This window comes from Pseudomonas sp. GD04091 (genome assembly GCF_029836165.1).
Lineage (GTDB): Bacteria > Pseudomonadota > Gammaproteobacteria > Pseudomonadales > Pseudomonadaceae > Aquipseudomonas.
On the sequence record NZ_JAOEBG010000005.1, the window covers coordinates 57,209 to 113,314 of the forward strand.

Sequence of the window (56,106 nt, forward strand, 5' to 3'; positions counted from 1 at the left end):
CCAGCAGACCGCTGCCGATGCGGCTCACGCAAGCTCGGTACAGACCGATGCCTGTGCACGCAAGGGCACCCAGGTGGTACAGCAGGCGGTCGAGGTGATCGAGCAGATCTCGGCGGAGTTGAACGAGGCCGCGCGCAGCATCGATGCCGTGAGCAAGCAGTCCGACGCGATCGGTCAGATAGTCCTGACTATCCGTGGTATTGCCGACCAGACCAACCTGTTGGCGCTCAATGCGGCAATCGAAGCGGCCCGCGCCGGCGAATACGGACGAGGTTTCGCCGTGGTCGCCGATGAGGTGCGCAACCTGGCGGCTCGCACCAGCAAAGCCACCCTGGAGATCGTCGAGGTGGTTCGAAAGAACCATGACCTGTCGTTGACCGCGGTGGCGAGCATGCAATCAAGCCTGACCCGTACGGGCCTGGGGGTCGAGTTGGCGAATGAGGCGGGCACCGTGATCATGGAGATACAGCAGGGATCACGGCACGTGGTGGACGCAATCAGCCAGATCAGCTCGACCCTGCAACTGCACTGAGGTTCTCGCGCAACTCCCGCTCCAGGTTCTGCAGGCTCGCCTTCAGTCGATCGAGTGCTCGCCCGATCGGTTGACCGTTGGCGATCGCCTGCTCGAGTGCTTCGCAGTCCTGTACCACGTTCCTGACCTTGAGCATCTTCGCGCCCCCCTTGACCCGGTGCACCACCGCGGCCAACGTGTCGGCCAGCGGTTGTGGGCCCAGATCGCGCAGCGCCTGCAGGTCAAGGGCATTGCTTTCGGCCAGTTGCTCCAGCAGGCGGCGGATCAGTTGGTCGTCGTCCTGGGTGAGGTGGCGCAGTTGCCCGAGGTCGAAACCGCTGGAGCCTTGCCGATCGAATGGCTGCTCCTGTGACGCCACATCGCCTTGCGGCAGGCTGCCCCTGAGCGTGCGCAGGCTGATCGGCTTGAACAGGCATTCGTCCATGCCATTGGCCAGGCAGCGTTGGCGTTCCTCGGCCTGGGCATTGGCTGTGACGCCAATGATGCGGCAGGCTGGCAGCTTTCTCTCGAACTCCTGCGCCCGGATGCGTCGGGTCAGCTCATGGCCATCCATGACCGGCATGCTGCAGTCGGTGATCACCACATCGAAGCGTCCCTCCTGCCACGCCGCCAGGGCGCTTCTGCCCTGGTCGGCAAGCACGACATGGTGGCCAAGGGATCTCAGCTGTTTGTCCAGCAGCAACAGATTGGCGGGATAGTCATCGACGACCAGAACCCGCAGAGGGCCTGCCCCGACCTCGCGGTTGGGCCAGGCGGTGGGTTGGGGGGCATGGGGTTCGGCGACGGCGAGCGGTAGACGAACGTCGACCTGGGTGCCCAGTCCTTCCAGGCTCTGCAGGGACAGTTGTCCTCCCATCAGCTCGCACAGCTCGCGGCTGATCACCAACCCCAGGCCTGCACCCTGGCGAGCCTGGCGACCATCGACCTGAGCAAAGGCACTGAACAGTCGGGCCTGGTCGGCCACGCTGATGCCCATGCCCGTGTCCCTGACCATGATCTCGGCCCGTACCGAGCGCTCGCCAAGCGATGCTACGGTCAGCGACACATCGATATGGCCTTTGTCGGTGAACTTGATGGCATTGCTCAGCAGGTTCGACAGCACCTGCTTGATCCGCAATGGGTCGGTGAGCACCCAGCATGGCTGGTCGGGCAGCACCGTGCGCAGGGCGATGCCCTTGAGGCGTGCGTTGGCCTCGAACACGCGCAGGGTGAGGTGCACCAGCTCGGTCAGGTCGGTTGCCTGTGGCTGCAGGGTCATATGGCCTGATTCAATGCGTGAAATATCGAGCACGTCGCCGATCAGGTCGAGCAGACCGATAGCTGAGTCGTGGGCGGTTTCCAGGGCCTGGCTGTCGCTGCGACCATGGCGGCTGTCCTGCATGGCCAGTTCGAGCAAGCCAATGACCGCGTTCATCGGCGTGCGGATCTCATGGCTCATGACCGCCAGGAAACGGCTCTTCGCCTGGCTGGCGCGCTCGGCGTCCTCCTTGGCCTGGCGCAGTTGTTCGAGCAGCCCGCGGCTGAGCGCCAGTTGCTCCTGCAACGCGCGTTGGGCTTCGGTGCGCTGGTGGATCAGCTTGCGCAGGTAGGTGTTCCAGAATGCCACGCCAGCCAGCAGTATCGCGGCCAGTACCAGCACCTGCAGGGCCAGGGTACGGTAGTTGCGCCAAGCGCTGTCGCTCACCACCGTGCTGGTGCGCCAGCGGTTGACCAGCTGTTCCAGTTCATCGGGCGGGATGCTCAGCAGCGCCTTGTCCAGGATGGCCTGCAGCTGCGGCAATGCAGGGTTCACGGCAAACGCGGAAAGGGCGGGTTCGTCACTTTGCAGGCCAGCGATTCGCAAGCGCCCCTTGAACACCTGATTGATGAAGTAGGCGGCGTTGATATGCGAGCTGATCGCCACGTCGGCGGTGCCGTTGGCGACGGCTTCCATCAGTTGCAGCGGGTTCTCCACCTCCACCGGACGCACGCCGATGACCCCCTCGAGCAGTGGTGAACCACGCAGCACGGCGACGCGCAGGCCATGCAGCGGGTGGCTGGTGGACAGCGCAGGCGCGTCCAGGCGGGTAACCAGCACCCGTGGGCTGAGCATGTAGGGACGGGTGTAGCGCAGGCGCTGGGCGCGGTATGTGCCGTAACCGATGGCGCCGATCATGTCCACTCGGCCTTGGCTGGCCTGCTCGACCATGTCCTGGAACGATTCTGACTCGACGATCTGGAATTGCAGGCCGGTGCGCAGGCTGATGCGCTCCAGCAGGTCCAGGGCAATGCCACGCGGATGCTGCTGCGCATCGGTGAAGGTTAGGGGGGCGAGGGTGGTATTGACCATCACCTTGACTTGCCGGTGTTGCTCGATCCAGGCGCGCTCCTCGGCAGTCAGCGCGTCCAGGCGGCGGTCGAGCAGGATACTGGTGCTGCCGCTGGTCCAGCGCCGCAGGATGTTCAGCCGCTCACTGTCGGCGATGCGGCCCAGGGCCTGGTTTACCAGTGACAGGAGACGAGCATTGTCCCGGGGCAAGGCGAACGCGAAGGTACTGGCCGGCGCCTTGACGAAATGATCGACCTTGAGTACGCCCTGGTAGCCCTTGGCGATCACGTAGTCGGAGCTGATGGCATCGCCCAGGTAGGCATCGGCCTCGCCAAGGGCTACGGCCGCCACCCCTGCCAGGGTCGAGCGATAGAGGCTCAGTTGAGTGCCTGGGAACAGCTGGCGCACCGTCTGCATGGGCAGGTAGTGATCGACCATGGCCAGGCGCAGCCCGGCCAGGTCGTCCTGCAGGGAACGCGAATGACGAGTCACGATTACCGGCAGGTCATCGGCATACGGCAGGCTCAGGGCAAGCTTGGCATCGTTGGCTTCGAAGGCGTTGGATGTGCCGAGCAGGTCGATTTCCCCGGCATGCAGCGCGGCCAGGGCTCGGGCGCGGCTGGTGTAGCGGCGGACTTCGATGGGTATGCCCAGTTGTTCGGCGATCAGCCCTGCGTAGTCGGCGCTAAGGCCCTCATAGTCGGTCAGGCTGTTGTTGATGTCGAACGGCGGGTAGTCCGGGCGCGAACTGCCCAGTACCAGGCGTTTGCGCTCGCGCAACCACTGGCGATCGGATTCGCTCAGTGGTATCGCAGGGGCGGCGCTCAGGGCGCGTGCCAGCAAATGGCGGCTTTCGCTGGCGGAAGCGGCGAGGGCGCAGGCGGGCAGCAATCCGGCAAGCAGCAGGCACAGCAGGGTGCCCCTGATCATGGCTCAGCCCACGTTGTTGCGTTTGGCCAGGTCGACCATTTCCACCAGCGATTCGGCCTTGAGCTTGTCCATGATCCGACCGCGGTAGGTGCTGATGGTCTTGGCGCTGAGGTTCATCTGTTCGCCGATCAGTTTGTTGCTCTGGCCGCTGCCAAGTCGCCTCAATACTTCCATTTCGCGATTTGACAGGCTGCCCAGTCGTTCGCTCTCGCTTTCGAGGGTGTTGCTGTTGACCGTCATCTGCGGGAAGGTCGAATAGCCCTTGACCAGGGCTTTCAAGGCGAAGACCAGGGCATCGAGGTCCTCGCCCTTGTTGACGAACGCCGAGATGCCGGCGTCCATGCAGCGACGTACGTAAAGGTCGGCAGGCTGGCCAGTCAGGGCCATGATCCTGGGGGCAGGATCCAGGAGCTTGAGGCGCTTGATCACTTCCATGCCGTCGAGGTCCGGCAGGCCAATGTCGAGGATGACCACGTCTGCCTTGGTTTCGGCCGCCAGGCGCGCAGCTTCCTTGCCCTTGCCGGTTTCACCCATGACGGTGAAGCGCTCACGTTCAAGTAGCATGCGTACGGCGAGTCGAACAATGTGATGGTCATCGACCAACAGTACGGTTGTCATGGATAACTCCTGTCGAGATAAGGTCCGCTTCCTGCCTTGCAAGTTGGTGCTTCCACACGGACCCACTGGGCAGCGCGAACATTACGGCGATTCAGGGGGTTTGGTAATAGCCGAGTATAGGCGTGTTGAAAAGCCTACCTGCATTTGTTGAAAAGGACTACAAACCACCGGTCAGGAGCAAGGAGCATGAACCTTGGTCACGCGCTGGCGCGAGGCCGGGTTGTTGACCAGTGCCTTGCCCGCACGGGTCGGGCGCGCGACCAGCTGTCCCCCGCAGTTGGGGCATTGGCCTTGGAAGTGCCGATCATTGCAGGCGCGGCAGAATGTGCATTCGAACGAGCAGATCAGTGCGTCCGGGCTTTCGGCTGGCAGGTCGGCGTCGCAGCATTCGCAGTTGGGGCGTAGGTCGAGCATGGCGTGGCTTCCGTCGGGAGGGGGACGCCGCAGTGTGCAACGGCGCCTGGCCAGCCGACAATCGCCACATCAGCCCGGGCGGTAGAGGTGGGCGTGTCCGGCACGGTAGAGGGCGGATTCGGCAAACGGCGCGTCGCCCAGTACATGGCCGACGAGGATCAGCGCGGTGCGACGGAACCCCTTGTCCGCCACGCGCTCGATGATGTCCGCAAGGGTGCCCTTGACCCAGTCCTGATCCGGCCAGGTCGCCCGGTGGACCACGGCGATCGGGCAATCGGGCCCGTAGTGGGGCAACAGCTGCGCGACGATGCGCTCCAGGTGCTTGACGCCCAGATGAATCGCCAGGGTGCTGCCGTGCCGGGCCAGGTCGGCCAGTTGCTCGCCGGGTGGCATGGGCGAGCTGTCGCCATAGCGGGTCAGGATGACGGTCTGAGCGATGTCGGGCAGGGTCAGTTCGCAGCCCAGCAGCGCGGCGCTGGCCGCGGTGGCCGTCACCCCGGGGATGATCTGGTGGTCGATGCCCAGTTCACGCAAATGGCGGATCTGTTCGCCAATGGCGCCGTAGAGGCTGGGGTCGCCACTGTGCACCCGGGCGACATCCTCGCCGTTGGCATGGGCTTGGCGCATGGCCGCGACGATCTGCTCCAGATGCAGCTCGGCGCTGTTGATCACGGTATGTGCGCGGTGCCCCTCCAGCACCGCGGGCGGGACCAGCGAACCGGCGTAGATGATCACCGGGCATTGCCGGATCAGGCGCTGGCCTTTGACCGTGATCAGTTCCGGGTCGCCGGGGCCGGCACCGATGAAGTAGACCGTCATTGGAGTTCCTTGCACAAAAGAGCGGATTATTCGCCGATGGCCAGCGCCAGGGTAGCGCCACCCAGGACCTGGCGGGGGACATGCAGGCGTGGCTGGCCGGATGCATGAGCGGCCAGGGCCAGCGCGGTGCTCTCGGCAACGCCCCAGCAGCCGGTCTGGGCGTAGGCGCTGGCCGAACGCAGGCTGAGCAGCGGTTCGAAGGTCAGCAGGTGCCCTGCATCGAAGCACATGAAGGGCACCCCGAGGCGCTCGGCCAGGGCCAGCAGGCCTGGTTCGCGGGCCTTGGGGGCGATACTGGCGATCGCCTGCAAGGCCGAAAGCGGCAGGTCATGGCTGGCGAGTGTCTGGCGCAGCAATACCGCCAAGGTTTCCACCGGGCAACCCCGGCGGCAGCCGAAGCCGGCATACAGCACCGGCGGATGCACAGGCATCAGGCCTGGCTGGAGCGGCGATACAGCCAGGCGCTGAGCAAGCCCAGGGCCAGCCAGAACGCGGCGTTGGTCAACCAGGACGCGATCTTGAATTGAGTCGCCAGTGCTTGCGGGGCCACGCTTTCGTGCACGGCAGGCTGCGGTGCGCCGATCAGGTGTGGAATCACCAGCAGGGCCGCGCCAAGCGCCTTGAGCAGCCAGTGCCGGGCGAACACCAGCAGGGCCAGGCCGGCCGCCGTGGCGGCGGCGGTGCCGATCCACCAGGTCTGGCGTTGGCCCAGGTCGGCAGCGGCGGTGCCGGGCAGTTCCGGCGGCAGCCCGAGTGTCGGCGCCAGGCAGAACACGGCGAAGCCGGCCAGGCCCCAGAGCGCGCCGGTAGTGACGCGGCCAGGTTCACGCAGGCTGTAGAGCGCGGCGAGGATCAGCGCGAAGCCCACCGCGACCACCAGGTTGCCACCCGTGGTGGACAGCACGCGCTGCCAGCCGTCCTCCGGGGCCCAGGCCTCGGCACTGTGTTCGTGTTCATGGGGCGTGGCGTTTTCGCCATGTTCGTGATGTTCGGCGGCAGGGGCCGCGCTTTCATAGGTTTCCGCCTGGAGAATCAGCGGCGCCACCCAGAAACTCTGCAACAAGGTCAGCAACAGGGCCGCGAGCAGCCCGCTGAAGCCCGCGGTGCGGGCGATACGCGTGATCATGCGGGTCTACTCAGTGGCAAGGGAAGGCGGCGCTGTGGCGGGTGTCGTGGGCGGCGTTGTGCACCGCCTCGATGTGCGAGAAACCGGCGAAGTACACCAGGCAAAGGCCCAGCAGGCTGGCGCCCACGGCGACGATCATGCGCTGGCTGAGAGTGACGGGGGTAGTGACGCTGTGTTTGGCGCTGGTGTAGGGCATGACGCGTTCCTCTGCTGCTTCTTATGGCAACGGGCAAGCGCGACGCTCCAGGGCGCGATTCGCCCTGGAAATACGACAGCGCCCGCCCACCGCGGGGTGTTCATCCGCGCGTCAGGCCGGTCTCCGGGCTGGCGAGGCTGGAGCGGGGCTCCATCGAGGCCGTCACCTTCCCATGCCGATGCATTGGCACAGTGGTCTGGACGTCTCTCTCGCTTACCGTTGCGGGGGCAGCACCGGCTTTGTCCGCACGCTGTTGAAGAGGCGTGACGCACCGGTTTCCCGTTTCACCCCCATAGGGGGCACCTGAACGCAATGCGCTAGCAAATCATGGGGCACGGCTTGCGTCAATCGCGGCGGCGGTTGACCGCAAAGCGGGCACTGCGTAGCCTTGCCGCTTCGAGGTTCTCCAGCCCAGGCTGGAGCTAAGACGGGAACGCGGTACAAGCCGCGGCTGCCCCCGCAACTGTAGGCACTGAAGGGTTCGGCACAGCCACTGCGCAGGCGCGCGGGAAGGCGTCGGGCCTCCGGCAGCGATGCCGGAACGGTGCAAGCCAGGAGACCTGCCTCGTGACGTTTTCGACTTTCAACCGGGCGGGGTGATCCGGTGGCGAACGCGCCCGGCCGGCCTGGTCGCGGCTGTCGTCCTGCATGCCCGCGCCATTGCTGCCAAGGGCATCGCGACATGAAAACACTGGCCAAGCTTCCCGTCACCATCGTCACCGGCTTCCTCGGCTCGGGCAAGACCACCTTGCTGCGCCACATGCTCGACAACGCCCAGGGCCGCCGTATCGCGGTGATCGTCAATGAATTCGGCGAACTGGGCATCGACGGCGAGATCCTCAAGCAGTGCAGCATCGGTTGCACCGAGGAAGAGGCCAACGGCCGCGTCTATGAACTGGCCAACGGCTGCCTGTGCTGCACCGTGCAGGAAGAATTCTTCCCGGTCATGCGCGAGCTGGTGGCCCGTCGCGGCGATCTCGAGCACATCCTCATCGAAACCAGCGGCCTGGCGCTGCCCAAGCCGCTGGTACAGGCTTTCCAGTGGCCGGAAATCCGCAATGCCTGCACCGTCGACGCGGTGATCACCGTGGTCGACAGCCCGGCTGTGGCTGCCGGCACCTTCGCCGCCTACCCGGACCAGGTCGACGCCCAGCGCAAGCTTGACCCCAACCTCGACCACGAGTCGCCTCTGCATGAATTGTTCGCCGACCAGCTGGCCAGCGCCGACCTGGTGGTGCTGAACAAGGCTGACCTGATCGATGCCGAGGGCCTGGCCAAGGTTCGCGCCGAAGTCGCCGAAGAACTGCCGCCGGCGGTCAAGGTGATCGAGGCGAGTAGCGGCCGCCTGCCACTGGAGGTGTTGCTGGGCGTGGGTGCCGAGTCCGAGGCGCATATCGACGGCCGTCGCACCCATCACGATTCGCACCACGACGGCGATGACCACGACGATCACGACCACGACGCCTTCGACTCGATCTCCATCGATTTGCCCGAAGCCGATGAACGCCTGCTGCTCGATGCCCTGACGCAGTTGGTCACCGAGTTCGGCATCCTGCGCGCCAAGGGCTTCGCGGCCATCCCCGGCAAGCCGATGCGCCTGCTGATTCAGGGGGTGGGGACGCGCTTCGACAAGCACTTCGACCGCGCCTGGCGCAACCAGGAGCCGCGCATCACCCGTCTGGTGCTGATCGGTCAGGATCTCGACGCCGCTCAATTGGAAGCACGCCTGCGCCAGGCCCTGGGCGCCTGACCCATGCACCTGCTGCGGACCCAGCCCGGCGGCTTCGTGCCGGACGACAGCATCGCCGATCTCGGCCAGACCCCGGCCGAGCTGGTGATCCTCTGCAGCGGCGATTCGCACCTGGCGCTGCTCGCCGAAACCGCTGAGCAGCTGCCGGACGATTTTCCCAGCCTGCGCCTGGCCAACCCCATGCAGGTGCAGAACCACGCCTCGGTCGACCTCTATATGGACGAGGTGCTGCGCCATGCGAAGGTGATCCTGGTGTCGCTACATGGCGGCGTGGGCTACTGGCGTTACGGCGTCGAACAGCTCGTCGAGCTGGCCAGCGCAGGTGTGCAGCTGATCCTGGTGCCCGGCGACGATCGCCCCGACCCTGAACTGACCGGCCTGGGCACGGTGCGCGGCGAGCAGGCCGAGCGGCTCTGGCACTACCTGCGCCAGGGCGGCAAGGGCAATGCGCTGAACCTGTTCAACTGCCTGGCCAGCCAGTGGCTGGGGCGCGACTACGCCTGGGACGAGCCGCAGCCTTTGCCGCGTACCGCCGTGTACCACCCGAGCAAGGCCAGCGCGGAGCTCGAGGACTGGTACCCCGAGTGGCAGCCTGAATGGCCGGTGGCACCGTTGCTGTTCTACCGCTCGCACCTGCAGGCGGCCAACACCGCGTTCATCGATGCGTTCTGCCAGCGTCTGCAGGCTTGCGGCTTGAACCCGTTGCCGATCGCCGTGGCCAGCCTCAAGGAGCGCGCCTGCCTCGACCAGGTCGAGGACTGGCTCGACCAGGTGCAGGCCGAAGTGGTGATCAACACCACAGGATTCGCCCTGTCCAGCCCGGAGCAGCCCAACCTGCGCCCCCTGCGCCGCGACGTGCCGGTGCTGCAGGCGATCTGCGCCCAGGACAACCAGCCCGCCTGGGAACAGAGCGAACAGGGCCTCGGCGCCCGCGACCTGGCCATGCACATCGCCTTGCCGGAGCTCGACGGACGCATCATCACCCGGCCGGTGAGCTTCAAGGACCTGGCCTGGCGCAGCGAGCGCAGCCAGTCCGACGTGGTCTGCTACCGTGCCCATCCCGAGCGCATGGACTTCGTCGCCGAGCTCGCGCGGCGCTGGGTGGTGCTGGCACGCCTGGACAACCAGGAAAAACGCGTGGCCCTGGTACTGGCCAACTACCCGACCCGCGATGGGCGTATCGGCAATGGTGTCGGCCTGGATACCCCCGGCGCGGCGCTCAACATTCTCCAGGCGCTGCAGGCGCAGGGCTATCCGGTGGCCGGCTTGCCTGACAGTGGCACCGAGCTGATTCATCAGTTGCTTGGCGGGGTCACCAACGATCTCGACCACCTCGACCAGCGCCCCTGTGCCCAGAGCCTGAGCCTGGCGGACTATCACGCGGCGTTCGCCGAGCTTCCCGAGGCCAACCAGCGCGCGGTGCTGGCGCGTTGGGGCGCGCCGGAGCAGGACCCGATGCACCGCGGCGGACGGATGATGGTGGCGGGCTTGCGTTACGGCCTGACCTTCGTCGGCATCCAGCCGGCGCGGGGTTACCAGGTCGACCACAGCGCGGTGTATCACGACCCTGATCTGGTGCCCCCGCACGGCTACCTGGCGTTCCACTTCTGGCTGCGCAACGGCTATGGCGCCGATGCGCTGATCCATGTCGGCAAGCACGGCAACCTGGAGTGGCTGCCCGGCAAGGGCGTCGGTTTGTCCCGCGAGTGCTGGCCGGACGCGCTGCTCGGACCGCTGCCGAACATCTATCCCTTCATCGTCAACGACCCGGGCGAGGGCGCCCAGGCCAAGCGCCGCACCCAGGCGGTGATCATCGACCACCTGATGCCGCCGCTGACCCGCGCCGAAACCTATGGCCCGCTGCGTCATCTGGAACAACTGGCGGACGAGTTCTACGAAGCGCAGTTGCTCGACCCGCGTCGGGCCCGGGAGCTGCAGCGCGACATTCTCGAACTGGTCAAGGCCAACCACATCGACCGTGAACTGCAGCTCGAGGGCCAGCTGGACGACGCCGCCGTCTGGTTGCCGCGGCTGGACACCTATCTGTGCGACCTCAAGGAGTCGCAGATCCGTGACGGCCTGCATGTGTTCGGCCAGTCGCCCGAAGGGCGGCTGCGCAGCGATACGCTGTTGGCTCTGCTACGTGTCGAGCGGGGCGACGGCAAGGGTGGCAACGCCAGCCTGATCCGCGTCCTGTCCAGGGCGTTCGGGCTGGGCTTCGATCCGCTCGATTGTGACCTCGGGCAGGCCTGGCACGGGCCGCGGCCGACACTGCTCGAAGACCAGGCAGAGGGGCTGTGGCGCACCATGGGCGACACCCGCGAGCGCCTTGAGCAGTTGGCCCTGGCGCTGATCGAGCAGGCGCTGGAAGGCAATCTCACCTTGCCTGGCGAGATCGCGTGGCAGCCCGTGCGGGAGGTGCTGCAGGCGCTGGTCGAGCAGGTTGCCCCGCGCCTGGACGCTTGCGGCGCCGCCGAGACCGACGGCCTGCTGGCGGCCCTGGCCGGGCGCTTCGTGCCGGCCGGGCCCAGTGGCGCGCCCAGCCGTGGGCGCCTGGACGTGCTGCCCACCGGGCGTAATTTCTATACCGTCGATGTGCGCAACCTGCCCACCACCACCGCCTGGCGCCTGGGTTTCGCGTCGGCCAACCTGATCCTCGAGCGCCATCTGCAGGACCACGGCGACCATCTGCGTCAGCTGGGCCTTTCGGTGTGGGGCACGGCGACCATGCGCACCGGCGGCGATGACATCGCTCAGGCCATGGCGCTGATGGGCGTGCGCCCGGTGTGGGCCAGTGGCAGCCAGCGGGTCGACGATTTCGAGATCCTGCCGCTGAGCTTGCTTGACCGCCCTCGGGTAGACGTGACATTGCGTGTGTCCGGCTTCTTCCGTGACGCGTTCGGCAACCTCATCCGCCTGTTCGACGCCGCCGTGCAGGCAGTGGCGGCGCTGGATGAACCGGACGACCTCAACCCGCTGGCCGCCCGGGTGCGGACCGAGCGCGAAACACTCGTGCGTGAAGGCATGGACGCCGAGCAGGCCTCGCGCCAGGCGGGCTGGCGGGTATTCGGTGCCAAGCCGGGCGCATACGGTGCCGGCGTGCAGAACGCCATTGATGGGCGTCTCTGGCACAGCCGTGACGACCTTGCGCAGGTCTACCTCAATCACGGCGGCTATGCCTATGGCGCCCAGGACGAAGGCACCCCGGCCCGTGACCGTTTCGCCCACCGGCTCAGCCAGGTGCAAGCGGTGCTGCAGAACCAGGACAATCACGAGCACGACCTGCTCGATTCCAACGACTACTATCAGTTCCAGGGGGGCATGCTCGCCGCCGCCGAGACGCTGGCCGGTGCGCCGAGGGCGAGCTACCACGGCGACCATAGCCAGGCCGACCGGCCGCGTATCCGTACCTTGAAGGAAGAGCTGAACCGGGTGATTCGTGCCCGTGCCCTCAACCCCAAGTGGATCGACGGCGCCAAGCGCCACGGCTATAAAGGTGCCTTCGAACTGGCGGCGACGGTCGACAACCTGTTTGCCTTCGACGCCACCACGCACCTGATCGACGACCACCATTACCAGGCCCTGGCCGATGCCTACGTGCTCGACCCGGCCACCCGCGATTTTCTGCGCGAGCATAATCCCGAAGCCTTGCGCGACCTCACCGAGCGTCTGCTGGAAGCCCAGCAGCGTGGCCTGTGGCAAGATCCGGGCGACTACCGCGACAGCCTCGAGCAGCAGTTGCTCGAAGGCGAGGAAGACAGTTGAACATGAGTGAACCCGTGCAATTCCCGCTGGCCGCCGTGGTCGGCGCCGACGATCTCAAGCTGGCCCTGTGCCTGGCCGCGATCGACCCGAAGATCGGTGGCGTGCTGATCGAGGGCCCGCGCGGCATGGCCAAGAGCACCCTGGCCCGAGGGTTGGCCGATCTGCTCGGCGATGGCCCGTTCGTCACCTTGCCGCTGGGCGCCACCGAGGAGCGCCTGGTCGGCACGCTGGACCTGGATGCGGCGCTGGGGCTGGGCCAGGCGCGCTTTTCGCCTGGCGTGCTGGCCCATGCCGACGGTGGTGTGCTCTATGTCGACGAGGTCAACCTGTTGCCCGATCCGCTGGTCGACCTGCTGTTGGACGTGGCCGCCAGCGGGACCAATCGCGTCGAGCGCGACGGCATCTCTCATCGCCATCCCGCGCGGTTCGTGCTGATCGGCACCATGAACCCGGAAGAGGGCGAGTTGCGCCCGCAGCTGCTCGACCGCTTCGGCCTGAATGTCGCTCTCGAGGGGCTGCCGGCCCCCGATGCGCGCCAGCAGATCATTCGCCGCAGGCTGGCGTTCGATACCGATCCCGCGGCGTTTTGTGCCCAGTGGGCCACGGAGCAGGCGGCATTGCGCGAGCGCTGCCGCGTAGCCCGGGAGCGCCTGGCGTCGATCGTCCTGGATGATCGGGCCCTGGCCTGGATCACCGAACGTTGTTTCGCCGCCGGGGTCGATGGCGTGCGTGCCGACCTGGTCTGGTTGCGCGCCGCCCGTGCCCATGCCGCCTGGCGCGGCAATGCCGTCATCGAGGAGGCGGATGTCGAGGCCGTCGCCGAGTTCGCCTTGCGCCATCGTCGCCGTTCGGATGCCCCGCAGCCCCATGCCGCTGCGCAGGCAGAGCAGTCCACCCCGCAGCAGCACCAGGGCGGGCAGGGTGACTGGGGCGCCTTGCCGCCACAAGCGATGACCAGCGGTCCTCGTCGCGAGGTGCCGAACTGGGCAAAAAAGCCCTGAGCATCCGCGCACGCAACGCCCAGGCGACGGATGCCAGACCCCGCGTCGGTCATTTGACAGGTAGTGCTCGCGGTCGCCCGCGCGCAGCGGACAGTGGCCGTATCGCCTGGCTGCCGACCTTGCTCAAAGGCCGGCCACGCCTGCGCGCCGATCTTTGCTGGCGCCAGCGCCAGGCCCAGGCCCCCGAGCTGTGGCTGGTGATCGTCGATGCCTCGGCTTCCACCCGCCGGCATCAGGCGTTGGCCCAGGCCAAAGGGCTGCTGGCCGGTGTGTTCGACCAGGCCTATAGGCAGCGCGCGCGCCTGGCACTGCTGACGGCCAGTGGCAGCAAGCCACAATGGCAACGTCGTGGCCTCAAGGCGTCGGCGGCGCTGCAACCCTGGTTGCGATCGTTGGGCGCGGGGGGCGGGACGCCATTGTTCGCCGCACTGGAGCAAGCGCGAACATGGCTGCTGGCACGTGGCAAGCGTCTGCCTCACGAGACTCAGCGCTGTCTGGTGCTGACCGATGGTCGCCTGCAACAGTGGCGCGCGCCACAACCCATGCCATGTGGCACGTTGCTCGTCGATATGGAAATGGCGGCGGTACGGGTCGGGCGGGCACGACAACTTGCCGAACAATTAAATGCCGAATATCGACATGTCGAGCAGTTCGAACGGATCGAATGAAGGAAGACTTGCGACAAGATGTCGCAATTGAAAACTTGTCGTCGTTAAAGAGGTGAATTGCACAAGTGCGTGAACCGCACGCACTTGTGGCATCCGACGTACATCACTTCGGCATTGACCAAGGTTGCAGGTCATACCCTTTGCGCGACAGTTCCGCGCGCACTTCCTCGATCAGGCTGGCCCATTGCGCGGGGTCGGAATAGACCCGCGAGGACACTTGCTTGCTGCCGATACGGGTGCTGGTCCGGTCGATCACTGCCAGGCTCAGCTCACCAGTACCGTTGGGTGCATCCCAGGCAACGCACTGGAAGGGTTCGAAGGCGTGGTCGGCGATCAGCAGTGCTTCGTTGACACGGAGCGGGGCATTCATGGTTCGGTCTCTCTCATGGTCCCAAACAGCGAAATAAAGTTCCGCGATGTAGAAGTTCGAAACTCTACGACGCGGGGTTAATCGTACTGATGCTCCAGATCAGTGCCTGAGTCACATGTGCGCAGAAATTTTTTTGGCAGGGCATTCAATACTGTGATTGCGTGCGGCGTGTGACGTCGGGTTTTTGCAAAAATTCCCGTATGAGGATTATGTGACAAAGATGGGCTGACCAACGGTCATGGAGGGCGTCAAGTTCATTGCTACTGTTAATTTTGGCGTCGCAACTAACTGTTTATGCGTGAAAAACTAAAATCTGGCGCCAAGGAAAGGTCATGCTCGAGACTGCTGCCCACCGCCGCCTGTTGATCGTCGACCCCTGTGATGACTGCCATCGCCTGTTGCCAGGCCTGCGCAGCGTCGGTTGGGATGTGCGCAGCTGTACATTGGAGGCTGCCTTGGAGCAGCCTTGCGATGTCGGTCTAGTCCGCCTGCAGGTGTCGCATCTGCGCCATCCCGAGGCGGTCAAGGACCTGATCAAGCGCAGCAATACCGAGTGGATCGCCGTACTGAGCGCCGAAGAACTGCGGTTGCAGAATGTCGGCGATTTCGTTTGTGAGTGGTTCTTCGACTTTCACACCCTGCCGTTCGATGTCTCGCGGGTCCAGGTAACCCTGGGCCGGGCCTTCGGCATGGCGCGCCTGCGCGGCAAAGGGGCGATACGGGTGGACGAGCCCGAGCACGAACTGTTGGGTGAAAGCCGGCTGATCCGCGAGCTGCGCAAGCTGCTCGGCAAGCTCGCGCCCACTGAATCACCTGTGCTGATCCGAGGTGAGAGCGGCACCGGCAAGGAGTTGGTGGCGCGCACCCTGCATCGCCAGTCGCAGCGTCGCGACAAGCCGTTCATCGCCATCAACTGCGGCGCTATCCCGGAGCACCTGATCCAGTCCGAACTGTTCGGCCACGAGAAAGGCGCATTCACCGGGGCCCATCAACGCAAGGTGGGGCGCATCGAAGCGGCCAACGGTGGCACATTGTTTCTCGATGAAATCGGCGATCTTCCCTTGGAGCTGCAAGCCAATCTACTGCGCTTCCTGCAGGAAAAACATATCGAGCGGGTAGGCGGCAACCAGCCCATCGCGGTGGACGTCAGGGTTTTGGCGGCGACGCACGTCGACCTGGAAAAGGCGATAGGGCAGGGGCGGTTTCGCGAGGATCTGTATTACCGCCTCAACGTGCTGCAAGTGATCACCGCCCCGCTGCGCGACCGGCATGGCGACCTGTCGATGCTGGCCAGCCACTTCTCGCAGTTCTACAGCCTGGAAACGGGGAGGCGTCCACGTTCGTTCAGCGAAAGCGCGCTGGCCGCCATGGGGCGACACGATTGGCCGGGCAATGTACGTGAACTGGCCAACCGAGTGAGGCGCGGCCTGGTGCTGGCCGAAGGCCGGCAGATCGAGGCGCAGGACCTGGGCTTGCAGGAGCTGCACGAGCAGGATCAGCCGCTGGGGACGCTGGAGGATTACAAGCACCGGGCAGAGCGCCAGGCGCTCTGCGATGTACTGAGCCGGCACAGTGACAACCTGAGTATCGCGGCGAAGGTGCTCGGCGTATCACGGCCGACGTTCTATCGGTTGCTGCACAAGCACCAGATTCGCTGAAACAGGTACCCGACAGGTTGCGGCTCAGCTCGATTGGGCGATATGCCCGTCAGCCAGTTCCTCTTCCGTTTCCTCCTCACCCGGCATGGCAGTGATCACACTGAAATCACTGACCTCCACCTCGCCGCCGCCATACCCCAGCAGATGGAAGGAAAACGCCTTGCGCACGGTCGGGTTGTCGAAGTCGAACTCCATCTCCAGCGGCTGATCGGCCGTCACCAGCATCTCCTCGGGCAGCCCCAGTTGTACATCCTGCTCCAGCTCTTTGGCTTTCAGGCGGATGAAGGCCTAGCGCTGTGGGTCGAGGGCGCGGACCTTGAGGCGGACCTTGGTACGTGTGCCTTCCGGCATTTCCAGATACTGCGCGCCGATCAGGTTGTCCGCCCAATCGTCGCGAATGCGCTCCTGCAGGGCGATGGGGGCCGGGCCACCGAACTGGTACCGCAGATTGAGCGGTGTCTGCAGTAGCGACTGGTCCAGGTTGGCGGCCAGCAGGTTGAGCTGCGGCCCGAGCGTGTCCTCGCCCCGACCGAGGAACTTGGCCTGGTCGGCGATGAAGCCTTGGCTGGCATAGCGTCGGCAACGTTGCTGGAAGTCGCATTCGTTCAAGGTGCCTTGGCCATCGTGATAGCGCAGGACACCGTTGGTGTAGGAAATCATTTCACGGCCACTGTCATAGTCGCGATACAGCGAGCGCCCTCCCAGTGCCACCGGAATCGGCAGGGCGAAGTAGTCGAGCAGCGACGTGGTCAGGTCGATATGACCATAGGTGCCTTTCTTGAGGCTGGGCAGTTGTGCCTGTTCCGGCGCGAGCGTGAGATTGAAGCCCCAGGCCGAAGCCAGGCGTACGCCGTCGATGCCGTGGGACTCGTCCGAGGTGACGACCACCAGGGTGTCCTTGAGCACACCCTGGCGTTCGAGGTTGTCGAGGAAGTCGCCCAGCGCATCGTCCAGGTACGCCACGGCTGCCTGTTTGGCGGTGTCATGGCGTTGCAGGTACGTCTCGGGTGCGGAATAGGGCTGATGAGTGCCAACGGTGAGCAGCGTGAGCATCCAGGGCTGCGGCTGCCTGCGCAGCTCGCCCACGTAGTCCAGCGCGCCTTCGAAGAAGGCGCGGTCATCCTTGCCCCAGGGGAATTCGAGATAGTTGGCGTTGCCGAACCACTCCTGGCCATGCACCGAGTCGAAGCCGATGTGCGGCATGATCCGGTCCTTGGCCATGAAACGCAGGCCGGCGCCTTGCAGGTAGTGGGTGGTGAAGCCAGCCTGGCGCAGTTGCGCCGGCAGGCAGGCCTGGTTGCGTTGGTTCTGGGTGAGCAGTTCCACGCCTTTGGGCGTGCCGTTGGCCAATTTGTCATAGTCGCCGCAGAGCATCGCGTAGAGGCCGCGAATGGTCTGGTGAGTATGCAGCACGTAGTCGGGTGTGCTCATGCCGCGTTCGGCCCATTGGTCGAGTCTGGGCATGAGGTTCTGCTGGAAGCGACTGCCCAGGGCCTCGCGGTTGGGGCGCACGTAGGCGCCAGGGATGCCTTCGACCGTGATGATCAACAGGTTGCGGGCGCTGCCCGCGCCATCCAGCAGCCGGCGCCCGGTAAGGTCGGTCTGGGTCAGACCGGTGCTGGGCAGCGCAGTGACGGAAGCGGTCTGGCCCATCGTGCTCAGCGCCAGGCGCTGGACACTGCCAGTGGCGGCGCTGAGCGCCTGATGGCTGAGATTGAATTGCCGCCATTGATCGGCGTCCGATGGCGCAAGGTGCTGGGCGCTCCAGTGCAGTACGAACAGTGACAGGGGAATGGCCCAGGCGCGTCGTGGCAGTGCGGCGCTGCGCGAGCCCCGGCGCAGGCTCGCGAGCCAGGCGCCAAGCCCCAGGGTCAGGAGCACGGGCAGCCAGGCGTGGGTCAGTCCGCTGCCGGTGGAGTTTTCCATGAACTGGGGATCGAACAGGTACGTCAGATCGTCGATGGTGGGTAGCCTGCCGACAGCGCTGACCAGCTCTGCCGAGGCGATCCACAGGCTGCCCCAGGCCAACAGCACCGGCAGCGCCAGCCACCAGGGGCGTCGGTGCAGCGCCAGTATCAGCAGGCTGCCGATCGCCAGGTCCGACAGATAACCGAACGGGTCTGACCAGCCCAGCAGGGCGCGTGCGGCCATGGGTATCACCAGCACCAGGATTGCCATGGTGGCAACGCGGGCGCGAGGGTGACCGAGCAGCTTGTTCACAAAACCTTCCTTAAATGCCATTAAACCGTCACAAAATTGTGCTGGATGATAACAGGCCGATGGCAGGAAAGCCGGACGCTACAAAACCGGTAACCAAATGCCGGGCCCATAGCCGGGCCCGGAGGGGCTCAGAAGTAGTACGGGAATTTCAGGCTGAACGAGAAGTCGGGCGCGTCCTCGGTCAGGCCGATCGAGAGGTTGGGGACGATGGTCAGGTTGTCGGTGGCGGCAAAGGTCAGGCCGACGTTGAAGTTCGCGGCGTTGTAGTCGCTGTTGGTGATCGACTGCCAGTCGCCGCCATCGGGCTTGATCTTGCTCTTGCGGGCAAACTGGTCGGTGACCGAGAACGACATGCTCATTCGTTCGTTGAGGGCGAAGGCGATACCGCCGCCGATCTGCCAGGAGTCGCCCAGTTTCACATCGCCAGGCACCTTGCTGTTGACCTGCGGGCTGATGTCGCTGAACGAGTCCTGCATGTTGTAGGTGTAGGACAGGCTGGCGAACAGGACGGCCGGGTCGAACGTCTTGACCAGCGAGATCCCGGGCGTGATCGCCCAGACCCCGTTGCCGGTCGGCAGGCTCTCGGGCACCGACAGGTTGTTGTTGGTCGGATCCTCGACCAGCTTGATGCCGTAAGGGTCCTTGCCGGTGGGGGCCTTGACGCGCAGGGTGACGACCGCGTCGGGCAGGTTTTCCGACTCGTCGAGGAATTTGTAGGCAATACCCACGTTGATGTCGCCGATGGTAGGGTCGCGGGTGACGGAGGCGTCGGAAGTGGCCGGGCCTGAGCCGCCGGCACCACCTGAGGAATACGTGGATTCGCGGTAGACCACCGGCACGTTGATGTCGAACTGCCAACGTTGGTCCAGGTTGTAGCGGGCGGTCAGGTCCAGGGTCCAGTTGTTCGCCTTGATGCGGTCGAGGTTGATGTTGCCGAGGAAGATCGAGTCCAGCGCCAGAAAACCGTTGAGCGTCAGCGCCCGGGTGTCGTAGTGCGTATAGGTCAGGCCGGTCTCGAAGCTGAACTTGCCGCCGCCGAAGAAGCCGCTGGCTTCGTCGTACAGGTTGGAAACGCTCTGCGCCGGCTCCGAATCGTCCCTGAGCGACTGGCCATACGAACTGCCGGCGCTGCCAGGCGAGCCCGAGGCCACGGTCTGCGCGCCCTTGGCCGGCGTCGAAGGGGATTTGGTCAGACGCTTTGGGGGCGGCGCCGCAGGCGCTTCCTCGACCTGGCGCACACGCTGCTCGAGCACCATCAGGGCGTTCTGCTGGGCTTCGTAGCGTTGCTTGAGCTCGCGCAGTTCCTGCTTCAATGCCTCGACCTGTGGGTCCGGAGCTGCATACAGCGCTGTGGCGGGGACCAGAGTACTCAAACAGACTACAGCTCTGAAGCTCGACGATCGTTGCATGGATTAGCCGTCCCTTCTGACTACATACGATGAGACACAGCGTAGATCAGTATCCGAGCGCGCGAAGTCCTTTGAGCTGGTCAAGGTTGCCGTTCAGCGAGCTGGTGGCCACATTGTCCCGCAGCACGACATTGAGCGAGGTAAGGTTGCTGACCTGGTTGCCGTTGCCAAGCAGCGTGGCGTTCTGCATCAGCCCGCCTTCGGCGATGCGCTGCAGGGTGCTGCCCTGGTTGTTGTTGGCCACCACGTTGAGCTGCACGCCGGAGCCGGTCGCCGACACGCTCATCGAGCCCGCGCCATTGGCGCCGACCAGCGTCGAGCCGGTGGCCAGCACCTGCCCTTGCTGGGGCGCGTCCGGCGCCTGGTTGGCCTTGCTGACGTTGATGTCGACATTGTTGTAGGCGCTGTTGTTGTCGCCGGCCGCCCGCACGATCTGGGTGACACCCTCGGTCGTGTTGAGGCCACCGCCCCCGGTGACGGCGCCGGTGCCCTGCGCACTCGTCGTGCCCGTTCCTTTCTTGTCGATCATCGATACGTAGAACTGGGGCTTGATGGTCGTCTGCTGGATCTGCATCGAGGAGGTCGCCCCGATGATGTCGCCGTTGGCGTTCTGCCAGGTGCTGGTCATGACGACGCCGAAACTGACGATTCGCCCGGGCATCACATAGCGACCCCGCAAGTTCGCCAGCTCCTGATCCTTCAGTTCAATGGGTTTGAACGTCTCTGCCTGGGTCGGCAGGGCGGCGGCCAGGCAGATCAGGGTGAGCCAGGCTGGGGTCTTCATCGGATACTCCCGGAGCGTCGTGCTCGATTGTCATTAGAAGAAGTCGCTGCGGATGAAACCAAAGTCCATCAGTTCGGCATCCTTCACCGGGGTGAACGTGTTGACACGGCCTTTGGCGCTCAGCGGCAGGGGCGGGTCGAGCAAGGCATTGGTCTTGTCGTAACCCTGGCCGATGACGGCGAAGATGATGCCGTTCCAGCCTTTGAGGAAATCGTCGACCTTGTAGCGCTTGTGGCCCAGTACCGGATCACCGATGTACACCCAGCCCTTGTCGACTTTCTGCAAGACCACGAAGTGCTTGTAGCCACGGATGTCCATCAGGACCACCACCGGGATACGCACGCTGGTCAAGGTGTCGGCGGCTACCCGGTAACCGCGGGCGCGCATGCCCAGGCTTTCCACGTAGCGTTTCATGTCGAGCATCGAGAAGCCCTGGACCCGGACCAGGTCCTGGTCGGCGTGGGCCAGCATGCCCTCGATGACCTGTTGTTCGTCGACGTCCAGCCAGTAGGCCTGGCGCAGGATGGTTGCCAGCGACGCGGCGCCGCAGCTGAAGTCGGTTTTCTGTTGCACCAGGTCGGCGAACTTGCGCTCGCGTATGCTCTGGATGGGCTTGTAGATCACCGCCCCCCCCGGCAACACGGAAAGCGGCATCTGCGCCGCTTCGCCATAGCTGGCCATGCACAGCACAAACGCCAGAGCGATCATACGCATGGTCGGTGCCTCCTGGTCTTTGTCGAAGAAAGGCCCCCCGAAGGGGGCCTCATGGTCACGGCACTCAGAACGAGGTGTTGGAGATGGCCAGCGAGTTGCTTTGCTGGTTGCCCACACCGGCTGCCACGTTGACGCCGAGGTTGCCGCTGCCGCCATTCACCGAGCCACTCAGGGTGGCGGTGTTGGTCACAGGGTTGGCCCAGCCGGTAGGAGTCAGCACCTGGAAGGACACGGTGTTGCTCAGGTCGTACGAGCTGGACTCGGCGAAGCTCTTCGAGCCCGACTTCGACGACTCGGAAGCGCTGCTACCCGATTTTTCGTACGAGGAGTCGTAGGCTTTCTCGAACGAAGAGTCGTAGGCCTTCTCGAACGAGGAGCTGGAAGACTTCTCGCGCGACTTGTCATACGACGCGTCGATCGAAGCGCTCAGCGATGCATCGAACGAGTCGGTGCGGCTGCGCTCATGGCGGCCATAGTCCTGGGTCTGGGTCACGCTGCCATTCGCCGAGGCTTCCAGCGAAGCGTTCAGAGAACCGCTTGCCGAAGAGGCCGACTCATGGCTACGCGATCCGCTGGCGTTGGCGCTGTTGGAGCCACTGGCATTCCAGCTCTTGGCGCCGGCGGCTTCCCAGCTCGACGAGGCGCTCTGGTCCTTGCTGTAGCTGGAGTCCTTGTTGTACGAGGCGCTGCCAGTCTGGGTGGTGGTGAACGACAGCGTATCGACCCGGTAGGTGCGGTCGGCGTTGTTGTTCACGACCAGCCCTGGGCCGTTCTGGTCGGCAGAGGCGGTTGCGGTTGCGTTGCCCAGTGGCGCATTGGAGTTGGCAATGGCCATGGTGTTTTTCTGCTGGTTGAGGTCGCCACCGGCAATGTTGATGCCCATGTTGCCGCTGCCGTTGTTGCCGGAGCCGCTCATGATGCCGGAGTTGGTGGTGCCGTAGTTGTCGACCCGGTTGTTGTTGCTGTACTGACGCACATCGGCGGTGGCCGAGGCGGAGCCGAACACGAAGGTGTTGTCCAGGCTGGAGTCGGCGCCAGCGTTGGCAATGGCGGCGGCGTTATCCTGCTGGTTGCCGGCGCCGGCGGCCACGTTGACACCGACGTTGCCGCTGGTGCCGGAGGCCGAGCTGCTCATTTCGGCTTCGTTCACGGTCCCTTCGTTGCGGATGCGGTTGCCAGTGCTGCTTTGCTTGTCCCAGGCATTGGCGGTGGCATACACAGGGATCTTGGTAGGAGGAGGGGTGTGATGACCGTTGTTATGGCCGTGGCCATTGTTGTGGCCATGGCCACGCGGATCATTCTGCCCAGCTTGTACAGCTACAGCCATGATCGCAGCAATTGCGAAAACCAGAGGCTTGAGTGCCATCGAGGGTTTCATGGTGATTCTCCGTACTTTTCTTAGGTTAAGTGTTGTTGCTGCCGGTTTGGGTCAATCCGCGACCCGGATGCTCAGGGTGTTGGCCGTTCGGTTTCCCACCCCGGCACTCTGATTCAACTGCACCACGCCGCGGCTACCGGTGAATGCCTGGTCGCTGGTGCTGACCTGGCGATGGCCGGGTGTCGGTGCGGTCGAATCCGAGCTGTTGAGCAGCGCCACGTTCTGTTGCAGAAGGACGCTGTCGTCGATGCTTTGCGGTTGAGCACTGACGCTGATGCGCAGTGCATTGGCTTGCTGGTTGCTGGCGCCGGCGCTCTGGTTGACCCCCAGGATGCCGTTGCCGCGGCTGAACGCATCGCCCTGGATGCTGGCCTGTGCATCGATCGCTGGATCGACATGGGTGCGCAGGCGTTGGTGGATCTGGGTGGTCGCCTGGGCATCATGGCCAATGGCGATGGCCCGGGCGTTGACCTGTTGCTGCTGGTCGCCGGCCGCCTGGTTGACCCCCAGGTTACCTTCGTAGCGGGCCCCCGAGCTGTCGATGGTGGCGTTGTTGACCACCGGGGACTGGGCGAAAGTCGATGCACTGCACAGGGTGGCCAGGAACAGCAAGGTATGCCTCATGTCACTGGCCTCCGGTGAGGATCTTCAGCGCGCCCAGGCCTTGCTGGACGTTCGAGTTGACCATGTTGGCGATGCCGTTGCCGCCACCGCCCGAGCCACGTCCGCCGGCGATGTTGGGCAGCTGGGTCTGGTTGCTGATGTTGGCGCCGATGTTGTTGGTCTGCTGGGTGATCAGCGAGTTGATGCCAGCGCCGCTGCTGATGTTGGCGAAGTCGCCGTCACTCAGCTCATGGGTCTGTTTGAGGATGTGCGCGGAGGGGTTGGTGTTGACGGTGACCGGGCTGGGATCGGGGATCAGTGGCGCACGGATTGCATTGCGTGTCTGGACTTCGCGTGTGATGACGACGATGCCGTTTTCGGCCTGGACCGGCAGGCCGAGGCTCGATCCCAATACGCATCCGAGCAGCAGGAAGCGGTACATGCCTTTGTCTGTTTTCCCCACGATGGCCATTCCTTCTTCAGCGTGGCGGCTTTGTAGCCGCGTGTTGCGAGAAGGAGAGCAGAAGCTGTGCCGGTTTTGCTTAGCGCTTCTGAATCAAGGCCTTGCGAGTCAAGGTAATGGGCGCCGGGATTTTGTTGTATCAGCGTTGAGACACATCGCCGGGCTGACAGGCGCCAGGCTCGGCGGCGGCGGGGCACAGAGGCGGTTTTCGTGGAGGTGTTTCACCGGCGTGACACTAGCCCCGAAGTCGGTGGGATACCCGCAAATACGGGGACTTGGACCGCCAAAGTGTATCAGTGGCTTAACACTCGGTGGGGCAAACGGGCGCTTTGCCATCCAGCAGGCGCTGGACCGCGCTCATTACTGCCGCGCTGCGCTGGGGCCAGTCGCCATCGATGATCTGCACCGTCTGCCGATGGCGTTGCAGCCAGGCAAGGCTATCGTCGAAGAACATCTGCCGTTCCTCCAGCCGGGGTTGGCAGCGCAAGCCATCGCCCACCCATCGCACGCCTTCCGGACGAAGCAGCAGGTGCAGGTCATAGTGCCGGGCGGCGAGTGCCTGTTCGAGCCAGGCAGGGCAATCACCGAACAGCGCTCGGCTCCACAGGATGTTGCTGAGCAGGTGGGTGTCTAGGATCAACAGATCCGGGGCCTGGGCCCGGGCCTGATCTTCCCAGGCCAGCTGGCCGCGGGCAATGGTGGGGATGTCGGCGTAGCAGGTGTCGCGTTGTTCGCGTTCCATGAAGTGACGTACGTACTCGCCCACCAGCACGCCACCGAAATGCGCCTGGATCTCGCCGCTCAACCAGCTTTTGCCGCTGGATTCCGGACCGCACAGCACCAGGACCTTCATGCGCAGGCCAGCGCCGGATCGCGGCGCCACTCCAGCCAGCCACGCACGGCGATCAGGGTGAACAGGGCATAGAGTGCGGCGGTAAGGTAAAGGCCCTTGTACAGGAACAGGCCGACGAAGATCACGTCCACCACGACCCACAGGGCCCAGCATTGCAGACGCTTCTGCGCCATCCACAGTTGCGCGACCAGGCTGAAGCCGGTGAGCGCGGCATCCAGCCAGGGCTGGGCGGCGTCGGTCCAGTGCGCCATGCCCGCGCCCAACAGCAGGCTGGCCAGCAGGCCGGCGGCCAGGCCCTTGAGCATGGGCGCTGGAGCCAGGCGGGTGACCTGGCGCGCATCCTCGACCCGGTCGGGCCGGGTCCACTGCCACCAGCCATACAGCTGCAGCACCGCGTAGACCAGTTGCAGGAGCATGTCCGAGTACAGTTTCACCTCGTAGAAGATCCAGCTGTACAGCACCACCATCACCAAACCGATCGGCCAGCACCAGGGGTTCTGCTTGACGGTGAGCCAGACGGCGATGACGCCGAGCACGGCGGCGAAGAGTTCGAGGCCGGACATCGGCGATCCTTGGGCGGGGAAAGGTCGGGATGCTACAAGTTTCGAGCCGCACGCTTCAAGCCATTCGCGCAAGGCAGCCTCCGAGGCCACGGCTTCTGTGGCAGCGGCTGCCTTGCGCAATGATCGGGATTTACGCTTTTCCCTGCCGGGATGGCGCAAGGCAGGTGGCCGCGCGATGGGCTGCGCGGCAGCCCTGATGAAGGCGTGCCGCTGCTAGACCCTGAACTGGCGCAGCAACTGTTCCAGCTCCTCGCTCAGGCGGGCCAGCGCGGAGCCGGCATCGCTGGACTGCCGGGCCGCCTCGGCGGTCTGCTGCGACAGGCCAGCGGTTTCGGTGACGTTGCGGTTGATTTCTTCCACCACGTGCGATTGCTGCAGCGTGGCACTGGCGATCGAGGCGTTGAGCGCGCCAAGGTTGCCCAGCGCCTGGCTGATCGCGTCGAGGCTGGTGCCCGCCTCGCGGGCCTGCTCGACGGTCTGGCGCGAGGCTTCGCTGCTGGTGTCGATGGCTCGTACCGCCGCTTCCGACTGGCCTTGCAGGTGCTCGATCATGGTCTGGATCTCGGCGGTCGACTGCGCGGTGCGCTGGGCCAGCAGGCGCACCTCGTCGGCGACCACGGCGAAGCCGCGCCCCTGTTCGCCGGCACGCGCTGCCTCGATGGCGGCATTGAGGGCCAGTAGGTTGGTCTGCTCGGCGATCGAGCGGATCACTTCGAGCACGCCGCCGATCCGGGTGCTGTGGCTGGCCAGTTCGCGGATCACCTGGACGGCCTGGTCGATGGTCGCCGAAAGTCGGTCGATCTGTTGCAGGCTGCCATGGATGGCCTGCTGGCCGTGGCCCACCTGGGCCTGGGCATTGCGCATCTCGCTGGCGGCCTGCTCGGCGTGTCGGGCTACATCCTGCACGGCATAGGTGACTTCGTTGACAGCGGTGGCCACCTGGTCCATCTGCAGCGACTGCTGGGCACTGCGTGCCTGGGCGGAGCCGGCGTTGTCACCGACGTGGCTGGCCGACTCGGCCAGGGCGTGGGCGGCGCCCTGCAACTGGCCGATCACCCCTTGCAGCTTGCCGTTGAAGCGGTTGAAGTGTTCGCCCAGGTGGGTGATCTCGTCGCGGCCATGGGTATCCAGGCGTCGGGTCAGGTCGCTTTCGCCGCTGGCAATATTGCCCATGGCCTGCACCGCTTCCTGCAGCGGGCGGGCAATGCTGCGGGCGATCAGCAGCACCAGCAGGGCCATCACCAGGGCGATGCCCAGACCGACCAGCGAGGCATCGCGCAGTTGCCGGGCGAACTCGGCCTGCACATCGTCGATGTACACCCCCGAGCCGATGATCCAGCCCCACGGCTTGAACAGCTGGATGTAGGACGTCTTGGCCACCGGCTCGCTGGCGCCGGGCTTGGGCCAGCGATAATCGACCGGCCCGGCGCCCTGGCTGCGGGCCAGGGCGACCATCTCGTTGAACACGGCAAAACCGTCGGGATCGCGAATGGCAGACAGGTCCTGGCCGTCGAGCTTGGGGTTGGCCGGGTGCATGACCATCTTTGGCTGCAGGTCGTTGATCCAGAAGTAGTCGCTCTGGTCGTAGCGCAATTCGCGCACCACTTGCAGGGCCTGCTGCTGGGCGGCCTCGCGGGTGAGGGTGCCGGCCGCTTCCAGGCCCTGGTAGTAGGCCAGCACGCCGGCGGCGGTCTGCACCACGTGGCGGGTTTTCTCGGCCTTGGCCTGGTACAGGTCGCCATGGAGCTGACGCAGCATCAGCAGGCCCAGCACCAGCAGCATGGCCACGGCCACCAGCAGGATCAGCCACAGGCGGCGGCTGATCGACATCGACCTCAGGGTCTTCATGATGCGTTACTCCAGTGTTGTTCTTTTTGTCGAAGGCATCCAAGCATGCTTTGTGGCCAGTCCCCACTCGACCAACGGCTAATGTGTGCTTCAGGTAAATCCGTGTTGCAGGTAAGGCGAGTCTTGAAACCCATGCTCTGTTAGGATCTCGGCCGCCGTGGATGAAACCTTTAGGTTGCTGAACGTTTCAGCTGGCGTTGTGACCCACTGTCGCTGTAAAAAGCACGCGCCGCGTGCGGCATGAACATGTAAATCAAAACAAGCGGCCTGTTACGCGCAGCGTCGCACTTGGGGGAATGATGGATTTTTGGAGTGCCATGCAGGCAATCATCTTGGGCGTGGTCGAGGGCCTGACGGAGTTCCTGCCGATTTCGAGTACCGGGCACCAGATCATCGTCGCCGATCTGATCGGTTTCGGCGGTGAACGCGCGATGGCGTTCAACATCATCATCCAGCTGGGCGCGATCCTGGCGGTGGTCTGGGAGTTTCGCCGCAAGATCTTCGATGTGGTGGTGGGCCTGCCGACGCAAGCGCCGGCGCGACGCTTCACCGCCAACCTGCTGATCGCGTTCATGCCAGCGGTGGTGCTGGGTGTGCTGTTCGCCGATCTGATCCACGAATACCTGTTCAACCCCATCACCGTGGCCGCGGCACTGGTGGTGGGCGGTGTGATCATGCTCTGGGCCGAGCGCCGGCAGCACCGGGTGGAGGTCGATCAGGTCGACGACATGCGTTGGCACCATGCGCTGAAGATTGGCTTCGTCCAGTGCCTGGCCATGATTCCCGGCACTTCGCGTTCCGGTTCGACCATCATCGGTGGCCTGTTGTTCGGCCTGTCGCGCAAGGCCGCGACCGAGTTCTCGTTCTTCCTGGCAATGCCGACCATGGTCGGCGCGGCGGTGTACTCGGGTTACAAGTACCGTGAACTGTTCCAGCCGGGTGATCTGCCAGTGTTCGCGCTGGGGTTCGTGGTGTCGTTCATCTTTGCCATGATCGCCGTGCGCGGGCTGCTCAAGTTCATCGCCAACCACAGCTATGCGGTCTTCGCCTGGTACCGTATCGCCTTCGGCCTGCTGATCCTGGCCACCTGGGAGTTCGGTTGGGTCGACTGGTCGACGGCGCACGGCTGACATGGCGCGCATGCAGGGGGCTTCCGGACGGCTGGAGCAAGGCGTGCGCAATGCGCGCATGAAGTCGCTGGTGCTGGCGGCATTGTGCTTGTTGCCGCTGCTGGGGGCATTGCAGATGGGCCTGGGGGGGCAGTCCTGGATTCCCCTGGCGCTGTACCCGGCCATGAGCCTGGTCAGCCTGTTGCTGTATTGGCAGGACAAGCAACAGGCGCGCACCCAGGCCTGGCGCACGCCGGAAAAGGTGCTGCATGCCAGCGAACTGCTGGGCGGCTGGCCGGGAGCGCTGCTGGCGCAACAGCTGTTTCGGCACAAGACCCGCAAGGTGTCTTATCAGGCGGTGTTCTGGTGCATCGTCCTGGTGCACCAGCTGTTCTGGGTCGATCACCTGCTGTTGGGCGGACGCTGGCTGGCCGGGGTGCTCTGAGCCTGATGGCGCGCCGCTCAGTCGAGCAGCAGCCCCACCTGCGAGCGCTTGGGCAAGCGCCGCACCACCAGTTGGTGCGAGCGGCGCAGCAGATCGCTCAGTTCATCGCGGCCCATGGGGTAGGGCGCCAGCATGCTGATCCACTTCGCCCGCGCCAGATAGGGCGCCGGACGAACCCCCGGGCGATCGCAGTAGCCCAGGAACAGTTCATCGGCCACCTTGAACGACAGTCCGGCCCCTGCCAGGTCCAACACTGCGAACATCTTGTTGCCGGCTACGGAAAACACGCGAATACCGCCCCACTTGTAGTCCTCACGCGCTCCGGGCAGGCCCAGGCAAAATACCGCGACCTGCTCTGCCGTCATCCTGTTCTCAGACATAACGCTCTCCACAGGCTTCGAATGACGCCGCCAGGTGATCAATCCACACCCGCACCGCTGGCAGCAGGCCGCGCCGATGCGGATAGACCGCCTGAAGGAAGCCGCCGGGCAGCGACCAGTCCGGCAACAGGCGCACCAGTTCACCGCGCGCCAGTTCTTCCTCGCAGAACATGCTGGGCAGGGCGGTGAAGCCCAGGCCGGCGCGCACGGCGGCGTTACGCACGACGAAATCGTCGATCGCCAGGCGCGGCTCCAGCGCCAGTTCTTCCTGACGGCCATTGGGGCCCAGCAGGCGGAAGTGCACCAGGCGATCCGCCTCGGCCGCGCCCAGTACCGGCAGGCTCGCCAGCTGCGCAGGTTCACGGATGTGGTCGGCAAACCCTGGCGCGGCCACCAGTTGCATCTGCGCCTGGCGCAGGCGCCGGGTGACCAGGGCCGGGTCCTCGTCGCCCAGGTCACGCACGCGCAGCGCCACGTCGATGCCCTCGGAAATCAAGTCGACTCGGCGGTTGAGCAGCACCATGTCGAGCTGGACCTGAGGATACTGCGCGAGGAAGCGACTGATCACGCCGGGCAGGAAGGCATGGGCCAGCGCCACGGGGCAGGACACCCGCAACCGGCCTCGTGGCTCGCTGGACATGCTCGCCACCACTTCGTCCGCCATCTCGGCTTCCAACAGCATGGCCTGGCAATGACTCAGGTATCGCTCGCCCACGGCGGTCAACTTGAGCTGCCGGGTGGTGCGTTGCAGCAGGCGGGTGCCCAGGCGCTCCTCCAGCTCGGCGATGCGCCGCGACAGGCGCGACTTGGGGATCCCCAGTTGGCGTCCGGCGGCGGCGAATCCACCGGCTTCGACCACCCGGGCGAAGTAGAACAGGTCGTTGAGGTCTTGCATGCGAAGAGTCCGTTGTCCTATCAGTGGAACAAACTAACGCAAATTTGCAGACTTTTCAGTCATTCGCTGTGCCGGTAGGATTCTCCCCATCGTGATCGCCCACCGTCGCGGTCTTCATTCACAGGAGAGTCCCATGAAACTGTTGCATATCGATTCGAGCATCCTGGGCGACAATTCCGCCTCCCGCCAACTGAGCCGCGAAGTGGTCGAGGCCTGGAAAGCTGCTGACCCGAGCCTCGAAGTGGTCTACCGTGACCTGGCCGCCGACGCCATCAGCCATTTCTCCGCCGCCACGCTGATGGCCGCCGGTACCCCGGAAGAGATGCGCGACGCCGCCCAGGCCTTCGAGGCCAGGCTGAGCGCCGAAACCCTGGATGAATTCCTCGCCGCCGACGCCGTGGTGATCGGCGCGCCGATGTACAACTTCACCGTGCCGACCCAGCTCAAGGCCTGGATCGACCGCGTGGCGGTGGCCGGCAAGACCTTCCGCTACACCGAAGCCGGCCCAGAAGGCCTGTGCGGCGACAAGAAAGTCATCCTGGTCTCCACCGCTGGCGGCCTGCACCAGGGCCAGCCGACCGGCGTTGGCCATGAAGACTTCCTCAAGGTGTTCCTCGGCTTCATCGGCATCACCGATCTGGAAATCGTCCGCGCCCATGGCCTGGCCTACGGCCCGGAGCACCGCGCCAAGGCCATCGACGCCGCCCAGGCGCAGATCGCCGGCGAGCTGTTCGTCGCCGCCTGAGACTTGTGACAGGCGAAAAAGCCGACTGATGCCCTTGGCGCCAGTCGGCTTTTTTCATTCATTTTTCATGCAGTCCGGGCGCCGCGGGTTCTAAGCTGGCGTCATACGTCCGCCCCTGGCGGGAGCGCCTGTGCATGAACCGAACGTGTCGCCTGCTGATCCTCATGCTGCTGAGCGGCGTCATTAGCCACGCTGGCGCGGCGTCCTGGGTGGCCGGGTTGCACCGGTTGAACCTGGCCGATCCCGTGGACGCCCGCCCCATGCAGGCCTTGGTGTTCTATCCCTCCAGCGGCGAGGCGCGCAACGTGCGTATCGAGGGCTATCAGACCCGAGTGGCCGAGGAAGCCCCGGTGGCCATGGGGCAATTCCCCCTGTTGGTGATTTCCCACGGCAACACCGGCAGTCCGATGGCGCTGCACGACCTGGCCAACGGCCTGGCGCGTCAGGGTTTCGTGGTGGTGGCGGTGATTCACCCCGGTGACAACAGCCGTGACCATAGCCGCTTGGGCATGCTCAGCAACCTTTATGGGCGCCCATTGCAGGTCAGTGCCGCCATCACGGCGGCGCGGGACGATGCGTTCCTTGCCCCGTACCTGAACGACGGCAAGGTCGGCGTGATCGGCTATTCCGCCGGGGGCGAGACCGCCCTGATCCTGTCTGGCGCCCAACCCGACCTCGAACGCCTGCGCCGCTACTGCGAGGAGCGACCAACGGACGCCGACGCCTGCAAGACCCATGGAGTGCTGATCGCCGACCACAGCGAATTGACGGCAAAGGCCGACCCTCGGGTCGGGGCGGTGATGCTGATGGCGCCCCTGAGTCTGATGTTCGGGCGCCATGCCCTGGCTGGTGTGCAGGTGCCGGCGCTGATCTACAGCGGTGACGACGATCATCTGCTGGTGCTGGAACACAACGCCGATGCGCTGGCGCGCAAGTTGCCGCTGACACCGGATTATCGTCTGTTGTCGGGGGCCGGGCACTTCGTGTTCATGGCGCCTTGCGATGCAGAGCAGCACCAGCGCATGCCCGCGCTATGCAAGGATGCCGACGGCGTCGATCGTCGGCATATCCATCGTTCGCTACGCAGCGAAACCACCGCGTTCTTCAGCCAGGCGCTCGGCGCGCCCGAGCCGGCCGAGCGCTCAGCCGCGACGGGCCAGCAGCAGGGTCAGGCCAACCCCTGACAGCGCAAGCAGCGCGGCCACGCAGAAGATCGCGGCATACCCCAGGTGCACAGCCACGGCCCCCATCACCGGACCGGCGATGGCCAGCGCCAGGTCGAAGAACACTGCGTAGGCGCCCAGTCCGGCACCTCGGCTGCTGCTGGGCACCTGCCTGATCGCCTCCACGCCCAGTGCCGGATACACCAGCGACAGGCCGAAGCCGGTCAGCCCGGCGCCGACCATCGCCCATAACGGGGAAGGTGCCAGCCACAGCAGGGTCAGCCCGAGCACCTCGGTGGCCATGCAGGCGATGGCGACGTTGTAGCCGCCAAAGCGATTGACCGCATTGACGAACAGTAGCCGGGACAGGATGAAGCACACGCCGAACGCGCTCAGGCACCAGGCCGCGCCGGTCCAACCTCGTTCAAGGTAATAGAGCGTGACGAAGGTGGTCAGGGTGCCGTAGCCGATCGAGGCCAGGGTCAGCCCGACACCACAAGGCGCCACCCGGCCAAAGGCCGACCAGAAGGGCAGGCGTTCGCCGCGTACCAGCACCACCTCTGGCCGTGTGCGCAGCACCCACAGGGCCAGCGCGGCGAGGACCAGCAGTGCCACCCCCAGCACCCAGAAACCCAGGCCACCGACCAGCAGCACGCCCGCAGGAGCGCCGATGGCGATGGCGCCGTACGAGGCGATGCCGTTCCAGGAAATCACCCGCGCGGTATGTTCCGGGCCCACCTGGCCGATCCCCCAGCTCAGGGTGGCGACACCGATCAGCCCCTGGGCGATGCCCAGCAGCAGGCGTGCGCCCAGCAGCAGCGCCAGGCTCAGCCAGGGCAGGGCGAAAGTCCAGGCCGAGAGCAGGGTCAGCACGCCGCAGCCGACAATACCGTAAAGCCCGTAGCGAATGGCACGCTTGCCACCGAGGGTGTCGGCCACCCGTCCGGCGAATGGTCGGCTGAGCAGCGTGGCGAGGTACTGCAGGCCGATGGTCAGGCCAGCGACCACCGCGCCGAAGCCGAGCCGGTCATGCACATGGCCGGGCAGTACCGCGATCGGCAGGCCGATGCAGAGGAAGGCGATGAAGGTATAGAACACGATCGAGAGGATCTGCAGGGTGATGCCGGAGGAGGAGTGGGGCGCGGTCATGGGGCTCGTTCGCGGGAGGCGGTGGGGCGAGACAGCATCATGGCCGGAGTGCGGGGGAAAAGAAAGCAGGCTAACTAATTGTTCAGGTCCGTCGCGAGCAAGCCCACGAAGGGGCCAGCCTGGTCACCCGTGGCGATCAGGCTGGCCTGGCGATTCAGACCACCACGCCCTGGCTGCGCAGGTAGTCGTCATAGGTGCCGCTGAAGTCCACCACGCCCTCGGCCGTCAGCTCGATGATGCGGGTGGCCAGCGACGACACGAACTCACGGTCGTGGCTGACGAACAGCAGGGTGCCCGGGTAGTTCTCCAGCGCCAGGTTCAGCGCCTCGATCGATTCCATGTCCAGGTGGTTGGTCGGTTCGTCCATCACCAGCACATTGGGCTTTTGCAGGATCAGCTTGCCGAACAGCATGCGGCCCTGCTCGCCGCCGGAGATCACCTTCACCGACTTGAGGATCTCGTCGTTGGAGAACAGCATGCGCCCCAGGGTGCCACGGATCACCTGCTCGCCGCTGGTCCACTGGCCCATCCAGTCGAACAGGGTCACGTCGTCTTCGAAGTCGTGGGCGTGGTCCTGGGCGTAGTAGCCCACTTCGGCGCTATCGGTCCACTTCACCTCACCCTTGTCCGGGGTCATCTCACCGACCAGGGTACGCAGCAGGGTGGTCTTGCCGATACCGTTGGGGCCGATGATCGCCACGCGCTCGCCGGCTTCGATGGTGAAGCTGAAGTCCTTGAACAACACCTTGTCGTCGAAGGCCTTGGCCATCTTCTCGACGGTGACGGCCTGGCGATGGAGCTTCTTGGTCTGCTCGAAGCGGATGAACGGGCTGACTCGGCTCGATGGCTTGACCTCGGCCAGCTGGATCTTGTCGATCTGCTTGGCGCGGGAGGTGGCCTGCTTGGCTTTCGAGGCGTTGGCCGAGAAGCGGCTGACGAAGGTCTGCAGTTCGGCGATCTGGGCTTTTTTCTTGGCGTTGTCCGACAACAGCTGCTCGCGGGCCTGGGTGGCGGCGGTCATGTACTCGTCGTAGTTGCCCGGGAACAGGCGCAGCTCACCGTAGTCGAGGTCGGCCATGTGGGTGCAGACACTGTTGAGGAAGTGCCGGTCGTGGGAAATGATCACCATGGTGCTGTTGCGCGCGGTGAGGATGCTTTCCAGCCAGCGGATGGTGTTGATGTCCAGGTGGTTGGTCGGCTCGTCGAGCAGCAGCACGTCCGGATCCGAGAACAGCGCCTGAGCCAGCAGCACGCGCAGTTTCCAGCCAGGAGCGACTTCGCTCATCGGGCCGAAGTGCTGCTCCAGTGGAATGCCCAGGCCCAGCAGCAGTTCGCCGGCGCGGGACTCGGCGGTGTAGCCGTCCATCTCGGCGAATTCGGTTTCCAGTTCGGCGACGGCCATGCCGTCTTCCTCGGTCATCTCAGGCAGCGAGTAGATGCGGTCGCGCTCGGCCTTGACCTTCCACAGCTGCTCGTGGCCCATGATCACCGTGTCGATCACGGTGAATTCCTCGTAGGCGAACTGGTCCTGGCGCAGCTTGCCCAGGCGAGTGTTGGGCTCGAGCATCACCTGGCCGCCGGACGGCTCCAGGTCGCCGCCGAGGATCTTCATGAAGGTCGACTTGCCGCAACCGTTGGCGCCGATCAGGCCGTAGCGGTTGCCGTTGTTGAATTTGACCGAGACGTTTTCGAACAGCGGCTTGGAGCCGAACTGCATGGTGATATTGGCGGTGGAGATCAAAGCGCTTACCTATCAGTAACTTACGCGGCTGGATTCTCTGCTGATACCGATTTGATACCAATCTTGAGCTTTTCCAGCTCGCTCCAGTCGGAGCTTGAGTTGAGCCAACGCGCATACGTCGACAGCAGCATTTGCACGCTGTGACCCAGCTGTTGGGCGATAAATGCGGGGTTGAGGCCAGACATTAAGCATATTGTCGCATAGGTGTGACGACAGTTGTATGGGGGCCTCCTCCTGATCCCCTGCTCATTCAGCACCGGCACCCACTGCTTGTGCAGGTCCGACGTCTGTTTCACGTATTCGCTCCCTTTCGACGGGGGAACGCGTAGGGTGTATTGGCCACCAGTCCCTTCCCTTGCTTTCGCCGATCTGCGTACTCCCTGGCGTACTGCAGCGCGCGCAAAGCCCTCTCGTTCAGCAGAACGAACCTATCCCTCCCTGCCTTCGTCCTTTCCTCAACCTCGCCCAGGGCGATGGTCCTCCTGACGTGAACTGTCCTTTTCTCCTCGTCGACCATGAGCTCGCGCATCAGCCTGCGCATTCCTCAACACCGCAGAGCGACCTCTGTCTGTCTCTGCGAACTGTTATGGGGCAGGACACTCTGCGCTGGTGATGCCAGGAGAACACCGATCAAACACCTACACTGTTGTGCGTGTCGTGCTGAGGGCATCGTTATGACAGAGGTTCTCACTTTCCTAGGTAGGGCATTGGCTTACCTCTTGTTGGAGGTGATTTTCCGGTGCGTTTTTTACTGGCTCGGCTGGCCAATCGTGAAACTCGCCAGCCGGGGTCAGTTTCCAAAGGGCGATTGGCGAAGTGAGAACACAGAGAGAAACTGGGTTTGCGCAGTTGGGATTGCGGCGGTCGCTTTATTTGTCATGTTGCTTTGGGGCCAGCTATCGGGAGGGTAAGTACGGATTGCTGTCTGGCCCTGTCGCCAAGGCCAGCGGGCGTCGTGCGGATGGTTTATTGATGGCTGCATGGGTAGTCGGACTGCTGGTGCACCCTGGCCAATACCTGACTTACCTTTCGATACCTGCGGTCATCCTCTTCATGGGCGCTTGGCCACCTGAGTTGGACGGCAGGCGGTGAAGCGCTGGCGGGCAGCGCGCAAATGAGCTTTGCTTCCTACTCTTTGATTCCGCGCAAGGAGCTATAAATGAAGCGCTTGCTGTTCAGTATTCTTCTGCTCGCCTCTGGTGCAGCCCAGGCCGGGATACCGATGCTCAATGCAACGTGCCCTGGAAACATCGAGGTGCATGCCGACAAGGGTGGTCCGATCTACATCAATGGCAAGGAAGGCAAGCTGAAGAAGTTCAACGACAACTATTTCGAAGCCAAAGGCAGTGGCGTGACTATCTCGCTGTCCATCAACCCCGACGGCTCGCCTGATGTTTCCTATACGGGCAAGAACAGAGTCAACGGGGTCTGCCAGGTGAAGGGGAAGGACTCATAACGCCCTGGCGAGCTGCGCAGGAGTGTCAGGCGGCGTGGACTTTGAACATGAGCATGTCTGTAGCGTCGTCGTTGAAACACTCGGCCTAAACCTGTCGTTGCTTCGTCATCGGTACGCATAGGGTCACCCGTGAAATCAGTTGATCCTCCAACCCTCTGAATCGTCCTTTTACTGACCTGCCGCTGCACCAAGCCCAGCCCCGCGCTGGGCTTTTCGCACCCGGCGCTGAACTGCGTGTGGCTATGGTAGATTGCCCGCCTCAACAAGGAGGGTGGCATGCGTAAACTGTTTGGGCTGGCGGCATTGGTGATGCTCGCGGGTTGTTCGACAACGCCTGTTTCAGAGGATCACGCGAGGCAGATTCCGGCCGATCGGATCTACGATCAGGCGCTGATGAAACCCGTGTCAAAAGACGAGTCCACGGTCACGTTCCTGCGCGACGAGGGGTTCTACGGATCCGGATGCAGTCACGTCGTTTACGTGAACAACCGCAAGGCGTTTGCAATCAGGTCTGGCGAAGGTGTACGCATCCATCTCGCACCTGGGTCTTACTTCTTCCGTCTGGAAACGGGGGCCGGGATGTGTCCCAACATTGCCACATCCCAGAACTCTGAACTAAAGCCAGGAGCGCATGAAACGTATCGTATTCTACTGCCTTCGGATGGAAGTCTCAGGCTGACGAGAATCCAGTAAGCATCAAAAGGCGTGCAAGGTTTCCTTGAAGTCTCGGGTAGTGAAGATGCTTTGCGTCCACGCTGGATGGGCGCTCATGCAGGTGGTAGGCTCACCGGTTGATGGTGGCGGAACGCTATTATGGTGAGGATTGTGTCGGCATCACTGGCTCTGGCTTGCCTTTTCGGTAGTCAGGCCGCTTCAGCCTGGGTCATGGTCAATGGCGTGCCCATGTTCAAACCTGCGGAGATCCGCCACTGCGAGCTGGTCGCGATGGATGCGATCGATATCATGGCATCGCGGCAGTTCAATGAGCCGATCGCCGAGGATGTGGGTACGCAGCCAAGCCAGCTCAGGGAAGATTACAAGGTACTGTTTGCCGAGAAAGCCAAGTCTTATCCGGTCGGTGCCACTCAGGAAGAAAAGCACGAGGCACTTCGGCAATTTCTCGCATTGGCCAGACTGACCTGCAGAGAGGATTACAAGAACTCGGTTCCGCCGACAGAGATCAGGTGATGCGCCAACGCACTTGGAGCTGCTGAAGCACCTGCGTCCTTTTCTGTACCGGGCAAAGACGCTCGGAATGCGATGGATCCTATATCCTTCAAGGAGGAAACGATGAGAAGGGCTGCAACATTTATTGCCATCACGCTGGCCGTGTCAGGCTGTGCGCAATCTCCAAAGAAAACCGATATTCCTCTGTCGGCAATCACACCAAGCCCGATCTGCAAGGGTGAAGAGCAATGCTCCAGGATGTGGGCGAGGGCTATCGACGCAATCCAGATGGTCACCCGCATGCGAGTGATGTCTGCCAACGACACTTTCATACAAACCTACCCCACCAGACAGGTCGGCTATCTGAATGGCCATGTGATCAAGCAGAGCGTCGGTGATGGGAAGTATTCCATCAATGCCTCGATCGATTGCGGCATCTATAGCTGGTGCGACAACATGCTCAATCGAAAAGTCAGCCTGTTCAACTCCCAGGTGCAGGCGTACGAGCCGCGCATCAAGTAAGCATGGCTCAATCAGTAGGCCCACCCTGCGTGGGCTTTACTGCTTCGAGCGCGCTTGATGAGTATCGAGAAGCCCGAACCGCGTGGAAAACGTTGAGGCGCCTGACTCTCGCTTGTCAAAGTGAACATTGCGGAGGATGCCTCGCTATCTATAACATGCGACGCATTCTCATTTGCCCAGGTTCCACCGTGCCCGCATCCGACACCCGCAAGCTGGGGTTCTTCTTCAGCGACCACCATCGCTGGCTGCTGCAACACGTGCAGCGGCAACTGCGCAACCGGCCGGATGCCGAAGACACCGCGGCCGAGACCTTCTGCCAACTGCTCGCCGCGCGGGTCGACCCGGCGACCATCGAGCAACCTCGTGCCTATCTCTCCACCATCGCCCGCCGGTTGATCTTCGACCGTCATCGCCGCCGGCGCCTGGAGCAGGCCTATCTTGAGCGGTTGATGCTGCTGCCGGAGGAGCTTTCCCCCTCGCCGGAGGAAACGCACCTGCTACTGGAAGCCTTGCACGCCATCGACGCCAGCCTGTCCGGCCTGCCGCTGGTGGTGAAGAAGGCCTTCCTGATGTGCCAGCTCGATGGCCTGACCTACGTGGAAATCGGTCGCCGCCTGAACCTGTCCGAACGCACCATCGCCCGCTACATGACTCAGGCTCTGCGCCAGTGCTACCTGAGCGCGGGTGCGCCATGAGTCGGGGGACGCTGGACCCGGCCGCCGAACAGGCCATCGCCTGGATGGTGCGTCTGCGCTCGGGGCAGGGTGACGCCCGGCAACAGCTCCTGTTCCAGCAATGGTTGGTGCAGGATGCCGCCAACGCCGCGGCCTGGGAGCAGCTGCAACGAGGACTGGGTCGCCACTACGACGTGGTGCGCCGGGCGCCGGGAGCCCTGCGCGATGCGCTTTTACAGCCACAGATCGGGCGCCGCGACCTGGTGCGCGGGCTGGCCGGGCTCGGCCTGCTCGGTGGCGGGTTCTGGTTCGCCGCTGGCAGCGACACGGGGCGGATGTTCAGCGCCGATCTGCGCACCGGCAGGGGCGAGCGTCGCAGCATGTCACTGGCCGACGGCAGTCGGTTGATGCTCAACGCCGACAGCGCTGTCGACCTTGACTTCAATGCCGCGCGCCGACTGCTGCGACTTTACCGGGGCGCACTGGTGGTTCAGGTGGCAGCGGATCCGGCGCGACCGTTCATCGTGCGCAGCGCCCAGGGCGATGTGCGCGCCCTGGGCACGCGTTTCATGGTCGAACAGCTGGGGGATGCCACCCGGGTCGTGGTACTGGAACATGCCGTGCGCACGTCGCTGCCCGGTGGCGCGGAGCTGGACCTGACCCAGGGCCAGGCCGCCATGCTCCATGCCCGGCGCATCGAGCCGCTGCCAGCCGGGCAGGGCTACCGGGCCGACTGGGTCGATGGTCGGCTCAGCGTGCTGGACGAGCCCCTGGCCACGGTGATCGAGGCCTTGCGGCCCTATCGCGGCGGATTCATCCGCGTCAGCCCGAAGGTGCGCGAGCTGCGCGTGCAGGGCGTGTTCCCCCTGGATGACAGTGAACGCACCCTTGCCGCGTTGGCCGAGACCATGCCGATTCGCATCGAGCGCTATGGGTCGTGGTTGACCCTGATCGACGCCCGCTAGGTGCTAGCCCTTAACACTTGCGAGTGTAAATTTTTCTCATTCGTGTCCGGTTTTTTCCGCTCGTTGCACCTTTCTCCTGACAACACCAAAACCTTCAGGAGAATCCACGTGCTAAAACCCTGGCCACTCGCCCTTGCCATTGCCCTGGCCACCGCGCCCTCGGCTTTCGTCCGGGCCGAAGGCGCTGCCCAGCAACAGCTGCAGCGCTTCGACCTGCCGGCCGCCGGCCTGGCGCAAACGCTCAACGTCATCGCCCGCCAGGGTGGCCTGGTGCTGTCGCTGAGCCCGGCTCTGGTCGCCGGCAAGCAGGCGCCGGCGATCCAGGGCGAGATGAGTGCTCTGCAAGCCTTGCAGCAGGCGCTGGCCGGTAGCGGCCTGCAACTGATCGTCACCGGTGGCCAGACGGTCACCGTGGCGCCGGCCGTCGATGCCAAGGGCGCGCTGGAGCTGGGGGCGACCAGCATCAACAGCACGGGGCTGGGTGAAACCACGGAAGGCAGTGGCTCCTACACCACCGGTGCGGTGACCATCGGCAAGACCCCCCAGACGCTGCGCCACACCCCGCAGTCGGTGACCGTGGTCACACGCAAACTGATGGATGACAAGAACCTCGTATCCCTGGACCAGGTGATGGCCCAGACCCCGGGCATCACCCGCGCCAACCGGGGCTATGGCAACCACCACTTCAGCTCCCGTGGATTCGATCTGACCGACGAAAGCTACTTGGTCGATGGCGTGCCCGGGCAGGCATACGCCTACACCGGCTGGATGGTCCCGGACATGGCGGTGTTCGACCGCGTCGAAGTGCTGCGCGGCGCCTCCGGGCTGCTGGTGGGGGCGGGCAACCCGGGGGGCGCGGTGAACCTGGTGCGCAAGCGCCCGACCGTGGATCCGCGGCTGTCGATCACTACCCGCGCCGGCTCCTGGGACTTCTACCGCCTGGACCTGGACGCCAGCGGCCGGCTCAACGCCGAAGGCACGCTGCGTGGCCGCATGGTCGCCTCCTATGAGGACCGTGGCTACTTCACCGACGTCACCAAGTCCAAGCGACCGCTGCTGTATGGCATCGTCGAAGCCGACCTGAGCGATGCCACCACCGTCGGCCTGGGCCTGCGCCGTCAAACCTCGCGCATCGACGGCTACAGCGTGCTGGGCCTGCCGAACAATTCCGATGGCAGCAACCCGCACCTCAAGCGTTCGACGTTCCTGGGACAGGACTGGGCCAAGCTGCAGACCCGCACCGACGAGGTATTCGCCGACCTCAGCCACCGCTTCAACGAAAACTGGAGCGGCAAGTTGGCGCTGTCCCACAGCGAGAGCGCGTTCAACCGCACGGTCATCGAATGGGGCGCGGAGGATACGCTGGACTATGGCAGCCCGACGGGGCCGATGGTCAGTGGCACCAATTTTCACAAGTTCGATGTCACCTCCAATGCCGTCGACGGTCACCTGGACGGTGAGTTCGAGGCCTTCGGCCTGAGCCATCAGGTGACGTTGGGCGCCAACTGGTCGCGGCGCAAGATGAACGACAAGGACGCCACGGCCAAGCTGGCCGACCCGATCCCGCTCGATGTCTTCGACCCCAACCATCACCTCTTCCCGGAGCCCGACCGGCATGGCTGGGACGCCAAGGAAGACACCACCGACACCCGCTATGGCACGTATCTCAGCAGCCGTCTGCACCTGACCGAAGATCTGAGCCTGGTACTTGGCGCGCGCCTGAGCTGGTTCAAGACCGAGGTCTGGGATGGCACGCTGCTGTCCGTCAACGAGCAGAAGCACGAGTTCACGCCCTTCGTCGGCACCCTCTACGACCTCAACGATCAGTGGACGTGGTACGCCAGCTATGCCGACATCTTCATGCCCCAGGCGAACTATCGCACCGTCGGTGGCCGCATGCTGGATCCCTCGGTGGGTTCGAACTACGAGACCGGTATCAAGGGCGAGCTGCTCGACAAGCGCCTGAACCTGTCCTTCGCGGTGTTCTACATCGAACAGGAAGACGTGGCCGTGCGTGATCTGGCCAACACCGGCGAGTGCCCGTCGGATCCGGCCGGCCGCTGCTGGCTCAATGGTGATGGCATCAGCCGCAGCAAGGGCTTCGAAGCGCAGGCCAGCGGCGAGCTGCTGCCGGGCCTGCAGGTGGCGGCTGGCTATACCTTCAACACCACCCGCTCGGCTGAGGGTGGGCCGATCTCCGCGCAAACGCCGAAACACATGTTGCGCCTGACCACCAACTACACCTTGCCTGGTGAGTGGAACCGCCTGAGCGTCGGCGGTGGTGTCTCGGCCCAGAACGCCTATGTCGATACCTACAACGGGGTGAGCAACAGCGGCCGGGCCATCTTCGATGCGCGCGCCGCCTACAAGCTGGACGCGCACTGGACCGTGGGCGTGGACATCGAGAACCTGCTGGACCGCAAGTACTTCGACTCCACCGGCTACTGGACCCGAGGCACCACCTACGGTACACCGCGCAGCTACATGCTCTCGGTGCGTGGCGACTTCTGACGCGGCCACGGCAAGATGCCCGGCGCCGCGCCGGGCATTGCTCAGGCGAGCCGGTGCCGTAGTCGCTCGCCTGTCTGTGGTAGATTCGCGCCTTCGAAACGGATTCGCTCGTACAGGACGACCATGCTGATCGAGACGCCACGCCTGAGGCTCCGTCCCTGGCAAGAACGTGATGTAGCGCCCTTCGCGATCGCCAACGCCGACCCCGAAGTCCGGCGCTTCTACTACCCTGCGATCCTGACGACGGCTGAGACGGCGGCGATGATTGCCGAATGCGAGCGACATCGGCGAGCGCACGGCTTCGGCTTCGTTGCCGTGGAACGCAAGGCTGATGGCCAGCTCGTTGGCGGCGTCGGGCTGTCCTTGGCGGGTGACGAGATACCCGGTGGTCCGCACGTCGAGATTGGCTGGATTCTGGCGCGCGAGCACTGGCGCCAGGGCTATGCCTTCGAAGCGGCGAGTGCTTGCCTGCAGTACGCCTGGTCAACCCTCGCGCTGACCGAGGTGATCGGCTACACCTCCCGCGTCAACGAGCCTTCGCGGTCGCTGATGGAGAAGCTCGGCATGCACTCGGACCCTGTCGAGGACTTTTCCGACCTGACGGTGCCACCGGGGAACCCGCTGCGCCCTCACGTGCTTTATCGCATTGTCAGGCCCTCCTGACCCCAGTCAATGCCGAACGGTCATGACGGACCGGCTGAGCGGGACTAACCTTGCAATCGTAAGCTGACTACTAAAAAGGGCGGTATGTGTCCGGCACTGTCCAGGATTTCCTGGTGGGGTGATTGGAGCCTGTATGAAGCGCTTGACGATGGCATTGGCCGCCAGCCTGCTGCTGGCCGGTTGCGCGCATGACCCCGATATCCGCGCAGGCCACGACAACACGTTCGGCATGACCGCCAAGAGTCCCCCCGACTACCTGAACTGCGTGAAATCCGAGCTTCCCGCGTCCGCCACCACCTATGTGGTGCAGAACCAGGGCGCTCTGGAACTGTTCGTCGCCAGTACCGACCCGAACAAGGCCGACGGCCTGGTCAAGGTCTATGGCGCGAACGGACAGCAGCGCTTTTCGGCCTACCAGCGCGATGCCTGGTACGACAAGGGCCGCCTGCTCGACGCGGCGCTGATGTGCTCGCGGGCCTAGTCTCGCGATACGGGAGACTTGGCTGGCGCAGGTGTTCGTCCGCGATGGGTAGCCACTGCGACTGAGGTCAGCGCGGGAAACAGCGCAAGAAAGCGGATGCAGCAAGGCGATGGGATGCGTACAGTGCGCTGACCATCGCCTAGCGGAGCCCGTCATGTCCTGTGCCTTCACTCTGATGCAATCGCCTGTCGGCACGTTGACCCTGGTGGTGCGTGGCGAGCGGCTGGCCGCCGTGTTGTGGGAAAGCGAACGGGAGAACCGGGTGCGGCTGGGTGAACTGCACCGCGATGATCGGCATGCCGTGCTGCGGGACACCGCGCGTCAGCTGGGTGAGTACTTCGCCGGCCAGCGGCGGCGCTTCGACCTCGATCTGGATTTCGCCGGCACCGCGTTCCAGCGCCAGGTCTGGGCGGCGCTGCTGACCATCCCTTTCGGTGAAACCCGCAGCTACAGCGATATCGCCCGGCAGATCGGCAACCCCGACGCGGTGCGGGCGGTGGGCGCCGCCAATGGACGCAACCCGATCTCGATCATCGCGCCTTGCCACCGGGTGATCGGCGCCTCGGGCAGCCTCACCGGTTTTGCCGGCGGGCTGCCGGCCAAGCAGTTCCTGCTTGCCCTGGAAGGACGGGAGAGTCTGGCGCTGGCGTTCTGACCCGAACCTCAGCCAAGCCAGGCGAACAGCCCGGCCAGCACCAGCGCCAGGACGCTGCCCACGAAGAAGCTGTAGTGTCGGTGTGCGCGCCGGGCATGTTCCTCCACCTCACGCAGATACTGGCCCGGTGGCGGGGCATCCGAGCGGTGGCGCAGGCCGTCGGCGATATCGGCCAGACGACCGCGAATCAACAGACCCACCAGGTAATAGCTGCTTGCATAGCTGACCAACGTCACCAACAGGTATTTCATGCCGCCCGTTCCTTGGCGTGAGTGCGAGCGCCGAGGATACTATCGGCCAGTTCGCCTGCACCAGCGGCGAGGCGCTTGTTTCATGGACGCAGCCCTGATGACGACCTATCCCGCGAGCATTCCGGGGCGTCTGTACCTGCTGCCGGCGGCGCCATTCCACCGCCTGATCGCCCCCATTGCCCGGCATCGCCGGCGGGCATGAGGCTCAGGAGGGCGGCTGGGCGAAGCGCTGGCGGAACCAGTCGCCGAGCATGGCTTTTTCCGCATACAGCCGATCGCTGCTGCCCTGGCGGCCGGGGCGGCTGAGGTACATCTTGTCGCTGACACGCTCCTGGGCCTGGCGAGCGGGTTGGCCGGGCTGGCTCAGGGTGTAGCTGAGTTCGATGCTGGGCCAGGTGATGTCGCGCAGGTAGCGGACATCGTAGGCGCGGCTGTGCCAGGGCTCGAAGCGTCCCGCCAGGTCGATGTCGCGGACGTCGATGAGCAGCTGCTGGCCGGGTTGCAGGTAACGCCGGCCGAGGGCCTGCAGGTGTAGCGTGAGGGCTTTCATCACCTGCGCGTCGGCGCCTTGCTCATAGCCACGGTTGTCGAGGCTGGCATCGCGGAATTTTTCCGGGTGGTCGAAACGCACCTCGACCTGTGAGGTCGGGGCGCCCTGTGCCATGCTGTCGAATGCCAGCGCCATCAGCAGGGTACAGGCCAGGGTGGTACGCATGATGCACCTCCGGGTGCGGACGACTTGCCTGTCCATTTTACGCCGGTGCCGCGATACAAGCAGGAGCGATGCAATGAGTGCGTTTCGGTGCATGGCCGTCAACGAGCATGGGCGCGACCTGGCCGTGGGCGATATTCACGGTCACTTCCAGCGCCTGCGCGATTGTCTGGACGCCGTGGCGTTCGACCCTGAGGTCGACCGCCTGTTCAGCGTCGGCGATCTGGTCGACCGCGGGCCGAACAGCGAGCAGGCCCTGGAGTGGCTGGCCGAACCCTGGTTTCACGCCGTGCAGGGCAACCATGAAGCGTTGGCGATCAACCATCTGCGTGGCGGGCGGCTCGACCTGGAAATGTACCGTGCGGCCGGCGGCGGCTGGTTCCTCGATCTGCCCGCGCATGAGCAGGTGCCGTTCGTCGAGGCGTTCCTGAGGCTGCCTGTCGCCTTGCAGGTTGAAACAACCACAGGGCCGGTCGGCCTGTTGCATGCCGACAGCCCGTTCAATGACTGGCGGCGGCTGCGCACGAGCCTGGAAAGCGGCGACGATCCTGCCGTGCGTGAGGTATGCCAATGGTCCCGACGGCGACTGAAAGAGGGCGACGAGCAGCCCGTGGAGGGTCTGCGCGCCTTGCTGGTCGGACATACCCCGGTGCTCGAGGTCAAGGTGCTGGGCAATGTCTGGCATCTGGATACCGGTGGCTGGAGCCGTGGCTTCTTCAGCCTGCTCGACCTGGCCAGCCTGACCCTGCTCAACCCCAGGCCAGGTGCATGAGCACACCGCCGGCGAGCAGTACCAGCATCAGCCCAGACGCGCGCTCCAGCCAGGGCAGGACATGGGCGAAGCGGCGCAATACCTGTCGGTTGCCGATCATCAAGGCGACCAGCAGGTCCCAGGCCAGGACGATGGCGAACATCCAGGTGCCGTAGGCCAGCTTCAGCATGGCGTCGATACTGGCGACCATGCTCGCGAGGCTGGCATAGAACAGCGCGTTCTTCGGGTTGAGAATGCCGCAGGCGAAGCCCATGGCCAGACTGCTCGGCCAACGAGGCGGCGCGACGCTGGCGTGTCCGGCCGGTATCAGCCTGGTCGAGCCGGCATGGCGCAGGAACAGCTGCCCGAGGTATAGCAGGTAGGCACAGCCCGCCAGCTGCAGGGCGATGAACAGCGCACTGCCACCCTGCAGGAACGACACCCCGGCGAAGGCCGCGCAGATGAACACGCCATTGGCCAGGGCGATCCCCAGGCAGGCTCCGCTGGCCACCCGCCAGCCGGCGCTGGCTGATGTTCGGGCCACCAGGAAGAAGTCCGGGCCCGGGGAGAGCAGGGCCAGGAAGTGGGCGAGGGCGACGATCAGGAACTGTTGCATGGGCGGTTTCCTGGCTGAGGGAAACCGCAGTCTGGTGTTCGCGCGGGGGCGGGTATTGAAGATTATTGCGCGCCGGTCCAGCGCGAGCCTTGTGCGACAGCTCGACCGAAGGTGGCAAGTTGCGCCGTTTGTTCAAGCCTGCATGCGGGTGTCACCCGACACTGGCCGCTCCCTCATCAACGGAGCCTGTCATGCGCACCCTGTACGCCCCTTGTTTCTTCTTCGGATTCATCGGCACCGCCCTGTGGCTGGTGCACCTTGGCGCCAGCGTCATCTGGCTGCTGCCGCTGCTGGGCGTGGCCATCCTGCTGTCGTTCTGCTGCGAGGCGGTGTACCCGTACAAGCGCGCCTGGAGCGAAGCCGGCGGGGAGGGCGCGCGCGACTACCTGCACGCCCTGGTCAATGAGACCCTGAACGTCGCCAGCGTCGCCGCCCTCCCTCTGCTCGCCGGTGGCTTGCCCAACGCCGGTCTCTGGCCCAGTCACTGGCCGCTGCACTGGCAACTGCTGCTGGCCTTGCCGCTGGCCGACCTCGGCGTGACCCTGGTGCACTATGCCAGCCATCGCAGCGCGCTGCTCTGGCGACTGCACGCGGTGCACCACAGCGTCACCCGGCTGTACGGCTTCAACGGCCTGATGAAGCACCCGCTGCACCAGCTCGCCGAGGCCTTGGGCGGGGTCGTGCCGTTGGTGCTGCTGGGCTTGCCACAGGATGTCGCGGCGCTGCTGGCCTTCTGCATCGCGATCCAGCTGCTGCTGCAGCACAGCAATGTCGACATGCGCATCGGCTGGCTGCGCCATGTCTTCGCCTGGGCACCGGTCCATCGCCTGCACCACCTGAAGTACGGCGCCACGGGCGATGTCAACTTCGCCCTGTTCTTCACCCTGTGGGATCGTCTGCTCGGCACCGCGTTGTACCTGCCCACCTATGCGCTGGCCGACGATGACATGGGTATCGGTGATCGCCCGGACTACCCGCAAGGCTATGTCGCGCAACTGCGCGAACCGTTTCATGGCGAACCGGTTGCGCACCCTCCGGCCGCGTTGCCGGCCGCGCTGCGCGACGCGCTAGGCGATGGGGCGTGAACGCAGGTGACGCAGGGCTTCGCTGGCGCGGATGCCAAACTGCTGGCGCAGGCTGCGCGACAGGTGCGCCGAGTCGGCGAAGCCGGCGGCCATCGCCGCCTTGGTCAGCGAGTCGCCGGCCAATGCTCGCTGCAGGGCCAGACGCAGGCGTTGCCACAGCACCAGCCGGCGCACCGACAAACCCAGGCCGCCGCTGAACAGGCGCTCCAGCTGGCTGAGCGACAGGCTCGCTTCACGCGCCACGGCCGTGGCGGGCAAGGTCTGCTCGTCCACCGCGCGGATACGCGCCAGGGCCTTGGCCAACCGTGGGTCGAGCGGGCGCCGGGGGCTGTCGCGCAGCAGCTCGGCCAGGCGCCCGGCGTGCCCCTCGGCCGAGCGACACAACGTCACCAGGCTCTCCAGGGAAAACGCCAGCGGTTCGGCGAACAGGGTGATGCAGGGGACTTGGTGGCTGAGCACCGCATGCGCCTGCAACGATTCGACCGCCAGCAGCGGGCCGTACTGGCGGCAGCCTTCGATCTCCAGGCACAGTTCGCCTTGCTGTGCGATCAGCACCTGGTGGGCGTAATGGGCGTGCTCGCGGGTAAGTCCCGGTGTGCCGAGCAACAGGCAGTGATCCTCGGCCAGCCAGAGTTCGCCCAGCCAGGCGGTATCGGGTCGTGCGGTCATGGGGGGCTCGTAACCGGTGTGAGTGGATAAGCGTGCAAAGCCGATTATGCTTCAAGTGACCTTGCAGCGATTCGAGGCCGTGCCTCGCTGTGCTTCGCGCAACCGTAAAGCCCTGGGGCCTGGGTGCGTGCGTTCGAGACTGATTGGGATACTCCGGCCCTCTGATAACAACACGGAGGCGACCCATGGCGGTCCTCGACAGCGCATCCACGGGCAGTAGCGCGCCCCAACGCGGCATCACCCGGGAGGAGCGCAAGGTTATCTTCGCCTCGTCCCTGGGCACTGTGTTCGAATGGTACGACTTCTATCTCTACGGTTCGCTGGCGGCGATCATCGCCAAGCACTTCTTCGCCGGGGTCAATGAAACCACAGCCTTCATCTTCGCGCTGCTCGCCTTCGCCGCAGGCTTTGCCGTGCGGCCGTTCGGTGCCATCGTGTTCGGCCGTCTGGGCGACATGATCGGGCGCAAGTACACCTTCCTCATCACCATCGTGATCATGGGCCTGTCCACCGCGGTGGTGGGTATCCTGCCCGGCTATGCGGCCATCGGCGTGGCGGCGCCGATCATCCTGATCACCTTGCGGCTGTTGCAGGGCCTGGCGCTGGGCGGCGAGTACGGCGGGGCGGCGACCTATGTCGCCGAGCATGCGCCCAAGGGGCGGCGAGGGTTCTTCACTGCCTGGATCCAGACCACCGCCACCCTTGGCCTGTTCCTGTCGCTGCTGGTGATCCTCGCCTGCCGCACCGCCATGGGCACCGAAGCGTTCGAGGACTGGGGCTGGCGGTTGCCGTTCCTGCTGTCGATCCTGCTGCTGGCGATCTCGGTGTATATCCGCATGCAGCTCAACGAGTCGCCGGTGTTCATGAAGATGAAGGCCGAGGGCAAGGCCTCGAAGGCGCCGCTGACCGAGTCGTTCGCCCGCTGGGACAACCTGAAGGTGGTGATCATGTCGCTGCTGGGCGGCACCGCCGGCCAGGCGGTGGTGTGGTACACCGGGCAGTTCTATGCGCTGTTCTTCCTGCTGCAGACGCTCAAGATCGACCCGCAGACGGCGAACCTGCTGATCGCCGGTTCGCTTTTGATCGGCACGCCGTTCTTCATCCTGTTCGGCAGTCTGTCCGACCGTATCGGCCGCAAGCCGATCATCATGGCCGGCTGCATCATCGCCGCGCTGACCTACTTTCCGATCTTCAAGGGCCTGACCGAGTACGGCAATCCGGACGTGTTCGTCGCCCAGGAGCAGAACCCGGTGGTGGTGATCGCCGATCCCGCGCAGTGTGCGTTCCAGTTCGACCCGGTGGGCAAGGCACGCTTCACCAGTTCCTGCGATATCGCCAAGAGCCTGCTGGCCAAGCGCGCGATCCCCTACGAGAACCAGGCAGCCGAACCTGGCACGGTGGCCCAGGTACGCATCGGTGAGCGGGTACTGCCGAGCTTCGATGGCAGCAGCCTGCCGGCGGCGGACTTCAAGGCACGCAACGACGCCTTCACCGCCACCCTGGGCGCCGCGTTGAAAGAGGCCGGGTACCCGGAAAAAGCCGATCCGGCGAAGATTCACTACCCCATGGTGTTGCTGCTGCTGACCATCCTGGTGATCTACGTGACCATGGTCTACGGGCCGATCGCCGCCTGGCTGGTGGAGCTGTTCCCGGCGCGCATCCGCTATACCTCGATGTCGTTGCCGTATCACATCGGCAACGGCTGGTTCGGTGGTTTCCTGCCGACGGTGGCGTTCGCCATGGTGGCGGCGACCGGCGATATCTACTACGGCCTGTGGTACCCGATCGTGATCGCGGTGATGACGGCGGTGCTGGGCATCTTCTTCCTGCCGGAGACCAAGGACCGGGATATCAACCATGCCTGAGTGCAGCTGAGCACGAACTGTGGGAGCGGGTTTACCCGCTCCCACACCGACCGCGCCTGCGTCAGTCGCGCTCAGTCGAAATAGCCGCGCAGGCTATAGCGATAACCGGTATCGACCTCGACACCGGTCCCGCCGCGACAGGTCTTCTTCAGCACGAATTCGAATGCCGGCTCATACAGCCCGTCGCGCACCACCGCCCCGGCCAGTACCTCGACCTCGTACCAGCCATTGTCCAGCTCGATGATCGGCCGCCCCGGCTCCTGGTAACGCGCCAGCAGGTCGCCCAGGGTCTTGTTGGTGAAATGCTGCAGGACCCGCCAGGTGAACAGCATCAACGCACGGTTCTCGACCCGCAGCACATACCCCGGGCGGCGGTGCTTCAGGCGGCTGCCAGGCTCGAGCAGGGCCGGGGTGCGTTCATCGAGGGTGAACAGGATGCGATACGGCAGGTTGTCGATGCCGGCCAGTGGCAGGATCACGCCTTCGCGCACGGCCTGGTCGCCGCTGTCGCCACTGGTGAAGGCCCGGGCCAGGTCGTCGGGCAGGTCGTGCTGTTCCTTGAAGCATTCCAGCAGTTGGATGTCGCCAAGCAGGAAATAGTCGATCAGGTCATTGAGGACTTCGTTGAATTCGTAGCGCATGGGTTGTCCTTGTTCTGGCTGCGCTTGAGGAAGTCAGCAATGTAGCGGATTGGCTGTCGGGCTGTCTTCAGTGCCGCTGGGCGATCTGGATCAGGTTGCCGCAGGTGTCGTCGAACACCGCCACGGTGACCGGCCCCAGGTCCGTGGGCGGTTGCGTGAAGCGCACCCCGGCGGCGCACAGACGGGTGTATTCGGCCTGGATGTCGCGCACGCCGAACGAGGTGGCGGGAATGCCATCCTGCTTGAGGGCTGCCTTGTAGGTCTTCGCGGCAGGGTGAGCGTCCGGTTCGAGCAGCAGCTCGACGCCGTTGGGGTCGTTGGGCGAGGTGAAGGTGAGCCAGCGATGCTTGCCCATGGGGATATCGTGCTTGGGCTGGAAGCCCAGGACATGGTGATAGAAGGCCTGGGCCTTGGCCTGGTCGTCGACGAGAACGCTGGTGACCACGATCTTCATGGGCGTACACCTTGGTTGGGGTGGTGTAACAGCAAGTAAAGACGTTTCGCAGGGTTTGACCAATGGGGCGATGCAGTCGTTCGGCCCTATCGGATGCCGGTCAATCATTGCCGAAATAATCGTTCATCTCCTGGGCGTCCAGCTCCTGGGCAAACGCCCGTTCGACGAAACCGGCGATGGCGTTCGCCCGTCGCCGGGTGATGATGGGCAGCATCTGGGCCACCAGACTACGGGCCAGCAAGCGCAGGCGTTTGCGCTCCACGCGTTGCTGGATCTGCCATAGCCGTTCACGGCGAGCCGGCGGGAAATCGACACCGAGCCTGTGATCGATGGTCAGGTCGAGCTCCCGCCGACGCAGGCTCGGATCCTCCAGGCTTGTGGCATCCTCGGCGTGAGCGGCGTGCAACGCCACGACCGCGTGTTCGTACTCGCGTTGGCTGAGTTTGCGGCCGTGGCGTGGCAGGCGGTCCATGGTCTGTCAGCGGTCAGGCAGGTTGCCATAGACCGCCCTGGACACTTCAGCGCCGAAAGCCAGGCTGACGATATCCGGGTCGGCAAGAATCAAGCGCTCGTCCACGGGCACGCCAAACAGTTGCTCGTACTGTCGGGCGGTCAATGCGTTGGCCGCTTCATCCTGGAAGGTGAGGGTCATCTGATTGACCCGCTCCACCATTTGCGTTGGGTCCACGTTCTGCAAGCGGCGCTCATGGTCGAGCGTGAAAAGTGTCGTTTCGACATTGAACTTCGCGTCGGTCAGCCCCTGTCGTGAACTGGCGGACAGATTGGACAGGGGCATGTTATCCAGTTGCCGTTCGAATGCTTTCATGTTGAAGGCGAGCGCATCCTGCGCCGACGTGATCCTGTTCTGCATGCGGCTGTAGAGTGTCTTGCTCGTTCTCACCAGCGCTTTTTCAGTCGACAGCGCCTTGCCCTCTCTGGGCGATCGCTCGGCGCCTGCGGCGGAGGGGGCAACGCTCAGGGCTTGGCGGGCCATGCAATCGGCGATGTCTCCTTTCGCGTCAGTGTGTCGTTCGAAGACGCTACGGCCGTAGGTTCCGTAGATGAAGGAAGACAGTGTATAGCCTCGCGCGCCGGAGACCAGGATGTTCGCCGGTACGAGAATGCGATTGGCAGCTTGGTGGCAGACGCCGTCGATCAGGTAGCGGGTAATGCCGGCGCGCTGATCGGGGCAGGCAATGAGGTCTGCCCGATGAGTGCTGCCGCTGTTATGGTTGAAAGCCGTGCCACCGGTATTACCGCCCCAGCACTTCCATGCCTTGCCCCCCGTGCCGCACTCCACATAGGTGTGGTCGGCCGCCTTGAGGAACAGCTTGGTGGGATATTTCTTCGCTACGAGTGTGCCCATGGTGCTTCCATCCTTGTGCGCAGGGTTGTCGATGGGGGCTGCAAAGACTGCAGTGATGCCACCTCGGTATAGGTGAGTGCAGGCAGAATGCAAGCACTGGGCACGATCCCCGATTCGGGGGGCGGGCGTGGGGCATCCCCCCCAATTGCTTGGTCTGTTTCACATAAGCACCTGAAATAAAAAGAGAAAATATATGGCATAAGCCTTGCTCACCTCCTCGCAGAGTCCCTGCGCCCACCGGAGGTGCCCCATGTCGACCCCGCGCAAAGGCCCGGTCCTGTCCACCCTCCTGCTGGCCTTGCTCGGCTGGCAGGTCTCCAGCGAGGCGGCCGTGCAGTGCCAGCGCACGCTGGTGGCCAACGTGGTGGCGCTGGACCAGCCGCTGATGTTCAACCGCCTTGGCGCGCAGAACGCCAACGGCATGATGTTCGCCCTGCGCAACGACGTGGTGGATGAGCGACTGGTGCCCCTGGGCAAGGGCGGCGCCGCCGTGCCGGGCAAGGTCACCCTGCGCCCGGACAAGCGCCCGCGACCGATCGTGTTGCGCGTGGCGGCCGGTGAGTGCCTGACGGTCAATCTCACCAACCTGCTGGCCTACCAGGCCAACCCCAACAAGCACGGGATCGACCCCGAGGAAAACGAGGTCGAAGGCGAGGACGACGAGGGGCCCGAGGTCGAGAACGCCGGCAACGAGAATTTCGTCGCCGACGAGCAGGTCAGCGATCGCCACGTGGGCTTCCAGGTCAACGGCCTGCAGGCGGTGAACAGCATCGCCGACATCGCCGCCAACACCGGGCGCAACGGCAACTTCCTGGTGGCCCCGGGCGGTACCCGCAGCTACACCTTGTACGCCGAGCGCGAAGGCGCCTTCGCCGTCACCAGCCAGGGGGCCACCTTCGGCGGGCAGGGCGGCGCGGGCAATGTCGCCAACGGCCTGTTCGGCCAGGTGGTGGTGCTGCCCAAGGCCGGACGCAGCTACCGCAACACGCTGACCGAAGAGGAAATGCGCCTGGCCACCACCGGGCGCACCGCCACCGGCCAACCGGTGATCGACTACGAGGCGCGCTACCCCGACGTCCAGCCGTGGATCGCCGAAGGCAAGGCCGGCAAGCCGATCATCGCCATGGTCGACGGCAACGAGATCCTCAGCAGCGAGACCGACGCCATCGTCATGGGCCCCAACCCCGACGGCAGTTTCCCCAAGTCCACCTACCCCCTGGAAAGCGTCGGCAAGCGCAACCCGGCGCTGCCCAACCGGCTGGAGGCGTTCCGCGACTTCGCCTCGCAGTTCGCCGACGAAGTGGCCGCCACCCAGGCGTTCCCCGGCTACTGGGCGGACCCAGTGATGGGCCATGTGCTGGAGCCGACCCGCGATTCGTTCATGATTAACTACGGCTCCGGCGGCATGGGCGCCGAAGTGGTGGCCAACCGCCTGGGCGTCGGGCCGATGCACGATTGCCTGTCCTGCGCCTATGAAGAGTTCTTCCTCAGCGCGCACACCGTCGGCGATATCGGCACTTTGGTGGACATCCCGGCCAACGTCGGGCTGGAACACATCCGCCCGGGCGAGACCCCGCCGGCCAGCGCCACCGGCGTCAAGGCGACCATGGCCCTGTACCCGGCCGAGCCTGCCAATGTGCACCACAGCTACATCGGCGACTTCACCAAGTTCCGCAACACCCACAATGGCCACGAGCAGCACATCTTCCACTTGCACGGCCACCAGTGGCTGTTCAACCCCAACGACGACAATTCCGACTACATCGACGCCCAGGGCATCGGCCCGGGCGTGGGCTACACCTACGAGATCGCCAACGGTGGTTCGGGCAACCGCAACCGCGTGGCGGGCGATGCCATCTACCACTGCCACTTCTACCCGCACTTCGCCCAGGGCATGTGGGCCATGTGGCGGGTGCACGACGTGTTCGAGCCGGGGACCCGTCTGGCCGTCAGCGGCGAGGGCGAGAATGGTTTTCACAGCACGCCGTTCGCCCTGCGCAGTGGCAAGCCCGCCCAGGGCGCCCGGGCGCTGCCCGATGGCGAGATCGTCGCCGGCACGCCGATCCCGGCCATCGTGCCGCTGCCCGGCAAGGCCATGGCGCCGATGCCGGGCAAGGTCACCGTGGTGCCGAAGCTGAGCGAGACGCTGGTCGCCGGACATGACGATGACGCCGAACAGGAGCAAGGTGATGACCACTCCGATGAGCCCGCCAGCCCGCGCGCCGTCGGTTCGCTTGCCCTGGTCGACCGCAGCGAGACCAACCGCGACGCCGACGGCAGCCTGAAGAACCCTGGCTATCCCTTCTGGATCGGCGGCATGGAAAGCAGCGTCGGCCAACGTCCGCCGACCCCGCCGCTGGACATGCTCGACCCGGTCCTGGCGCGCCAGCTCAAGGACAGCGGCAAGGCGCTGTGGGCCAACCTCGACCCCAACCAGGTGGACGGCTGGGACGGTGGCCTCGGCCGCCACGCGCTGGACGGCGTGTCCGCGGGCGGCGAGGCGGTGACCACCACCACCCGGCTCGATTTCTCCAAGGTGGTGCACAAGGCCAAGCCGATCTACCTGCCGGAAGAGGGCACCGAGGTCGAGCAGGCCGCCATGCAGTTCCACGCCAAGGCCGAGCACCCCAGCTTCGCCTTGATCCCGGGCAGCCAGCCGGTGGCCAAGGCCTTTCGCACCAACGGCGCGTTGCCGACGGCGGGTGCGCCGTACTACGAACCGTGCATGGATGACCGTGGCAAGCGCCTGACCCAGAGCTCCGGGGTGGGCGAGTTCGTCAGCGGTGAAAGCCTCACCGGCATGAGCTTCCGTGGCGCGTCCACTTTCACCGCCGACCGACCGCGCATCTACAAGGCCGCCAACATCCAGTTCGACGCGGTGTACAACAAGGTCGGCTACCACTTCCCGCAGGCCCGCATCCTCGCCCTGTGGGAGGACGCCTGGCCGGTGATCACCAAGCAGCGTCCGCCAGAGCCGCTGGTGATGCGCATGAACACCTTCGACTGCACCCAGTACGCGCAGACCAACCTGATCCCCTCGTTCTACGAGATGGACGACTACCAGGTGCGCACCCCGACCGACGTGATCGGCCAGCATATCCACCTGCCCAAGTGGGACCTGACCGCCGCCGACGGTTCGGCCAACGGCTGGAACTACGAGGACGGCGTGCTTTCGCCCGGCAGCGTGGTCGAGCGCGTGCATGCCATACGCAGCTTCAACGGCTGCAGCGAGGGCGACCCCCGCGACGGCACCGCCGCCTGCCCGAAAGCCAAGCAGCACCCGTACTTCGGGCGCTTCGGCCGGGCCGACTGGCTGGGCGCGCGCACGGCCATGCAGCGCTGGTTCGCCGACCCGCTGGTGAACGTGCACAACGTCGATCGTGGCCTGGGCACCATCTTCACCCATGACCACCTCGGCCCATCGACCCACCAGCAGCTGGGGCTGTACGCCACCGTGCTGGCCGAACCCGCTGGCTCAAGCTGGTACCACGCCGAGACCGGCGAGCAGCTGTACAACCCCGCCACCCGCCAGGACGGCGGCCCGACCTCGTGGCAGGCGGTGATCCAGACCGGCGACCACGACGGTGACGGCAGGAACGACAGCTACCGCGAGTTCTTCCTCGAATACAGCGACTTCCAGCACGCCTATGAAGCCGGCGTGTACGTGGGCGCCGGGCCCAACGGGGTGCCGGATGGCCAGGCCTATCCGGCCACCGCCGACAGCTTCCGCTACGCGATCAATCCGCCGGTACGGCAGAAGGCCTCGACCCTGCTCGAGGCGGTGGTCGAGTCCCGTGGCGGGCTGAGCCTGGGGTGCCCGAGCCGTCCGTGCCCACAGGCGATCTCGGTGGATGACCCTGGCATGTTCGTCGTCAACTACCGCAACGAACCGCTGGCCCTGCGCGTGTTCGATCCGAACAAGGTCGGCCCGGACGGCAAGCGCGGCATGCAGGCCGACGGCCTGGGCGGTGACCTGGCCTATGCC

Annotated in this window: 53 protein-coding genes, 2 pseudogenes and 2 riboswitches (2 of these 57 only partly in view); of the genes and pseudogenes, 24 read left to right on the forward strand and 31 right to left on the reverse strand. The window is 64.7% G+C overall.

Features of this window, described 5'->3' with window-relative positions; genetic code table 11:
* Window positions 1-532, forward strand: the 3' end of a protein-coding gene (locus tag N7422_RS08435) for a PAS domain-containing methyl-accepting chemotaxis protein (protein ID WP_279806119.1). It extends 788 nt beyond the left edge of the window; only the last 532 of its 1,320 coding nucleotides appear in the window; the start codon falls outside the window, past its left edge; the stop codon is at window positions 530-532.
* On the opposite strand, the gene N7422_RS08440 is transcribed toward N7422_RS08435, so the two are convergent.
* From N7422_RS08440 to N7422_RS08470, 7 genes are all read right to left on the reverse strand, one after another.
* A complete protein-coding gene (locus tag N7422_RS08440; protein ID WP_279806120.1) occupies window positions 507-3,770 on the reverse strand; it encodes a transporter substrate-binding domain-containing protein in 3,264 nt (1,087 codons plus the stop codon). The genes N7422_RS08435 and N7422_RS08440 overlap by 26 nt on opposite strands.
* A gap of 3 nt (window positions 3,771-3,773) precedes the next feature.
* Window positions 3,774-4,388 (reverse strand): response regulator transcription factor, encoded by a 615-nt coding sequence (locus tag N7422_RS08445; RefSeq protein ID WP_279806121.1) that lies wholly within the window; start codon window positions 4,386-4,388, stop codon window positions 3,774-3,776.
* Between the two features lie 171 nt (window positions 4,389-4,559).
* A complete protein-coding gene (locus tag N7422_RS08450; protein WP_279806122.1) occupies window positions 4,560-4,802 on the reverse strand; it encodes a DUF1272 domain-containing protein in 243 nt (80 codons plus the stop codon).
* Between the two features lie 69 nt (window positions 4,803-4,871).
* Window positions 4,872-5,621: a precorrin-4 C(11)-methyltransferase gene (gene cobM / locus N7422_RS08455; protein ID WP_279806123.1), complete on the reverse strand. Its 750-nt coding sequence runs from the start codon at window positions 5,619-5,621 to the stop codon at window positions 4,872-4,874.
* A 26-nt stretch (window positions 5,622-5,647) separates the two neighbouring features.
* Window positions 5,648-6,052 (reverse strand): cobalamin biosynthesis protein, encoded by a 405-nt coding sequence (locus N7422_RS08460; protein ID WP_279806124.1) that lies wholly within the window; start codon window positions 6,050-6,052, stop codon window positions 5,648-5,650.
* The gene (locus N7422_RS08465; RefSeq protein ID WP_279806125.1) at window positions 6,052-6,747 is read right to left on the reverse strand and encodes a CbtA family protein; all 696 of its coding nucleotides are present in this window, start codon (window positions 6,745-6,747) and stop codon (window positions 6,052-6,054) included. The genes N7422_RS08460 and N7422_RS08465 overlap by 1 nt, the downstream gene beginning before the upstream one ends.
* Window positions 6,748-6,757: 10 nt before the next feature.
* Window positions 6,758-6,943, reverse strand: coding sequence for a CbtB-domain containing protein (locus N7422_RS08470; RefSeq protein ID WP_279806126.1), 186 nt, complete (start codon window positions 6,941-6,943; stop codon window positions 6,758-6,760).
* Between the two features lie 96 nt (window positions 6,944-7,039).
* Window positions 7,040-7,265, reverse strand: a riboswitch (cobalamin riboswitch).
* A gap of 60 nt (window positions 7,266-7,325) precedes the next feature.
* Window positions 7,326-7,526: riboswitch (cobalamin riboswitch) on the forward strand.
* A 99-nt stretch (window positions 7,527-7,625) separates the two neighbouring features.
* On the opposite strand from N7422_RS08470, the gene cobW reads away from it, so the two are divergent.
* The 4 genes from cobW to N7422_RS08490 are packed head-to-tail and all read left to right on the forward strand — an operon-like array spanning window position 7,626 to window position 14,127.
* A complete protein-coding gene (gene cobW, locus N7422_RS08475) occupies window positions 7,626-8,693 on the forward strand; it encodes a cobalamin biosynthesis protein CobW (RefSeq protein ID WP_279806127.1) in 1,068 nt (355 codons plus the stop codon).
* Window positions 8,694-8,696: 3 nt separating this feature from the next.
* The gene (gene cobN / locus N7422_RS08480) at window positions 8,697-12,458 is read left to right on the forward strand and encodes a cobaltochelatase subunit CobN (protein ID WP_279806128.1); all 3,762 of its coding nucleotides are present in this window, start codon (window positions 8,697-8,699) and stop codon (window positions 12,456-12,458) included.
* Between the two features lie 2 nt (window positions 12,459-12,460).
* Window positions 12,461-13,459, forward strand: a complete 999-nt coding sequence (locus N7422_RS08485; protein WP_279806129.1) for an AAA family ATPase — start codon at window positions 12,461-12,463, stop codon at window positions 13,457-13,459.
* Window positions 13,460-13,512: 53 nt separating this feature from the next.
* The gene (locus N7422_RS08490; protein WP_279806130.1) at window positions 13,513-14,127 is read left to right on the forward strand and encodes a VWA domain-containing protein; all 615 of its coding nucleotides are present in this window, start codon (window positions 13,513-13,515) and stop codon (window positions 14,125-14,127) included.
* Between the two features lie 103 nt (window positions 14,128-14,230).
* Here N7422_RS08490 and N7422_RS08495 read toward each other — a convergent pair whose 3' ends face one another.
* Window positions 14,231-14,497, reverse strand: a complete 267-nt coding sequence (locus N7422_RS08495; protein WP_134689731.1) for a hypothetical protein — start codon at window positions 14,495-14,497, stop codon at window positions 14,231-14,233.
* 332 nt (window positions 14,498-14,829) lie between these two features.
* On the opposite strand from N7422_RS08495, the gene N7422_RS08500 reads away from it, so the two are divergent.
* The gene (locus N7422_RS08500) at window positions 14,830-16,155 is read left to right on the forward strand and encodes a sigma-54 dependent transcriptional regulator (RefSeq protein ID WP_279806131.1); all 1,326 of its coding nucleotides are present in this window, start codon (window positions 14,830-14,832) and stop codon (window positions 16,153-16,155) included.
* A gap of 24 nt (window positions 16,156-16,179) precedes the next feature.
* On the opposite strand, the pseudogene N7422_RS08505 reads toward N7422_RS08500, so the two are convergent.
* The 10 genes and pseudogenes from N7422_RS08505 to N7422_RS08550 form a co-directional block, all read right to left on the reverse strand.
* Window positions 16,180-18,396 (reverse strand): annotated as a pseudogene (locus N7422_RS08505) (LTA synthase family protein).
* A 107-nt stretch (window positions 18,397-18,503) separates the two neighbouring features.
* On the reverse strand, window positions 18,504-19,784 hold the full coding sequence (locus tag N7422_RS08510; protein ID WP_279806132.1) for a hypothetical protein: 1,281 nt from the start codon (window positions 19,782-19,784) through the stop codon (window positions 18,504-18,506).
* 46 nt (window positions 19,785-19,830) lie between these two features.
* On the reverse strand, window positions 19,831-20,568 hold the full coding sequence (locus tag N7422_RS08515; protein ID WP_279806133.1) for a hypothetical protein: 738 nt from the start codon (window positions 20,566-20,568) through the stop codon (window positions 19,831-19,833).
* A 33-nt stretch (window positions 20,569-20,601) separates the two neighbouring features.
* Complete coding sequence (locus tag N7422_RS08520) at window positions 20,602-21,282, reverse strand: C39 family peptidase (protein ID WP_279806134.1); 681 nt, start codon at window positions 21,280-21,282, stop codon at window positions 20,602-20,604.
* Window positions 21,283-21,346: 64 nt separating this feature from the next.
* Complete coding sequence (locus tag N7422_RS08525; protein WP_279806135.1) at window positions 21,347-22,660, reverse strand: heme utilization protein; 1,314 nt, start codon at window positions 22,658-22,660, stop codon at window positions 21,347-21,349.
* A 51-nt stretch (window positions 22,661-22,711) separates the two neighbouring features.
* Window positions 22,712-23,284, reverse strand: a complete 573-nt coding sequence (locus tag N7422_RS08530) for an adhesin (RefSeq protein ID WP_279806136.1) — start codon at window positions 23,282-23,284, stop codon at window positions 22,712-22,714.
* Window position 23,285: 1 nt separating this feature from the next.
* A complete protein-coding gene (locus tag N7422_RS08535; RefSeq protein ID WP_279806137.1) occupies window positions 23,286-23,726 on the reverse strand; it encodes a hypothetical protein in 441 nt (146 codons plus the stop codon).
* Window positions 23,727-24,027: 301 nt separating this feature from the next.
* Window positions 24,028-24,579, reverse strand: a complete 552-nt coding sequence (locus tag N7422_RS08540; protein WP_279806138.1) for an AAA family ATPase — start codon at window positions 24,577-24,579, stop codon at window positions 24,028-24,030.
* Complete coding sequence (pnuC, locus tag N7422_RS08545; protein WP_279806139.1) at window positions 24,576-25,142, reverse strand: nicotinamide riboside transporter PnuC; 567 nt, start codon at window positions 25,140-25,142, stop codon at window positions 24,576-24,578. Before pnuC ends, N7422_RS08540 begins: the two co-directional genes overlap by 4 nt.
* A 213-nt stretch (window positions 25,143-25,355) precedes the next feature.
* Window positions 25,356-26,990 (reverse strand): methyl-accepting chemotaxis protein, encoded by a 1,635-nt coding sequence (locus N7422_RS08550; protein WP_279806140.1) that lies wholly within the window; start codon window positions 26,988-26,990, stop codon window positions 25,356-25,358.
* Window positions 26,991-27,289: 299 nt separating this feature from the next.
* Here N7422_RS08550 and N7422_RS08555 point away from each other — a divergent pair, with 299 nt between their 5' ends.
* The gene (locus N7422_RS08555; RefSeq protein ID WP_279806141.1) at window positions 27,290-28,120 is read left to right on the forward strand and encodes an undecaprenyl-diphosphate phosphatase; all 831 of its coding nucleotides are present in this window, start codon (window positions 27,290-27,292) and stop codon (window positions 28,118-28,120) included.
* Window position 28,121: 1 nt separating this feature from the next.
* A complete protein-coding gene (locus N7422_RS08560; RefSeq protein WP_279806142.1) occupies window positions 28,122-28,544 on the forward strand; it encodes a DUF1294 domain-containing protein in 423 nt (140 codons plus the stop codon).
* Between the two features lie 17 nt (window positions 28,545-28,561).
* On the opposite strand, the gene N7422_RS08565 is transcribed toward N7422_RS08560, so the two are convergent.
* Together N7422_RS08565 and N7422_RS08570 are read right to left on the reverse strand one after the other, a co-directional pair.
* A complete protein-coding gene (locus tag N7422_RS08565) occupies window positions 28,562-28,924 on the reverse strand; it encodes an MmcQ/YjbR family DNA-binding protein (RefSeq protein ID WP_279806143.1) in 363 nt (120 codons plus the stop codon).
* Window positions 28,917-29,819: a LysR substrate-binding domain-containing protein gene (locus tag N7422_RS08570; RefSeq protein WP_279806144.1), complete on the reverse strand. Its 903-nt coding sequence runs from the start codon at window positions 29,817-29,819 to the stop codon at window positions 28,917-28,919. Before N7422_RS08570 ends, N7422_RS08565 begins: the two co-directional genes overlap by 8 nt.
* 133 nt (window positions 29,820-29,952) lie before the next feature.
* On the opposite strand from N7422_RS08570, the gene N7422_RS08575 reads away from it, so the two are divergent.
* Window positions 29,953-30,564, forward strand: a complete 612-nt coding sequence (locus N7422_RS08575) for an FMN-dependent NADH-azoreductase (protein WP_279806145.1) — start codon at window positions 29,953-29,955, stop codon at window positions 30,562-30,564.
* A 134-nt stretch (window positions 30,565-30,698) separates the two neighbouring features.
* On the forward strand, window positions 30,699-31,748 hold the full coding sequence (locus N7422_RS08580; RefSeq protein ID WP_279806146.1) for a dienelactone hydrolase: 1,050 nt from the start codon (window positions 30,699-30,701) through the stop codon (window positions 31,746-31,748).
* Here N7422_RS08580 and N7422_RS08585 read toward each other — a convergent pair.
* The 3 genes and pseudogenes from N7422_RS08585 to N7422_RS08595 form a co-directional block, all read right to left on the reverse strand.
* Window positions 31,707-32,876 (reverse strand): MFS transporter, encoded by a 1,170-nt coding sequence (locus tag N7422_RS08585; RefSeq protein ID WP_279806147.1) that lies wholly within the window; start codon window positions 32,874-32,876, stop codon window positions 31,707-31,709. The two genes, N7422_RS08580 and N7422_RS08585, sit on opposite strands and share 42 nt — an antisense overlap.
* Before the next feature lie 154 nt (window positions 32,877-33,030).
* Window positions 33,031-34,617, reverse strand: a complete 1,587-nt coding sequence (locus tag N7422_RS08590) for an ABC-F family ATPase (protein WP_279806148.1) — start codon at window positions 34,615-34,617, stop codon at window positions 33,031-33,033.
* Window positions 34,618-34,637: 20 nt separating this feature from the next.
* Window positions 34,638-35,131 (reverse strand): annotated as a pseudogene (locus N7422_RS08595) (tyrosine-type recombinase/integrase); the annotation flags it as partial.
* A 645-nt stretch (window positions 35,132-35,776) separates the two neighbouring features.
* Between N7422_RS08595 and N7422_RS08600 the strand changes: the two are divergent.
* From N7422_RS08600 to N7422_RS08645, 10 genes are all read left to right on the forward strand, one after another.
* Window positions 35,777-36,073 (forward strand): hypothetical protein, encoded by a 297-nt coding sequence (locus N7422_RS08600; protein ID WP_279806149.1) that lies wholly within the window; start codon window positions 35,777-35,779, stop codon window positions 36,071-36,073.
* Between the two features lie 276 nt (window positions 36,074-36,349).
* A complete protein-coding gene (locus N7422_RS08605) occupies window positions 36,350-36,766 on the forward strand; it encodes a hypothetical protein (protein ID WP_279806150.1) in 417 nt (138 codons plus the stop codon).
* A 132-nt stretch (window positions 36,767-36,898) separates the two neighbouring features.
* Window positions 36,899-37,261, forward strand: a complete 363-nt coding sequence (locus N7422_RS08610) for a hypothetical protein (protein WP_279806151.1) — start codon at window positions 36,899-36,901, stop codon at window positions 37,259-37,261.
* A 102-nt stretch (window positions 37,262-37,363) separates the two neighbouring features.
* Window positions 37,364-37,762, forward strand: coding sequence for a hypothetical protein (locus N7422_RS08615; RefSeq protein ID WP_279806152.1), 399 nt, complete (start codon window positions 37,364-37,366; stop codon window positions 37,760-37,762).
* Window positions 37,763-37,917: 155 nt separating this feature from the next.
* A complete protein-coding gene (locus N7422_RS08620; RefSeq protein ID WP_279806153.1) occupies window positions 37,918-38,457 on the forward strand; it encodes a sigma-70 family RNA polymerase sigma factor in 540 nt (179 codons plus the stop codon).
* Entirely contained in the window at window positions 38,454-39,401 is a 948-nt protein-coding gene (locus tag N7422_RS08625; RefSeq protein WP_279806154.1) for a FecR family protein, read from the forward strand. Before N7422_RS08620 ends, N7422_RS08625 begins: the two co-directional genes overlap by 4 nt.
* 108 nt (window positions 39,402-39,509) lie before the next feature.
* Complete coding sequence (locus tag N7422_RS08630; protein WP_279806155.1) at window positions 39,510-41,912, forward strand: TonB-dependent siderophore receptor; 2,403 nt, start codon at window positions 39,510-39,512, stop codon at window positions 41,910-41,912.
* 123 nt (window positions 41,913-42,035) lie between these two features.
* Complete coding sequence (locus tag N7422_RS08635; protein WP_279806156.1) at window positions 42,036-42,575, forward strand: GNAT family N-acetyltransferase; 540 nt, start codon at window positions 42,036-42,038, stop codon at window positions 42,573-42,575.
* A gap of 133 nt (window positions 42,576-42,708) precedes the next feature.
* Window positions 42,709-43,056: a hypothetical protein gene (locus tag N7422_RS08640; RefSeq protein WP_279806157.1), complete on the forward strand. Its 348-nt coding sequence runs from the start codon at window positions 42,709-42,711 to the stop codon at window positions 43,054-43,056.
* A 154-nt stretch (window positions 43,057-43,210) separates the two neighbouring features.
* On the forward strand, window positions 43,211-43,711 hold the full coding sequence (locus N7422_RS08645; RefSeq protein ID WP_279806158.1) for a methylated-DNA--[protein]-cysteine S-methyltransferase: 501 nt from the start codon (window positions 43,211-43,213) through the stop codon (window positions 43,709-43,711).
* 8 nt (window positions 43,712-43,719) lie between these two features.
* Here N7422_RS08645 and N7422_RS08650 read toward each other — a convergent pair whose 3' ends face one another.
* Complete coding sequence (locus tag N7422_RS08650; protein ID WP_279806159.1) at window positions 43,720-43,962, reverse strand: hypothetical protein; 243 nt, start codon at window positions 43,960-43,962, stop codon at window positions 43,720-43,722.
* 205 nt (window positions 43,963-44,167) lie between these two features.
* Window positions 44,168-44,677 (reverse strand): DUF3016 domain-containing protein, encoded by a 510-nt coding sequence (locus tag N7422_RS08655; protein ID WP_279806160.1) that lies wholly within the window; start codon window positions 44,675-44,677, stop codon window positions 44,168-44,170.
* Between the two features lie 73 nt (window positions 44,678-44,750).
* Here N7422_RS08655 and N7422_RS08660 point away from each other — a divergent pair, with 73 nt between their 5' ends.
* Window positions 44,751-45,446 carry a metallophosphoesterase gene (locus tag N7422_RS08660; RefSeq protein ID WP_279806161.1) on the forward strand — a complete coding sequence of 232 codons (696 nt, stop codon included), beginning with the start codon at window positions 44,751-44,753 and terminating at the stop codon, window positions 45,444-45,446.
* On the opposite strand, the gene N7422_RS08665 is transcribed toward N7422_RS08660, so the two are convergent.
* Window positions 45,424-46,041: a LysE family translocator gene (locus N7422_RS08665; protein WP_279806162.1), complete on the reverse strand. Its 618-nt coding sequence runs from the start codon at window positions 46,039-46,041 to the stop codon at window positions 45,424-45,426. The two genes, N7422_RS08660 and N7422_RS08665, sit on opposite strands and share 23 nt — an antisense overlap.
* 191 nt (window positions 46,042-46,232) lie before the next feature.
* On the opposite strand from N7422_RS08665, the gene N7422_RS08670 reads away from it, so the two are divergent.
* On the forward strand, window positions 46,233-47,126 hold the full coding sequence (locus N7422_RS08670; protein WP_279806163.1) for a sterol desaturase family protein: 894 nt from the start codon (window positions 46,233-46,235) through the stop codon (window positions 47,124-47,126).
* On the opposite strand, the gene N7422_RS08675 is transcribed toward N7422_RS08670, so the two are convergent.
* Window positions 47,109-47,795, reverse strand: coding sequence for an AraC family transcriptional regulator (locus N7422_RS08675; RefSeq protein ID WP_279806164.1), 687 nt, complete (start codon window positions 47,793-47,795; stop codon window positions 47,109-47,111). The genes N7422_RS08670 and N7422_RS08675 overlap by 18 nt on opposite strands.
* A 185-nt stretch (window positions 47,796-47,980) precedes the next feature.
* Between N7422_RS08675 and N7422_RS08680 the strand changes: the two genes are divergently transcribed.
* Window positions 47,981-49,660, forward strand: coding sequence for an MFS transporter (locus N7422_RS08680; RefSeq protein WP_279806165.1), 1,680 nt, complete (start codon window positions 47,981-47,983; stop codon window positions 49,658-49,660).
* A gap of 71 nt (window positions 49,661-49,731) precedes the next feature.
* Here the strand turns inward: N7422_RS08680 and N7422_RS08685 are convergent, their stop codons facing one another.
* The 4 genes from N7422_RS08685 to N7422_RS08700 form a co-directional block, all read right to left on the reverse strand.
* Window positions 49,732-50,301 (reverse strand): hypothetical protein, encoded by a 570-nt coding sequence (locus N7422_RS08685; protein ID WP_279806166.1) that lies wholly within the window; start codon window positions 50,299-50,301, stop codon window positions 49,732-49,734.
* 67 nt (window positions 50,302-50,368) lie between these two features.
* Window positions 50,369-50,755 (reverse strand): VOC family protein, encoded by a 387-nt coding sequence (locus N7422_RS08690; protein ID WP_279806167.1) that lies wholly within the window; start codon window positions 50,753-50,755, stop codon window positions 50,369-50,371.
* Window positions 50,756-50,855: 100 nt separating this feature from the next.
* Window positions 50,856-51,227, reverse strand: a complete 372-nt coding sequence (locus tag N7422_RS08695; RefSeq protein WP_279806168.1) for a hypothetical protein — start codon at window positions 51,225-51,227, stop codon at window positions 50,856-50,858.
* 6 nt (window positions 51,228-51,233) lie between these two features.
* A complete protein-coding gene (locus N7422_RS08700) occupies window positions 51,234-52,121 on the reverse strand; it encodes a hypothetical protein (RefSeq protein WP_279806169.1) in 888 nt (295 codons plus the stop codon).
* 250 nt (window positions 52,122-52,371) lie between these two features.
* On the opposite strand from N7422_RS08700, the gene mnxG reads away from it, so the two are divergent.
* Window positions 52,372-56,106, forward strand: the 5' portion of a protein-coding gene (mnxG, locus tag N7422_RS08705; RefSeq protein WP_279806170.1) for a manganese-oxidizing multicopper oxidase MnxG. Its footprint extends 2,115 nt past the window's final position; the window shows 3,735 of its 5,850 coding nt (coding positions 1-3,735); it begins with the start codon at window positions 52,372-52,374; its stop codon lies beyond the right edge, outside the window.

Excerpts from the sequence above, each read along its gene's own strand:
- N7422_RS08440 (WP_279806120.1), bottom strand. The coding sequence starts at position 3,770 with ATGATCAGGGGCACCCTGCTGTGCCTGCTGCTTGCCGGATTGCTGCCC.
- N7422_RS08445 (WP_279806121.1), bottom strand. The coding sequence starts at position 4,388 with ATGACAACCGTACTGTTGGTCGATGACCATCACATTGTTCGACTCGCC.
- N7422_RS08450 (WP_279806122.1), bottom strand. The coding sequence starts at position 4,802 with ATGCTCGACCTACGCCCCAACTGCGAATGCTGCGACGCCGACCTGCCA.
- cobM (WP_279806123.1), bottom strand. The coding sequence starts at position 5,621 with ATGACGGTCTACTTCATCGGTGCCGGCCCCGGCGACCCGGAACTGATC.
- N7422_RS08460 (WP_279806124.1), bottom strand. The coding sequence starts at position 6,052 with ATGCCTGTGCATCCGCCGGTGCTGTATGCCGGCTTCGGCTGCCGCCGG.
- N7422_RS08465 (WP_279806125.1), bottom strand. The coding sequence starts at position 6,747 with ATGATCACGCGTATCGCCCGCACCGCGGGCTTCAGCGGGCTGCTCGCG.
- N7422_RS08470 (WP_279806126.1), bottom strand. The coding sequence starts at position 6,943 with ATGCCCTACACCAGCGCCAAACACAGCGTCACTACCCCCGTCACTCTC.
- cobW (WP_279806127.1), top strand. The coding sequence starts at position 7,626 with ATGAAAACACTGGCCAAGCTTCCCGTCACCATCGTCACCGGCTTCCTC.
- cobN (WP_279806128.1), top strand. The coding sequence starts at position 8,697 with ATGCACCTGCTGCGGACCCAGCCCGGCGGCTTCGTGCCGGACGACAGC.
- N7422_RS08485 (WP_279806129.1), top strand. The coding sequence starts at position 12,461 with ATGAGTGAACCCGTGCAATTCCCGCTGGCCGCCGTGGTCGGCGCCGAC.
- N7422_RS08495 (WP_134689731.1), bottom strand. The coding sequence starts at position 14,497 with ATGAATGCCCCGCTCCGTGTCAACGAAGCACTGCTGATCGCCGACCAC.
- N7422_RS08500 (WP_279806131.1), top strand. The coding sequence starts at position 14,830 with ATGCTCGAGACTGCTGCCCACCGCCGCCTGTTGATCGTCGACCCCTGT.
- N7422_RS08510 (WP_279806132.1), bottom strand. The coding sequence starts at position 19,784 with ATGCAACGATCGTCGAGCTTCAGAGCTGTAGTCTGTTTGAGTACTCTG.
- N7422_RS08515 (WP_279806133.1), bottom strand. The coding sequence starts at position 20,568 with ATGAAGACCCCAGCCTGGCTCACCCTGATCTGCCTGGCCGCCGCCCTG.
- N7422_RS08520 (WP_279806134.1), bottom strand. The coding sequence starts at position 21,282 with ATGCGTATGATCGCTCTGGCGTTTGTGCTGTGCATGGCCAGCTATGGC.
- N7422_RS08525 (WP_279806135.1), bottom strand. The coding sequence starts at position 22,660 with ATGAAACCCTCGATGGCACTCAAGCCTCTGGTTTTCGCAATTGCTGCG.
- N7422_RS08530 (WP_279806136.1), bottom strand. The coding sequence starts at position 23,284 with ATGAGGCATACCTTGCTGTTCCTGGCCACCCTGTGCAGTGCATCGACT.
- N7422_RS08540 (WP_279806138.1), bottom strand. The coding sequence starts at position 24,579 with ATGAAGGTCCTGGTGCTGTGCGGTCCGGAATCCAGCGGCAAAAGCTGG.
- pnuC (WP_279806139.1), bottom strand. The coding sequence starts at position 25,142 with ATGTCCGGCCTCGAACTCTTCGCCGCCGTGCTCGGCGTCATCGCCGTC.
- N7422_RS08550 (WP_279806140.1), bottom strand. The coding sequence starts at position 26,990 with ATGAAGACCCTGAGGTCGATGTCGATCAGCCGCCGCCTGTGGCTGATC.
- N7422_RS08555 (WP_279806141.1), top strand. The coding sequence starts at position 27,290 with ATGGATTTTTGGAGTGCCATGCAGGCAATCATCTTGGGCGTGGTCGAG.
- N7422_RS08560 (WP_279806142.1), top strand. The coding sequence starts at position 28,122 with ATGGCGCGCATGCAGGGGGCTTCCGGACGGCTGGAGCAAGGCGTGCGC.
- N7422_RS08565 (WP_279806143.1), bottom strand. The coding sequence starts at position 28,924 with ATGTCTGAGAACAGGATGACGGCAGAGCAGGTCGCGGTATTTTGCCTG.
- N7422_RS08570 (WP_279806144.1), bottom strand. The coding sequence starts at position 29,819 with ATGCAAGACCTCAACGACCTGTTCTACTTCGCCCGGGTGGTCGAAGCC.
- N7422_RS08575 (WP_279806145.1), top strand. The coding sequence starts at position 29,953 with ATGAAACTGTTGCATATCGATTCGAGCATCCTGGGCGACAATTCCGCC.
- N7422_RS08580 (WP_279806146.1), top strand. The coding sequence starts at position 30,699 with ATGAACCGAACGTGTCGCCTGCTGATCCTCATGCTGCTGAGCGGCGTC.
- N7422_RS08585 (WP_279806147.1), bottom strand. The coding sequence starts at position 32,876 with ATGACCGCGCCCCACTCCTCCTCCGGCATCACCCTGCAGATCCTCTCG.
- N7422_RS08600 (WP_279806149.1), top strand. The coding sequence starts at position 35,777 with ATGAAGCGCTTGCTGTTCAGTATTCTTCTGCTCGCCTCTGGTGCAGCC.
- N7422_RS08605 (WP_279806150.1), top strand. The coding sequence starts at position 36,350 with ATGCGTAAACTGTTTGGGCTGGCGGCATTGGTGATGCTCGCGGGTTGT.
- N7422_RS08615 (WP_279806152.1), top strand. The coding sequence starts at position 37,364 with ATGAGAAGGGCTGCAACATTTATTGCCATCACGCTGGCCGTGTCAGGC.
- N7422_RS08620 (WP_279806153.1), top strand. The coding sequence starts at position 37,918 with ATGCGACGCATTCTCATTTGCCCAGGTTCCACCGTGCCCGCATCCGAC.
- N7422_RS08625 (WP_279806154.1), top strand. The coding sequence starts at position 38,454 with ATGAGTCGGGGGACGCTGGACCCGGCCGCCGAACAGGCCATCGCCTGG.
- N7422_RS08635 (WP_279806156.1), top strand. The coding sequence starts at position 42,036 with ATGCTGATCGAGACGCCACGCCTGAGGCTCCGTCCCTGGCAAGAACGT.
- N7422_RS08640 (WP_279806157.1), top strand. The coding sequence starts at position 42,709 with ATGAAGCGCTTGACGATGGCATTGGCCGCCAGCCTGCTGCTGGCCGGT.
- N7422_RS08645 (WP_279806158.1), top strand. The coding sequence starts at position 43,211 with ATGTCCTGTGCCTTCACTCTGATGCAATCGCCTGTCGGCACGTTGACC.
- N7422_RS08650 (WP_279806159.1), bottom strand. The coding sequence starts at position 43,962 with ATGAAATACCTGTTGGTGACGTTGGTCAGCTATGCAAGCAGCTATTAC.
- N7422_RS08655 (WP_279806160.1), bottom strand. The coding sequence starts at position 44,677 with ATGCGTACCACCCTGGCCTGTACCCTGCTGATGGCGCTGGCATTCGAC.
- N7422_RS08660 (WP_279806161.1), top strand. The coding sequence starts at position 44,751 with ATGAGTGCGTTTCGGTGCATGGCCGTCAACGAGCATGGGCGCGACCTG.
- N7422_RS08665 (WP_279806162.1), bottom strand. The coding sequence starts at position 46,041 with ATGCAACAGTTCCTGATCGTCGCCCTCGCCCACTTCCTGGCCCTGCTC.
- N7422_RS08670 (WP_279806163.1), top strand. The coding sequence starts at position 46,233 with ATGCGCACCCTGTACGCCCCTTGTTTCTTCTTCGGATTCATCGGCACC.
- N7422_RS08675 (WP_279806164.1), bottom strand. The coding sequence starts at position 47,795 with ATGACCGCACGACCCGATACCGCCTGGCTGGGCGAACTCTGGCTGGCC.
- N7422_RS08680 (WP_279806165.1), top strand. The coding sequence starts at position 47,981 with ATGGCGGTCCTCGACAGCGCATCCACGGGCAGTAGCGCGCCCCAACGC.
- N7422_RS08685 (WP_279806166.1), bottom strand. The coding sequence starts at position 50,301 with ATGCGCTACGAATTCAACGAAGTCCTCAATGACCTGATCGACTATTTC.
- N7422_RS08690 (WP_279806167.1), bottom strand. The coding sequence starts at position 50,755 with ATGAAGATCGTGGTCACCAGCGTTCTCGTCGACGACCAGGCCAAGGCC.
- N7422_RS08695 (WP_279806168.1), bottom strand. The coding sequence starts at position 51,227 with ATGGACCGCCTGCCACGCCACGGCCGCAAACTCAGCCAACGCGAGTAC.
- N7422_RS08700 (WP_279806169.1), bottom strand. The coding sequence starts at position 52,121 with ATGGGCACACTCGTAGCGAAGAAATATCCCACCAAGCTGTTCCTCAAG.